48 protein-coding genes are annotated in these 53,292 nt (G+C 48.2%); 32 read left to right on the top strand and 16 right to left on the bottom strand.

Annotation, left to right across the window (positions count from 1 at the left end):
- On the bottom strand, window positions 1–2,721 hold a 2,721-nt coding region (gene rne, locus CWB99_RS16775), incomplete at its 3' end, for a ribonuclease E (RefSeq protein WP_138686213.1).
- 509 nt (window positions 2,722–3,230) lie between these two features.
- Between rne and rluC the strand changes: the two genes are divergently transcribed.
- Window positions 3,231–4,193: a 23S rRNA pseudouridine(955/2504/2580) synthase RluC gene (rluC, locus tag CWB99_RS16770; protein WP_138553516.1), complete on the top strand. Its 963-nt coding sequence runs from the start codon at window positions 3,231–3,233 to the stop codon at window positions 4,191–4,193.
- Window positions 4,183–4,851, top strand: coding sequence for an HAD-IIIA family hydrolase (locus CWB99_RS16765; protein ID WP_138553514.1), 669 nt, complete (start codon window positions 4,183–4,185; stop codon window positions 4,849–4,851). Before rluC ends, CWB99_RS16765 begins: the two co-directional genes overlap by 11 nt.
- Here CWB99_RS16765 and CWB99_RS16760 read toward each other — a convergent pair.
- Window positions 4,813–5,400 carry a Maf family protein gene (locus CWB99_RS16760; protein WP_138553512.1) on the bottom strand — a complete coding sequence of 196 codons (588 nt, stop codon included), beginning with the start codon at window positions 5,398–5,400 and terminating at the stop codon, window positions 4,813–4,815. The genes CWB99_RS16765 and CWB99_RS16760 overlap by 39 nt on opposite strands.
- 120 nt (window positions 5,401–5,520) lie before the next feature.
- On the opposite strand from CWB99_RS16760, the gene yceD reads away from it, so the two are divergent.
- The 18 genes from yceD to CWB99_RS16670 all read left to right on the top strand — a co-directional run bounded on the left by yceD (window position 5,521) and on the right by CWB99_RS16670 (window position 23,949).
- The gene (gene yceD, locus CWB99_RS16755; protein WP_138553510.1) at window positions 5,521–6,045 is read left to right on the top strand and encodes a 23S rRNA accumulation protein YceD; all 525 of its coding nucleotides are present in this window, start codon (window positions 5,521–5,523) and stop codon (window positions 6,043–6,045) included.
- A gap of 11 nt (window positions 6,046–6,056) precedes the next feature.
- Window positions 6,057–6,227: a 50S ribosomal protein L32 gene (gene rpmF / locus CWB99_RS16750; RefSeq protein WP_010382129.1), complete on the top strand. Its 171-nt coding sequence runs from the start codon at window positions 6,057–6,059 to the stop codon at window positions 6,225–6,227.
- A gap of 10 nt (window positions 6,228–6,237) precedes the next feature.
- Complete coding sequence (gene plsX / locus CWB99_RS16745; protein ID WP_138553508.1) at window positions 6,238–7,281, top strand: phosphate acyltransferase PlsX; 1,044 nt, start codon at window positions 6,238–6,240, stop codon at window positions 7,279–7,281.
- Window positions 7,282–7,340: 59 nt separating this feature from the next.
- Window positions 7,341–8,267, top strand: coding sequence for an ACP S-malonyltransferase (gene fabD, locus CWB99_RS16740; protein WP_138553506.1), 927 nt, complete (start codon window positions 7,341–7,343; stop codon window positions 8,265–8,267).
- 15 nt (window positions 8,268–8,282) lie between these two features.
- Window positions 8,283–9,029 carry a 3-oxoacyl-ACP reductase FabG gene (gene fabG, locus CWB99_RS16735; RefSeq protein WP_138543848.1) on the top strand — a complete coding sequence of 249 codons (747 nt, stop codon included), beginning with the start codon at window positions 8,283–8,285 and terminating at the stop codon, window positions 9,027–9,029.
- Window positions 9,030–9,238: 209 nt separating this feature from the next.
- Entirely contained in the window at window positions 9,239–9,475 is a 237-nt protein-coding gene (acpP, locus tag CWB99_RS16730; protein WP_010374019.1) for an acyl carrier protein, read from the top strand.
- Between the two features lie 83 nt (window positions 9,476–9,558).
- Complete coding sequence (fabF, locus tag CWB99_RS16725; protein ID WP_138553504.1) at window positions 9,559–10,797, top strand: beta-ketoacyl-ACP synthase II; 1,239 nt, start codon at window positions 9,559–9,561, stop codon at window positions 10,795–10,797.
- Between the two features lie 114 nt (window positions 10,798–10,911).
- Window positions 10,912–11,679: an aminodeoxychorismate lyase gene (pabC, locus tag CWB99_RS16720; protein ID WP_138553502.1), complete on the top strand. Its 768-nt coding sequence runs from the start codon at window positions 10,912–10,914 to the stop codon at window positions 11,677–11,679.
- The gene (gene mltG, locus CWB99_RS16715; RefSeq protein ID WP_138553501.1) at window positions 11,676–12,689 is read left to right on the top strand and encodes an endolytic transglycosylase MltG; all 1,014 of its coding nucleotides are present in this window, start codon (window positions 11,676–11,678) and stop codon (window positions 12,687–12,689) included. The genes pabC and mltG overlap by 4 nt, the downstream gene beginning before the upstream one ends.
- Before the next feature lie 117 nt (window positions 12,690–12,806).
- Window positions 12,807–14,669 (top strand): DUF885 domain-containing protein, encoded by a 1,863-nt coding sequence (locus CWB99_RS16710; RefSeq protein WP_138553499.1) that lies wholly within the window; start codon window positions 12,807–12,809, stop codon window positions 14,667–14,669.
- A 414-nt stretch (window positions 14,670–15,083) separates the two neighbouring features.
- A complete protein-coding gene (locus CWB99_RS16705; protein WP_138553497.1) occupies window positions 15,084–18,089 on the top strand; it encodes a TonB-dependent receptor in 3,006 nt (1,001 codons plus the stop codon).
- Window positions 18,090–18,147: 58 nt separating this feature from the next.
- On the top strand, window positions 18,148–19,176 hold the full coding sequence (locus CWB99_RS16700; RefSeq protein ID WP_138553496.1) for a proline racemase family protein: 1,029 nt from the start codon (window positions 18,148–18,150) through the stop codon (window positions 19,174–19,176).
- Window positions 19,173–20,249 carry a M24 family metallopeptidase gene (locus CWB99_RS16695; protein WP_138553494.1) on the top strand — a complete coding sequence of 359 codons (1,077 nt, stop codon included), beginning with the start codon at window positions 19,173–19,175 and terminating at the stop codon, window positions 20,247–20,249. Before CWB99_RS16700 ends, CWB99_RS16695 begins: the two co-directional genes overlap by 4 nt.
- Window positions 20,250–20,259: 10 nt before the next feature.
- Window positions 20,260–21,198 (top strand): ornithine cyclodeaminase family protein, encoded by a 939-nt coding sequence (locus tag CWB99_RS16690; RefSeq protein WP_138553492.1) that lies wholly within the window; start codon window positions 20,260–20,262, stop codon window positions 21,196–21,198.
- Between the two features lies 1 nt (window position 21,199).
- Window positions 21,200–21,448: a hypothetical protein gene (locus CWB99_RS16685; protein WP_138553490.1), complete on the top strand. Its 249-nt coding sequence runs from the start codon at window positions 21,200–21,202 to the stop codon at window positions 21,446–21,448.
- Window positions 21,449–21,534: 86 nt separating this feature from the next.
- Window positions 21,535–21,948, top strand: a complete 414-nt coding sequence (locus CWB99_RS16680; RefSeq protein ID WP_138553488.1) for a hypothetical protein — start codon at window positions 21,535–21,537, stop codon at window positions 21,946–21,948.
- A 164-nt stretch (window positions 21,949–22,112) separates the two neighbouring features.
- Entirely contained in the window at window positions 22,113–23,123 is a 1,011-nt protein-coding gene (locus tag CWB99_RS16675) for a substrate-binding domain-containing protein (RefSeq protein ID WP_138553486.1), read from the top strand.
- A 61-nt stretch (window positions 23,124–23,184) separates the two neighbouring features.
- Entirely contained in the window at window positions 23,185–23,949 is a 765-nt protein-coding gene (locus CWB99_RS16670; RefSeq protein WP_138553484.1) for a substrate-binding periplasmic protein, read from the top strand.
- Here the strand turns inward: CWB99_RS16670 and CWB99_RS16665 are convergent.
- Window positions 23,934–24,638, bottom strand: a complete 705-nt coding sequence (locus tag CWB99_RS16665) for a DUF2306 domain-containing protein (RefSeq protein ID WP_138553483.1) — start codon at window positions 24,636–24,638, stop codon at window positions 23,934–23,936. The two genes, CWB99_RS16670 and CWB99_RS16665, sit on opposite strands and share 16 nt — an antisense overlap.
- A 130-nt stretch (window positions 24,639–24,768) precedes the next feature.
- On the opposite strand from CWB99_RS16665, the gene CWB99_RS16660 reads away from it, so the two are divergent.
- Entirely contained in the window at window positions 24,769–25,959 is a 1,191-nt protein-coding gene (locus tag CWB99_RS16660; protein ID WP_138553481.1) for a helix-turn-helix domain-containing protein, read from the top strand.
- A gap of 127 nt (window positions 25,960–26,086) precedes the next feature.
- Here the strand turns inward: CWB99_RS16660 and CWB99_RS16655 are convergent, their stop codons facing one another.
- The 9 genes from CWB99_RS16655 to CWB99_RS16615 form a co-directional block, all read right to left on the bottom strand.
- Window positions 26,087–26,986, bottom strand: a complete 900-nt coding sequence (locus tag CWB99_RS16655; protein ID WP_138553479.1) for a Tim44 domain-containing protein — start codon at window positions 26,984–26,986, stop codon at window positions 26,087–26,089.
- A gap of 294 nt (window positions 26,987–27,280) precedes the next feature.
- Entirely contained in the window at window positions 27,281–28,012 is a 732-nt protein-coding gene (locus CWB99_RS16650) for a DUF3379 family protein (RefSeq protein WP_138553477.1), read from the bottom strand.
- Entirely contained in the window at window positions 28,012–28,527 is a 516-nt protein-coding gene (locus tag CWB99_RS16645; protein ID WP_138553476.1) for a sigma-70 family RNA polymerase sigma factor, read from the bottom strand. The genes CWB99_RS16650 and CWB99_RS16645 overlap by 1 nt, the downstream gene beginning before the upstream one ends.
- A gap of 51 nt (window positions 28,528–28,578) precedes the next feature.
- Window positions 28,579–30,210: a BatD family protein gene (locus CWB99_RS16640; protein WP_138553475.1), complete on the bottom strand. Its 1,632-nt coding sequence runs from the start codon at window positions 30,208–30,210 to the stop codon at window positions 28,579–28,581.
- Window positions 30,204–32,105 (bottom strand): vWA domain-containing protein, encoded by a 1,902-nt coding sequence (locus tag CWB99_RS16635; protein WP_138553473.1) that lies wholly within the window; start codon window positions 32,103–32,105, stop codon window positions 30,204–30,206. The genes CWB99_RS16640 and CWB99_RS16635 overlap by 7 nt, the downstream gene beginning before the upstream one ends.
- Window positions 32,102–33,091 (bottom strand): vWA domain-containing protein, encoded by a 990-nt coding sequence (locus CWB99_RS16630; RefSeq protein ID WP_138553472.1) that lies wholly within the window; start codon window positions 33,089–33,091, stop codon window positions 32,102–32,104. Before CWB99_RS16630 ends, CWB99_RS16635 begins: the two co-directional genes overlap by 4 nt.
- Window positions 33,084–33,515 carry a DUF4381 domain-containing protein gene (locus CWB99_RS16625; RefSeq protein ID WP_138553470.1) on the bottom strand — a complete coding sequence of 144 codons (432 nt, stop codon included), beginning with the start codon at window positions 33,513–33,515 and terminating at the stop codon, window positions 33,084–33,086. Before CWB99_RS16625 ends, CWB99_RS16630 begins: the two co-directional genes overlap by 8 nt.
- 3 nt (window positions 33,516–33,518) lie before the next feature.
- Window positions 33,519–34,457: a DUF58 domain-containing protein gene (locus CWB99_RS16620; protein ID WP_138553522.1), complete on the bottom strand. Its 939-nt coding sequence runs from the start codon at window positions 34,455–34,457 to the stop codon at window positions 33,519–33,521.
- A 24-nt stretch (window positions 34,458–34,481) separates the two neighbouring features.
- A complete protein-coding gene (locus CWB99_RS16615) occupies window positions 34,482–35,438 on the bottom strand; it encodes an AAA family ATPase (protein WP_138553469.1) in 957 nt (318 codons plus the stop codon).
- A gap of 316 nt (window positions 35,439–35,754) precedes the next feature.
- On the opposite strand from CWB99_RS16615, the gene fadI reads away from it, so the two are divergent.
- From fadI to CWB99_RS16585, 6 genes are all read left to right on the top strand, one after another.
- Complete coding sequence (gene fadI / locus CWB99_RS16610; protein WP_138553467.1) at window positions 35,755–37,065, top strand: acetyl-CoA C-acyltransferase FadI; 1,311 nt, start codon at window positions 35,755–35,757, stop codon at window positions 37,063–37,065.
- The gene (gene fadJ / locus CWB99_RS16605) at window positions 37,065–39,164 is read left to right on the top strand and encodes a fatty acid oxidation complex subunit alpha FadJ (RefSeq protein WP_046005955.1); all 2,100 of its coding nucleotides are present in this window, start codon (window positions 37,065–37,067) and stop codon (window positions 39,162–39,164) included. Before fadI ends, fadJ begins: the two co-directional genes overlap by 1 nt.
- Window positions 39,165–39,303: 139 nt before the next feature.
- Window positions 39,304–40,794: a GGDEF domain-containing protein gene (locus tag CWB99_RS16600; protein ID WP_138553465.1), complete on the top strand. Its 1,491-nt coding sequence runs from the start codon at window positions 39,304–39,306 to the stop codon at window positions 40,792–40,794.
- Window positions 40,795–40,871: 77 nt separating this feature from the next.
- Window positions 40,872–41,426 carry an elongation factor P hydroxylase gene (locus tag CWB99_RS16595; RefSeq protein ID WP_138553464.1) on the top strand — a complete coding sequence of 185 codons (555 nt, stop codon included), beginning with the start codon at window positions 40,872–40,874 and terminating at the stop codon, window positions 41,424–41,426.
- On the top strand, window positions 41,416–42,543 hold the full coding sequence (locus tag CWB99_RS16590) for an ATP-NAD kinase family protein (protein WP_138553462.1): 1,128 nt from the start codon (window positions 41,416–41,418) through the stop codon (window positions 42,541–42,543). Before CWB99_RS16595 ends, CWB99_RS16590 begins: the two co-directional genes overlap by 11 nt.
- A gap of 8 nt (window positions 42,544–42,551) precedes the next feature.
- A complete protein-coding gene (locus tag CWB99_RS16585; protein WP_138553461.1) occupies window positions 42,552–42,830 on the top strand; it encodes a YfcL family protein in 279 nt (92 codons plus the stop codon).
- A 215-nt stretch (window positions 42,831–43,045) separates the two neighbouring features.
- Here CWB99_RS16585 and CWB99_RS16580 read toward each other — a convergent pair whose 3' ends face one another.
- Together CWB99_RS16580 and CWB99_RS16575 are read right to left on the bottom strand one after the other, a co-directional pair.
- Window positions 43,046–44,221, bottom strand: coding sequence for an NRAMP family divalent metal transporter (locus CWB99_RS16580; RefSeq protein WP_138553520.1), 1,176 nt, complete (start codon window positions 44,219–44,221; stop codon window positions 43,046–43,048).
- Window positions 44,222–44,386: 165 nt separating this feature from the next.
- The gene (locus CWB99_RS16575) at window positions 44,387–45,232 is read right to left on the bottom strand and encodes an HDOD domain-containing protein (protein WP_138553459.1); all 846 of its coding nucleotides are present in this window, start codon (window positions 45,230–45,232) and stop codon (window positions 44,387–44,389) included.
- A gap of 215 nt (window positions 45,233–45,447) precedes the next feature.
- On the opposite strand from CWB99_RS16575, the gene CWB99_RS16570 reads away from it, so the two are divergent.
- Window positions 45,448–47,001, top strand: a complete 1,554-nt coding sequence (locus tag CWB99_RS16570; protein ID WP_138553458.1) for an AbgT family transporter — start codon at window positions 45,448–45,450, stop codon at window positions 46,999–47,001.
- Between the two features lie 457 nt (window positions 47,002–47,458).
- Window positions 47,459–48,361, top strand: coding sequence for a LysR family transcriptional regulator (locus CWB99_RS16565; RefSeq protein WP_138553457.1), 903 nt, complete (start codon window positions 47,459–47,461; stop codon window positions 48,359–48,361).
- Here the strand turns inward: CWB99_RS16565 and CWB99_RS16560 are convergent.
- Window positions 48,358–50,577 carry a GGDEF domain-containing phosphodiesterase gene (locus tag CWB99_RS16560; protein WP_138553455.1) on the bottom strand — a complete coding sequence of 740 codons (2,220 nt, stop codon included), beginning with the start codon at window positions 50,575–50,577 and terminating at the stop codon, window positions 48,358–48,360. The two genes, CWB99_RS16565 and CWB99_RS16560, sit on opposite strands and share 4 nt — an antisense overlap.
- 633 nt (window positions 50,578–51,210) lie before the next feature.
- Here CWB99_RS16560 and CWB99_RS16555 point away from each other — a divergent pair.
- The 3 genes from CWB99_RS16555 to CWB99_RS16545 all read left to right on the top strand — a co-directional run bounded on the left by CWB99_RS16555 (window position 51,211) and on the right by CWB99_RS16545 (window position 52,703).
- Complete coding sequence (locus tag CWB99_RS16555) at window positions 51,211–51,609, top strand: type II secretion system protein GspG (RefSeq protein ID WP_171045371.1); 399 nt, start codon at window positions 51,211–51,213, stop codon at window positions 51,607–51,609.
- Window positions 51,610–51,705: 96 nt separating this feature from the next.
- Window positions 51,706–52,191 (top strand): DUF523 domain-containing protein, encoded by a 486-nt coding sequence (locus CWB99_RS16550; protein ID WP_138553451.1) that lies wholly within the window; start codon window positions 51,706–51,708, stop codon window positions 52,189–52,191.
- Window positions 52,192–52,376: 185 nt separating this feature from the next.
- Window positions 52,377–52,703: a hypothetical protein gene (locus CWB99_RS16545; RefSeq protein ID WP_125778936.1), complete on the top strand. Its 327-nt coding sequence runs from the start codon at window positions 52,377–52,379 to the stop codon at window positions 52,701–52,703.
- Window positions 52,704–52,891: 188 nt separating this feature from the next.
- Here CWB99_RS16545 and CWB99_RS16540 read toward each other — a convergent pair whose 3' ends face one another.
- Complete coding sequence (locus CWB99_RS16540) at window positions 52,892–53,134, bottom strand: hypothetical protein (RefSeq protein ID WP_138553449.1); 243 nt, start codon at window positions 53,132–53,134, stop codon at window positions 52,892–52,894.
- Between the last annotated feature and the right edge of the window lie 158 nt (window positions 53,135–53,292).

Here is a 53,292-nt window from a genome sequence, read left to right as displayed (position 1 = left end):
AAGCGGGGCTTCAGTAGCAGGTGCTTCTTCGGCTTGTGCTTCAACCGGGGCTTCAGTAGCAGGTGCTTCTTTAGCTTGTGCTTCAAGCGGAGCTTCAGTGGCCGACACTACTTCAGCTTGCGCTTCAACCGGGGTTTCAGTAACAGGTGCTTCTTCAGCTTGCGTTTCAACCGAGGCGTCAACCGCAGGTGTTTCTTCAGAAACGGCGACTTGTGCTTTAGCCGTTGCGCTCATTTCAGCTTCAAACTCTGCGGCGGCTTGATCAGCGACAGGAACAAACGCAGGGGCTGCATCTTTGCTTTCGTTGCGTTTGCGCTTTTGTCCTGCAGCTCTCAGGTGACGCGGAGAGCGGCGAGAGCGAGTGCGCGGTTGTTCACGTTGCTCTTTATCTTCTTCGCTTGATTCCTCAACTTTTTGATTGTGTTGAGTTTGCTCAGCCACTTCTTCAGCAGGTGCCTCTTGAGCTGGTTGAACCTTAGCTTCCACTTTTTGAGGTGCAGTCTCTTTAGCGGTGCTGGTTGTAACAGCTTGCTCATGCTCAGGCTTTTGTAAAGGAGTATCAGTAACCTCAGGCTGTACATCAGTACTTACCTCAGTGGCTTGAGCGTTGTTTGATTCACCTTCAACACGTACTTTCTTTTTCAGGTTACGACGCTGGCGACGTGGCTTAACTGGTTTGTCCTGGTTTGCCTGCTCTGCGTTGTCCTGTTTTTGCTCTGTACTTTGCTCAGCAGAGCTTTGCTTCGCTTTATCAGAGTCGTTACGACGACGCTGGTTCTGGCGACGACGTTTGTTCCGGCCTTCGCTGCGCTCCTGATTGTTGCTCTGCTCATCTTTGCGTTTAGTATCACTGTTGTCTTGTTCAGCCTTACGATTGTCGTTACGTTCGTCGTTGCGGCGATCATTACGGTTGCGATTTTTACGACGCTGCTGGTTACGGCGGCGGTTATCCTGACGCTGACGGGGCTGTTGCTTAGGTTGCTCTTCCTCTTTTTGCTCTTCTTCAGAGCCAAACAAGCCCTTGAGCCACTTGCCGATTCGACTCAATAAACCTACTTCTTCCTCAACTTTCTTTTGTGCCTGAGGCTGCTTAGTCGCTTCTGCAGGTTGTGGAGCTGGTGCCGGTGCTGTAGGCATAGCAACGCCTTTCAGAACAGGCTCTTCTTTGACGATAGGGGCGGCAATCGGTGCGGTAGTCACTTCTACTTCAGGCGTAACTACTTGCTCATAGCTTACACTTTCCGGCACATCATCTTTACGAAGGCGCACTACGTCATAATGCGGCGTTTCCATGTGCTGGTTAGGAATGATCACAACGTCACAGTTGTGGCGTTTTTCGATGCGCTGAACGGCTCGACGCTTCTCGTTAAGCAAATAAGAGCCCACTTTAACAGGTACTTGCGCGTTAACCTGCGCGGTGTTCTCTTTAATCGCTTCTTCTTCAATCAGACGCAAGATAGACAGTGCAATCGATTCGTTTGAACGAATGGTACCCTGTCCATCACAGCGTGGACATGTGTGCTGACTTGCTTCACCTAATGAAGGGCGTAAGCGCTGGCGTGACATTTCGAGCAAGCCGAATCGTGAAATCTTGCCAATCTGAACACGAGCGCGGTCTGCGCGTACGGCATCTTTCAGGCGATTCTCAACTTCACGCTGGTGACGTGGAGGCGTCATATCAATGAAGTCGATCACTATCAGGCCACCCAGATCACGCAAACGTAATTGACGAGCAATTTCGTCAGCGGCTTCCAGGTTGGTATTTAATGCCGTCTCTTCAATATCGCCGCCTTTGGTTGCTTTTGACGAGTTAATATCGATAGAAGTAAGCGCTTCGGTTGGGTCAATGACAATTGAGCCGCCAGAAGGCAAACGTACTTCACGCTGAAAAGCTGATTCAATCTGACTTTCGATTTGGTAGTGCGTGAACAGCGGTACATCATTCTGATAGAGCTTAACACGGTTGATGAAGTCCGGACGGAAACGCTCAATATGGGCTTTCGCTTCTTCAAAAACACGCGCTTTATCAATTAGTATCTCACCGATATCGCGGCGCAAATAGTCACGGATAGCGCGGAAGATAACATTACTTTCCTGATGGATTAAGAATGGTGCCTTACCACTGTCTGCTGCGTTCTGGATTGCTTCCCAGTGTACCAGCAGGGCTTTCAGGTCATATTCTAATTCTTCAAAAGATTTACCAACACCCGCTGTACGCACAATCAGGCCCATGCCTTTTGGCAGGTTCAGACGGCTCAAAGCTTCTTTCAGTTCGATGCGTTCATCACCTTCGATACGGCGAGAAATACCGCCAGCACGAGGGTTATTAGGCATGAGTACCAGGTAGCTGCCGGCAACGCTGATAAAAGTGGTCAGTGCTGCACCTTTTTGGCCTCGTTCCTCTTTATCAACCTGAACAATGACTTCCTGGCCTTCTTTGATCACATCTTTGATGTTTGGGCGACCGTTGAATGTATAGCCTGAAGGGAAGTAAGTTTTGGCAATTTCTTTGAGAGGGAGGAAACCGTGGCGCTCAGCACCATAGTCAACAAAAGCGGCTTCTAAAGAAGGTTCTATTCGAGTGATTTTACCTTTATAAATATTGGCTTTTTTCTGTTCATGACCAGGGCTTTCGATGTCTAAATCGTACAGACGCTGGCCGTCAACCAGTGCAACGCGCATTTCTTCTTGCTGCGTCGCATTGATCAGCATACGTTTCATATTTTTACTCTACTTAATTTTTACACTTTGCCTGTGCTTGTTAGTTCGGGGGTTCAGTGTTCCTATTTTTATAATGCAGTCTCACGACTGGGAGACGGGAACAATCATTTACTTCCGCTTATAACGCTTATGCCACACTGCTTTATAAGTGGCGGGTTATTGAGTTCTTAACTCAACTTGCGGATGTCGCACGGGCCTAAACCTATCCCGACTAAACTACACAAGACATTAATAATTATTGCTTTTAATTTCGGTTATTTAGCTGTGTTTAATCAGTACCATGAACTATTACACGCTTCATTTCAGATTACACGCACGTATTTGTCACTGGGCTGGGTCGATAAAGCTGTGGAAATCTCAGCTCTAATCTGTATGATCCTCCACCCAAGATGTGCATCACAGCGGCATCAATGCGATAAAAAGCACGCTCGCAAAGATAGGCGGGCCGATTATCCCACTATTACCCGCGTGATAGCAACTAAATTATTACTCAATTCAGTGATTAGGCAATGTCAGAAAAAACCGGCTTAAAGGTAAGTTTTGTAACCATAACAGAAGACCAACTCGGTCAGCGCATAGATAACTTTTTACTTACCCACCTTAAGGGAGTGCCAAAAAGTGCAATCTACAAAATTCTTCGTAAAGGGGAGGTCAGGGTTAACAAAAAGCGGGTGAAGCCGGTTTACAAGCTACAACTGAATGATGAAGTACGCATTCCGCCGGTAAAAGTCGCTGAGAAATCTGAGTTTGTGCCAAAAAACCTGGACAAAGTCGCCGGGTTGGAAGATGCGATTCTATATGAGGATAAGTATCTGATAGTAATGAATAAGCCATCAGGTATGGCGGTGCATGGCGGTAGTGGTTTAAGTTATGGGTTGATCGAGGCTATCCGTGCATTGCGTCCGGAAGAAAGAAACCTGGAGTTAGTACACCGGCTGGATCGTGATACGTCTGGCTGTCTGTTAATCTCAAAACGTCGCGCAATTTTAAAAAGGCTACACGAACAGCTCAGAGAAAAAACCATGGAAAAGAACTACTGGGCGCTGGTGTGTGGAGAATGGTCGGCCAAGCACAAGAATGTGACTGAACCACTGCGTAAGAACACGTTGCAATCGGGTGAGCGGGTAGTGCGCGTAGACCATGAGGAAGGTAAAGCCTCCCACACCCGCTTCCGGGTGCTAGAACGGTTTGAGGGGGCGACATTAGTGCAGGCATCACCTGTCACGGGGCGTACTCACCAGATCCGTGTGCACACTCAGTGCAAAGGTCATCCCATCGCGTGTGATGATAAATATGGCGATCAAGTGTTTGATAGCAGAATGCGACAGCTGGGCCTGGGGCGATTATTCTTGCATGCCCGGGAGCTGAGGTTTATTCATCCAAAGCACGAAACCACATTGCATGTTGAAGCGCCATTAGATAAAGCACTGGAGCATTGTTTGGCTAAGCTAAGGAGCAGTAATGGCGCGTAAGCTGATTATATTCGACTGGGACGGTACTGTGATGGACACAGTACCAAAAATTGTTAATACCATACGCCAAGTAACGACCGCCCATGGCCTTGACCCCATCTCTGATGACGTGTCTAAGTCAATCATTGGCTTGTCGTTAGAAAAGGCCATGGCCACTTTGTTCCCTGAACAACAAGATAATGCGGCCGATTTAGCACTGACTTATAAGCGTCTATATAAAGAAGACACAACCCCGGCAGTGGTCTTTACCGGAGTCGAAGTGTTGCTGGCTGCACTCAAAGCTGAAGGATACTTGTTGGCTGTCGCGACAGGAAAAAGTCGGGTTGGTTTGGATAACCTGCTGGCACAAAGTGGCTTGAGTGATTATTTTAGCATTACTAAAACGGCGGATGACGCAAAATCAAAGCCAGATCCGGACATGCTACAGCAGATTTTACGCGAGCTGGAAGTTAATCCTGAACAGGCCATCATGATTGGCGATACGGCTATTGATATGCAGTTGGCCAATAATGCGAATGTGCCTGCCGTTGCTGTAACATTCGGCGCGGCCAGTGCCGCGCAGCTTGAAAAATACGCGCCGCTGGCTGTGTGCGAAAGCTATGCTCAGCTTCAGGCGTTTTTATTGCCCGAGTACGTCGACGCCGAATTCGCCCAGTGATTTAGTCAGTTCAATCAGAGGGAGCCCGATTAATGTATTGGGGTCGTCTCCCTCAAGCTTATCGAACAGGCATATCCCCAGTCCTTCACTCTTAAAGCTGCCTGCACAATTAAGCGGCTGCTCTTTTGCCACATATTGCTCAATCTGGGCGTCTGTTAGCTGACGAAAGTGGACTTTAAACGGCACGACTTTCGTAACAGCCCGCTGTGTCTCAAGCTGGTAGACGCATAATCCGGTGAGAAATGTGACCACCTGGCCACTGAATTGTTTAAGCTGTGCATGGGCATTTTCCACCGTGTGAGGCTTGCCGAGGATCTTGTCGTCAAATAAAGCGACCTGATCTGAGCCAATCACCAATCCACTGCTATAATGTTGATGCGCGACGCGCGCTTTGCTTTCACTTAGCCTGGCAACCAGTTCGGCAGGTGCCTCTGCAGGCAAACCTGATTCGTCAATGTCGGGAGAGAAGCTGTCAAATGGCAGGCACAATTTTGCTAAAATTTGCTGCCTAAATGGCGAGCTGGAGGCTAATATAAGTGGTGATTTCATAAGTACTGTCACTGCGTTGTAGAAAATTCTCCATAGGATAATCACAACGTGGTTAAAAACAATATGAAAGTTTAATTTTGCTTTGACTAAAGCACTAACTATCTATATGATGCAGCCCCTATGCAAAAGGTGAAAATTCCCATCACCATTGATCCTTGCAAAGCGGCACAGCGCCGGGCCAGTTATGACGGTGTTATTGCGCTTGAAGAACTTTCTCGTTTGCAGCAAGTTGTGCAAGATCAAGTAGGTGAAATAGCGGTAACTATTCGTTGCGAAACAGACCAGCAAGGTTTGGTTGTGGTGCGTGGAAACGTGCAAGCCAAAGTCACCGTGTTGTGTCAGCGTTGTAACGATGAATTAGGGTTGGATTTGGAACAAGACTTTGCGTATTCGCCAGTCGGATTAGGTGCAGAGTCGGAAGAACTCCCTGAGTGCTATGATGTTGTGGAGTTGGATGAAGAAGGTGAGATTAATCTTCGGCAAATTATCGAGGATGAGTTGATACTGGCGATCCCCATCGTTCCTAAGCATACAGAAGCATCCTGTTCATTTTCTGATAAACCAGTTAGCTTTGGTGATATAGAAGAACAAGAGAGCAAACCAAATCCATTTGAAATTTTAAAACAACTTAAGAAAGATTCTTAGGAGATAGGCTAATGGCGGTACAAAAAAGTAAAGTGTCACGTTCACGTCGTGGCATGCGTCGTTCACACGATGCTATTAACGGTCCTACACTAACTGTAGATCAAGTTTCTGGTGAGACTCACCGTCGTCACCACGTAACTGCTGACGGTTACTACAAAGGCGAAAAAGTAATTTCTAAGTAAGAGATTACTTATGCACGCTGATCTAACCATAGCGTTAGATATGATGGGGGGCGATTACGGCCCCCGTTCATCAATTCCTGCCGCAATCGCTGCAGTCGAAAAACATCCTCGCTTAATCCTACTATTATGTGGCAATCGTTCCGTTTTGGAAGATGCGCTCGAAAAAGCCAATGCACTGTCTCATCCTCGTCTGATCGTTAAGCACTGTGATGAAGTTGTGACCAATACCTGCGATCCTGCCCAGGCATTGCGCAACAAGCGAAAGTCTTCTATGCGCGTAGCATTAGATCTGGTCAAAGCCGGTCAGGCGCAAGCCTGTGTGAGTTCGGGTAATACGGGCGCATTGTTATCGATGGCGCATTATGTATTAAAAATGCTCCCGGGTATAAAACGACCTGCATTGATCACTTCCGTACCCACTGAAAAGAAACAGCCCGTTTACTTACTGGATCTTGGCGCCAATGTGCAATGTGATCCGGAGACCCTGTTGCAGTTTGCCATTATGGGGTCGATTGTTGCAGGTGCTGCACTTAAACTCGACAAGCCCAAAGTCCACTTGCTTAACATTGGCCTGGAAGACATCAAAGGACACGATGGTATCAAGCAAGCAGCCAAGCTTATGCAAGATTGCAAAGTGATCAATTATCAAGGGTATTGTGAGGGGAGTGATATATTTTCAGGTAAATCAGACGTCATTGTATGTGAGGGGTTTGTTGGCAATGTTGCATTGAAAACCTGTGAAGGAATTGCCAAACTTATCATGTTTAAGTTCACAAAAGCGTTGAAAAAACACCTTTTTTATCGGTGTCTGGCGTTTTTACTCAGGCCCGTCATAAAAAAACTGTATAAACGTGTGAACCCCGACCAGTATAACGGCGCAAGTCTGGTAGGATTGCGCGGTATTGTAGTGAAAAGTCACGGAAATGCGTCGAAGAAGGCATTTATGGCTGCGATTGAAGAAGCGGCCAGAGAGATCGATAGACGTATTCCAGATAAAATCCAGGCGACCTTTGAAGAAATGGCGCCGGTTGAAGAGACATCTGCCAGATCCTAGTTTCATCCAAATAGTGTGGCTAAGGAAAAGGCAGAATATAGAAATCAAAAGAGCACACTATGTCACAAAAGATTGCTTTACTATTCCCAGGCCAGGGCTCTCAGAGCGTAGGCATGCTGTCGGAATTATTAGAAACTTCTCAAGTTGTTCAGGATACGTTTGCAGAAGCCTCTGCAGCGTTAGGATATGACCTGGCTAAGTTAGTATTAGACGGCCCCGAAAGCGAATTAAATGAAACGCACCGCACTCAGCCTGCATTGCTCACAGCCAGTGTGGCAATTTTCCGTCAATGGCAGAACGAGCAGGTTGATGCTGAATTGGTGCTGGCAGGCCATAGCCTGGGCGAATACTCTGCCCTGGTATGTGCAGGCGTGCTAGATCTGTCTACGGCCGTTAAATTGGTTGAGAAACGTGGTCTGTATATGCAACAAGCAGTACCAGCAGGTACGGGTTCTATGGCAGCAATCATAGGTCTGGATGACGATACCATTGCGAAGATCTGTGAGGAACAATCTGAGCAGCAAGTCGTGGCGCCGGTCAATTTCAACTCTCCAGGCCAGGTGGTCATTGCTGGTCATAAAGAAGCGGTAGAGCGTGCGTCAGAAGCTTGTAAAGAGGCGGGCGCGAAGCGTGCATTGCCACTAGCGGTGAGTGTGCCTTCTCACTGTGCATTAATGAAACCGGCTGCCGAGCAACTTGCAGCAGATCTTGCCGAAATCGAGTTTTCAGCACCAAACTTTCCAGTGATCAATAATGTCGACGTTGTTGCGCAAGAAAGTGGTGAAGCGATTAAAGATGCGCTTATTCGCCAGTTATACAGTCCGGTTCGTTGGACTGAGACGGTTCAGCAATTAGCAAAAGACGGGATCACACAGGCTTATGAGTTTGGTCCGGGTAAAGTCCTGACTGGCCTGGCCAAGCGAATTGATAAATCTGTTGCATGTAGCGCGGTAAACGACGTTGCTTCTCTTACATCTGCAAAGTAAATAACGGAAACTAAGATGACAAACCTATTTGATTTAACAGGTAAAGTAGTACTTGTTACAGGCGCGAGCCGTGGTATTGGTAAAGCCATTGCAAATGCTATGGTTGCACAAGGTGCAAAAGTAGCGGGTACCGCAACAAGTGAGTCAGGTGCAGAAAAAATTTCTGACTACTTAGGCGAAAATGGTAAAGGGTACAAACTTAATGTAACCGATGCTGAGTCAATTGAAGCAACCCTGCAGGCAATCAAGCAAGACCTGGGTGATGTGGATGTCTTGGTTAACAATGCCGGTATTACCCGTGACAACCTGTTGATGCGAATGAAAGACCAGGAGTGGGATGATATCCTTGATACTAACCTGAGCTCAATTTTCCGTTTGTCTAAGGCGGTTTTGCGTCCTATGATGAAGAAAAAATCAGGCCGTATCATCAATATCGGCTCAGTAGTAGGCACTATGGGTAACGCTGGTCAGGCGAATTATGCAGCCGCTAAAGCTGGCGTGATTGGTTTTTCGAAGTCGATGGCACGCGAAGTCGCATCACGTGGTATCACAGTGAATGTTATCGCACCTGGTTTTATCCAAACAGACATGACTGATGAGCTAACTGACGAGCAAAAGGCGGCAACGCTCGCGAACGTGCCAGCAGGACGTCTTGGCAAGCCAGAAGAGATCGCAGCAGCGGCGGTTTACCTTGCATCAGATGCCGGTGCCTATGTTTCAGGCGAAACTTTGCACGTAAATGGCGCCATGTACATGGTGTAACAATTGTGCGCGAGGTTGAAGTTTTTGTGATCTTGCGGCAATCTTACTTGAAATTGCTATTAAAATAGGCGATAAAAGTACAAAATATTTTGTAACAGGTTTGACCAGAAAAAAAAGTCATGGTCAATCCTTGAATCACAGTATGATGCGCCGTAAACTACGCCGCAATCTGAAATTAACGCGATAGCGTTTAAATAAAGGAAAGAAGAATGAGCGACATCCAAGAACGCGTAAAAAAAATCATCGTTGAGCAACTAGGTGTTAAAGAAGAAGAAGTAAAATCAGAAGCGTCTTTCGTAGACGATCTGGGTGCTGATTCTCTTGACACTGTTGAGCTGGTAATGGCTCTGGAAGAAGAGTTCGACACTGAAATCCCTGACGAAGAAGCTGAGAAAATCACTACTGTTCAGGCAGCGATCGACTACGTTACTGCTCACGCTGAGTAATTAACGACTTTAAATTAGGGCAGCGTTCGCTGCCCTGATTCTTTATCCCCCCATCATTTCGAAAATCCCTTTTGGAGGAAACCGTGGCTAAACGTCGAGTCGTAGTAACTGGCTTAGGTATGTTGACGCCGCTAGGTAATGACGTAGAGTCAACCTGGCAGGGCTTGTTAGAAGGCCGAAGTGGTATTCGCAATATCACACACTTTGACACTACTCAGTTCGGTACCAAATTTGCGGGTCTGGTCAATGATTTTGACGAGACTCAATACATGTCAAAGAAAGATGCCAAGAAAATGGACTTGTTCATTCAGTACGGTATCGCGGCGGGAGTACAGGCGCTTAAAGATTCCGGGTTGGAAATCACAGAAGAAAATGCCAAACGCGTTGGTGTCGCTGTGGGTTCTGGGATCGGGGGCCTGACGCTGATTGAAGAAAACCATGTGAAGCTGCTCAACAGTGGCCCACGCAAGCTGTCTCCTTTCTATGTGCCCTCGACCATCATCAATATGATCTCAGGTCACTTGTCTATCATGCACGGTCTGCGAGGCCCGAATATCTCTATCGTTACTGCATGTACGACAGGCCTGCACAACATTGGCCATGCGGCACGTATGATTGCCTACGGCGATGCAGATGCTATGGTTGCAGGTGGTGCAGAGAAAGCGTCAACTCCAATCGGAATGGGTGGTTTTAGCGCGGCTCGTGCCTTGTCTACGCGCAATGATGATCCACAAGCGGCGTCGCGCCCTTGGGATAAAGATCGTGACGGCTTCGTACTGGCAGATGGCGCAGGTGTGATCGTACTGGAAGAGTACGAACATGCAAAAGCACGTGGTGCGAAAATTTATGCTGAGCTGGTCGGTTTTGGCATGAGTGGCGATGCATACCACATGACTTCACCGCCTGAAGATGGTGCAGGTGCTGCACTGGCGATGGAAAACGCCCTACAGGACGCGGGTGTAAATGCTGAGCAGGTCGGTTACATTAATGCGCATGGTACGTCTACATCGGCGGGTGACAAAGCAGAAACTTCTGCTGTGAAATCCATCTTCGGTGATGCAGCAAAAGATGTGATGGTCAGCTCATCCAAGTCAATGATGGGTCACTTGCTAGGAGCTGCGGGTTCTGTAGAGTCGATCATTAGTATCTTGTCTCTACAACATCAAAAAGTAACGCCGACTATCAATCTGGATAACCCGGATGAAGGGTGCGATCTGGATTACGTGCCGCATACCGCACGTGATGCAAAGTTAGATTATGCGCTGTGTAACTCATTTGGGTTTGGCGGTACAAATGGCTCTTTGCTGTTTAAAAAAGTCTAATCTCAGAAACATCATGAAAACCCGGCATTGCCGGGTTTTTTTATGTCCAAATGACACCGTCAGAACAGTGGATATGATACAGTTGGTGCATTCAATTTGGTGTGGTAAAAACGAATGCAGCAGGTAAGCAGCCGGGACCGGGGACTCAACTATGGCGATGGCTTTTTTACAACGGTCAAGATTTCAGCGGGTAAACTGGAGCGCTGGGAGGGCCATTTAAAACGCCTGGCGCAGTGTGCAAGTGCTTTGTATTTCCCTGAGTTAGACTTCAGGGCACTGACAGAGCGATGCGAGTGCGCGTCGAGGGAAGTGGATGAAGGCGTGCTCAAAGTGGTGATCACCCGAGGAGAGGGCGGCAGAGGCTATGGCTTGCCTGACCAGGCTCAGGTTACAACGCTGGTGTCGCTATCGGCATATCCGGCTCATTATAACCGTTGGCGTGAAGACGGTATTACGCTGGCTATGTCTGACGTGCGTCTTGGTCACCAACCTATGTTAGCCGGGCTGAAAACATTAAACCGCCTTGAGCAGGTGCTCATTAAACAAAATGCCGCACAGAAGGCTGCGGATGATGTACTTGTGATGGATTTACATGGCCAGGTAATCGAAAGTTCGGCAGCCAATATTCTGATCTATAAAGATAAGCAATGGTATACGCCCGATTTGTCTCAGTGTGGGATCCAGGGCGTTTATCTCTCAAGCCTGCAACAGCATAACCCCATTAAAAGGACTTCACTGAGTCTGGAGTCTGTGTATGCGGCTGATGCTGTGTATGTTTGTAACAGTCTGATGGGCCTGGTGCCTGTACGCCAAATTAGCAATCACCATTTCAGCCTGGATAATGCGCATGCCCAGGCAAAGGAGCTTGTTGTTAGATTATGATCAAAAAGCTGATTTTACTTTTGCTGTCCGGGTTAGTCATTGTTGTATTGGCAGCCACGCACACAATTTCAGAGTTTAAGGAAGCACCACTTCGCAGTGATACACGCTACTTTGAGGTGAAGCGGGGTGACAGCTTTATGGCAATTTGTCAGCGCTGGCAAGGCCTGGGCTGGGTCGAAAGCTGTTTACCTTATCAGGTTTATGGCAAAGTGTTCCCGGAGCGGGTTAAAGTTAAAGCAGGTGTATACGAATTACAAGGTTTGAGTGTACTCGATGCGCTATCAAAGTTAAGTGCCGGGACGCAGGCCGATTTCATGTTCACCATTATCGAAGGGCAAACCTTTAAACAGGTGTTGGCAAACCTCAAAGAAGCGCCATTTATTCACTTTGATCTGAGCGAAGCAGACATGGCCAGGCATATTCAGGTTGATACAGCAGGTCTGTCCGGCAACCCGGCTTTTCATCCAGAAGGTTGGTTATACCCCGAAACCTATCATTATCACGCGCACAGTAAAGCATCTGCCATAATAAAACGTGCCAGCAAGCGTATGCATCAGCAACTGGCAGCTGCATGGCAGCAACGTGCAGCTGATTTGCCCATCAGCTCAGCCTATGAGGCGCTGATCCTGGCATCCATCATCGAAAAGGAAACGGGCAAAGCACAAGAGCGCCCGGTCATTGCGTCTGTCTTTGTAAACCGCTTGAACCGCAAGATGCGACTGCAAACGGACCCGACGGTTATTTATGGTCTGGGTGAGCGTTTTGACGGAGACATTAAACGGCGCGATTTGCGCGAGCATACGCCTTACAACACATACCGAATCAAAGGCTTGCCCCCGACACCCATCGCCATGCCGTCGTTCGATGCGATAAAAGCAGCCACTCAGCCGGCACAAACGGACTACCTGTATTTTGTCTCAAAAGGTGATGGCAGCCATTATTTTTCAAAATCCTTACGAGAGCACAACCAAGCGGTACAGCGCTATATCTTGAACAAACAAAGTGGCTGAGTAAGCAAAAATAACTGCGAAACTCAAAGAGTGGTCGCAAGCGGCTGTATATTGTAGACAAATATGATATACCAGCAACATAACACTACACGCAGAACAAAAAACTGGAGCTCTGTAATGAATAAGTTGAACGCGCTCACACTCGCCGTAGCGATTGCTCTGTCGGGCTGTGCTCAGGAAAGTCGGGTCAACCAGACCGACTCAGCAGCTACTGCTGCTGCACCATTGTCACGTGCTGATATTGACAAGCAAGTTAACGCCTATACGCAAACTTTTATTAATCATCAGCCTGCACTGGCAACCTCATTAAAGCTATCTGCTGATCAATACGGCAGTTATGCCGACAGGCTACCTGACTACTCAGCATCGGGTATGCAGGCGCTGCAAATAGATATGAATAATGCGGCAGAAAAACTGAAGCGCCTGCAAGCGCACCAGATGAGTGAAGATGATCGTTTACACCTACGTGTGAACGAAGTGCTGGCGCGTTATTATGCCGGGGATGCCCAATTTAGCGGCGGATATATAGACACCTGGGGTGGCCACTTACCTTATATTGTTAATCAGCTTTCCGGACCCCTGGTAGATATTCCAAACCTGCTCAAAGATCAGCACAGCGTTGAAAACCTGCAGGATGCGCAAAACTACCTGGCCAGGCTGGAAGCGTTTGCAACACTGACCGATCAGGTCCGGGGTAAGCTGGCGGAGGATGCTGAAAAGGGTATTATCCTGCCCAAAGTCTTGTTCCCGAATACCTTTGGATACCTGAATAACTTTACCGCGCATTCGGGCGATAAACACCCATTGGTTACTTCATTTGATGCCAAATTATCAAAAGTTGCATCTATCTCCGACGCACAGCGAACTGAGCTCGTTAATACGGCTACAGCATTGATTGACCAAAAGGTTTATCCGGCATACCAGCGTGTAATTGCCGACCTCAAAGTGTTACAAGCAAAAGCACCAGAAAAAGTCGGGATCTGGGCGCAACCTGGTGGTGAAGCCTTTTACCAGCATGAAATTACCTATCTGGCCGACTCAGATCTAAGTGCTCAACAGATCCACGATATTGGGCTTGCTGAAGTCAAGCGTATTACAGAGCGGATGGATCAGATCTTGCGCGAAAATGGTTACACTACCGGCTCTGTTGGCGATCGTATGAAGCAGCTCAATGATGAGCCACGCTTTTTATACGAAGACAGCGATGCAGGCCGTGAGGCATTGCTGACCTTTTTACGTGGAGAAATTGAGACCATCAATAAGAAGGCACCGCAATACTTCTCGACATTACCGCCTCAAAAAGTAGAAGTGCGCCGTATTCCAAAAGAAGTTGAAGCTGGTGCTCCGGGTGGCTACTACAGTGCGCCCTCCCTGGATGGTAGTCGCCCAGGTGTATTTGCCATCAACCTTAAAGACATGAAGGCAGTGCCAAGCTTTGGTATGAAAACACTGACCTATCATGAGGCGGTTCCCGGTCACCACTTCCAGATTGCCCTGAATATGTTGCAGACAGACATAGGCCTGATGCGTCAGAATGCTTCATTCAATGGCTATATCGAGGGCTGGGCGCTGTATTCTGAGCTGGTTGCTTATGAGATGGGCATGTACGAAAGCGATCCGTTCGGTGATCTGGGCCGTTTGCAGGCCGAAGCCTATCGCGCTGCACGCCTGGTAGTTGACACGGGTCTGCACTATAAACAGTGGACGCGTCAGCAGGCGATTGAGTACTTTGCAGAGGCAACAGGTTCGGCAATGAGTGATGTGACGTCGGCCATTGACCGTTATATTGCCTGGCCAGGACAGGCGCTGGGTTACAAACTGGGTATGATTAAACTCGTTGAGCTGCGTGATAAGGCGCGTAAGGCATTGGGCGATAAGTTTGATATCAAGGCGTTCCATGATGTGATCTTACTGAAAGGCGCCAGACCACTGGCGATAGTGGAAGACGATGTCGACCGCTGGGTCGCGTCACAAAGTTAACTTTAAGAGGTGGCTTATTAGCCACCTTTTTTAACACCTGATTGTACTGCCGCAGAAAATATCTTCATGCAGTGACGTGTGGTTTTTTATTACTCGAAGTATTAATACGTTAAGCCGTGTTGGCATCTCTTGACTATCTGCCATAACCTCATCCAGGAAACTAACTTTTTATTTTCAATATCTTCTATTCATCTTATTTTTGCCCTGAAAATAGATACAAACTGACATAACAGCCTTTCATATGAAATACAGGGATAGGAGACGTCAGTCTTCTGAACACGCTGAAAAACACCTGATTAAATCAACTCCTCAATTTATTTGAATAAAAAATATTGTATACAATATAAATCCATTGTAGGGTGATTAGGTCTGTTACAGGCACAACATTAATGGGAACTCAACAGGAATAAAAAAATGCGTAACAATAAAAATAATACGCAGGTGATCCGTCAGACGCTGGCTGCGAGTGCAATAGCACTGGCATTGGGCGGCGGGGTGCCTGCATTAGCTGCAGATGGCAACAGTTTGATCAGAGGTAATATCGTCAGTGGCCAGGGCAATGACCTGAGCGGTGTGGAACTCATCTTCACACACAAAGCAAAAGGACTGACATTTAGCGTCAGAACCAATGCACAGGGTGAATATATTTTGCGTAATTTACCGGTCGGTCAATATCGGGTGTCGATTAGCAAGGACGGGTTCGAAACTGTGCTCGAAGAGCAGGTTCAGGTGAGTATAGGCCAGTCGGTGTTACTGGATGCCCAACTTAATAGGATAGGTACATCAGATATCGAGCGCATTGCGGTATCAGGTACGGCCATTCGCCGTGTTGACATGGCATCTTCCACAGCGGGGGTTACATACACAGACGAAGAAATCAAAGCTATGCCCGTAAATACCGGCTTTGAAAGTATTGCGCTATTGGCGCCCGGAACTGCTGAACCCGGTGGCTCAGAGTTCAAAGGGGCATCCAGCTTCGGAGGTTCATCCTCGGCAGAGAATGGTTACTATTTCAACGGGTTGAATGTCACCAGCATTCGTACCGGCCTGGGTTCTATTCGCCTTCCCTGGGAAGCGATTTCGCAAACTCAAATTAAAACTGGCGGGGTCAGTCCGGAATTTGGTGGTGCACTTGGCGGTATAGTTAACGCCGTTTCTAAGTCCGGCGACAATGATTTTAAATTGGGGGTTGAAATGCGTTATGACCCCAATAGCTTAAGAGACCAACACGACTCCATATATCAGAGTAATGGAATTGTGGGATATGACACCAACACAAAGCAATCAGGCGAAACGTTTAAAGAGCTTCAGGTTTGGGCAAGTGGTGCACTGATTGAAGACTCCTTGTTCTTTTATGGATTGCTCGCTCCGCGCAGGGAAAATCATACCTGGGCAAGGCAAACCGTCTACAACGACCGAGATCGTGAAGAAGATCGCTGGTTTGCCAAACTGGACTGGTTCATTAATGAAAACCATTCCGTAGGTTTTTCTGCCATGAATAACAAGCGCACCTGGGAAAGACAATCCTATACCTATGACGGGGAAAGTAATGTGATTGGCGATCCCCGAGGGGTAGCCGCCCCGGGTGAGGACGGTGGTAAAGTCTACAGCCTGAACTACAACGGCTATCTTAGCGACTTCTTTTCTGTGTCTGCTGTGTTAGGTCGGGTGTCGGAAAATGTCGAAAACGTTGTGGCTTCAACAGATCCGGGTGTGTGGGATGAGCGTGATGGTTTTGTGACTGTTTCATCACACACCGCCAGCGGTATCACAGAAGAAGAGTTTATCCGTGACCAGTTTAAGCTGGACTTTACCTGGGATCTGGAGATGCACTCGATATCTTTTGGCCTGGACTATGCCAAGATCACGGTCGATTACTACGAAGGCCAGAATGGCATTGGCGAAGCACAAGGCTGGTGGACGGTGATGACAGCGTCTGAGGGCGATCTATCTGGTGCACCTCAGGGCAGCGATTATATCGAGCATCGGGTACGTACCCGAGAAGTTGACTCAGATTCAACAGCTTTAGCGTTTTATATCAATGACAGCTGGCAGGCCACGGATAACTTAGTGCTGAATTTAGGGCTTAGATACAGTGAATTTGAAAACACCGTAACGGATGGTCGCCCCTATGTGGACATGAAAAATCAAATCGCGCCAAGATTACAGGCCATTTATGATTTGCACGGTGACGGCAGCGCTAAAATTTTTGCCACCTATGGCCGTTACTTTCAACCGGTATCGGCAAATATGAACGTGACGCTCGGTTCTGCTTCAGTTGAGTGGTATGACTATTATGCGTTGGATCAGGTAGATGCCAATGGGTTACCTGTTCTCGAAGCTGATGGCTCGCCTAGCCGGGGGGCTAAGTTTCGTGACCGCTACTGGACTCAACGGGGGATCACAGAGCCGGGTCTTATCGCATCTTCCGATCTGAAGCCAATGTATTCTGATGAGTTTACGTTAGGCTATCAGCAGGAGGTATTCGACGATATGGCGCTGGGGATCCGCGCAATCTACCGGGATTTAGGGCGCAGCGTTGAAGATACTAATGTTGCACCGGTACTGGCGAAAAAGCTGGCTGAGCTGGGGATCACGGATAACGTCGGACAAAGCTCCTACTATGTGCTGAACAATCCTGGCGAAGCCATTTCCCTGAGCTATGACTTTGACGGTGACGGGCAGGTCGATGACATCACGCTCAGCGCCGAGGAACTTGCATTGCAGCAGGCTAAACGTAGATACCTGGCACTGGAGTTTACCTTGGAGGGCAACCTGACTGATCGCTTTAGGATCAATTCCTCTTACACTTGGTCGCACAGCTATGGCAACACTGAAGGATTGGTAAAAACCGACAACAATCAGGCCGATCCAGGCTGGACGACGTCCTACGACTATGCCGATCTGATGGATCACGGTTACGGTGACTTACCCAATGATCACCGTCATGCCTTCAAGTTCTCAGGTGCCTACGAACTGACCGATGAGTTAACCTTAGGGTTGGTTGCCCGTGCTATTTCGGGTCGCCCGACAAACTATTTGTCATTACACCCGAGTGATGTTGATAGCTGTAAAAAGGGCAGTCCCTGGGATAAGTGCGTGAGTCGCGGTTATGGTCATGTCAGTCACTACGATGAAAATGGCAATCCGGCACCGCGAGGCAGTATCGATAACCTCCCATGGTTGACAAATCTGGATATGTCATTGACCTACAACACGGAGATCTCAGGTCATGATCTGATGCTTAAAGCCACTGTCTACAACCTGCTTAATAATGATGCCGCTTTAGATATCACCGAAACCAGAACTCGCAGCAGCTCTGTAGAAGGGCAGGAACTGGAGCTTAACCCAGATTATGGGTTGGTGACACGCCGACAGGAGGAACGTTACATTTCTTTGGTTGCGCGCTTTACTTTTTAACTGAACATTTTCCCTGGTCAGTCGGGCTTTATGCCCGGCTTTTCGTTATGGAGGTAAGATGAAATCTGACCTGACTCAGTGGCATATACCGCCACATTGGCAACAAGTTCAGGCATTAGATATGCACACGGCGGGTGAGCCACTTCGTATCATACTGACTGGCTGGCCTGAACCACAAGGCAAAAGTATGGTTGAGAAACGCTTATACTGCCAGGCCCACTTTGAAGAACTGCGCAGGGCATTGATGTTTGAGCCGCGCGGACATGCGGATATGTATGGCGCGTTACTCACTGAGCCCGAAAGGGATGATAGCGCATTTGGTGTGTTATTTATGCATAACGAGGGTTACTCGACAATGTGTGGTCATGCGGTGATTGCGCTAACTGAGTTGGCCAGATCGTTAGGACCAGGAGTCGTCGAAGAGCAGTCCCTCAACATGGATACCCCAGCAGGGCAAATCAGTGCATTTTATTCCTCTGAGAGTCAGCGAGTGGGCTTTTATAACGTGCCATCATTTGTATGTCAGCTTAATGTGCCTGTGACGTTGTCACCACAATGCACTGTTCATTGTGATATTGCATTTGGTGGTGCCTATTACGCCTATGTAAATGCCGACCAACTAGATTTAGCACTCATTGAGCAAAACTATGAAGAAATCATAACTCTGGGCAGAAAAATAAAACGAACTCTGAGCGGAGTCGTTGAGCTTACACATCCAGAAGACCCTTCTCTGGGTTTTCTATATGGTGTGGTGTTCTACTCCAATTCACAAGTCTGTGGTGTAGACAGTCATAGCCGTCATGTTTGTATATTTGCCGATGGTTCATTGGATCGCAGCCCCACAGGTACTGGTGTGAGTGGCAGAGCGGCGTTGCTGGCGGTAGAGGGCAAACTGGGCCCGGGCGAAGTTGTTCATATTGAGGGGCTTTTGGGTTGTGGTTTTGACACCAGTATTGGTGAAACTTTTCAGTATTACGGACATCAGGCGGTTCGTCCAAAAGTGATGGGCGAGGCGTATCTGACCGGAAAACATATATTTTGTCTGGATCCCAGTGATCCGCTAAAACATGGATTTATTCTAAGATGAGTCAGTATTTACAACGACAAACCAGAATGCGTAGTCAGCTCCTGACATCTGATTATGAAGGAATGCTGGTCTTTGGCTATGAGAACATTCGCTATTTGTGTGGATTCAGCGGCCATGCCGCCACATTATTGATTAGTCACGAGCAGTGTTTACTGATCACTGACTATCGTTACTTTGAGCGCGCCAGCAAAGAAGCTGAGCAGACCGAAGTCGTGCTCAGGCACCGAGATACTGAAAGCCTGGGTCAGTGTCTGAATCGTTTATCTGGGCAGTTAAAGGTGCTGGCGTTTGACGCAGCCCATATTGATGTCGGTCAGTGGCAGCAGATCAGTGGCGAGCTCTCAGGCCGAGTTTTAATGCCAACGCCTGGACTGGTTGAGCAACTGCGACAGGTTAAAACGACACATGAGGTTAACCGCATTCGTCAGGCTGCACAGATAGCTGATCAGGCACTGGCAGATACGTTACCTCTAATAAAAGAGGGGGTCAGTGAGCGCGAATTAGCATTGGAGTTAGATTACCGGATGCAGAAACTGGGATCAGAAGGTGTCTCGTTTGACACGATACTCCTGTTTGGTGCGCGCAGTGCCTTACCGCATGGCAATCCATCCACGCAGCAACTTCGCCATGGAGATCTTATCCTGATTGATTTTGGGGCGGTTGTTGACGGCTATCGCTCGGATATGACGCGCACCTATGTCTATGGCACTCCAAGCACCAAACAACGGGCAATGTTTGATACGGTACAAACAGCACAGCAAGCAGCACTGGCGCGAGCCTGCAGTGGAGCAGATTGCCAGGTGTTGAATGAGGCAGCCCACGCAGTGTTGCTAAACAGTGAGTTTGCTCAGTATGCCGGTGAAGGGCTGGGTCATGGTCTGGGGCTTTTTCTACACGAGCAGCCTTTCATCAAACCCGGTGTCAATTATCAACTGGAACCGGGCAATGTGATCACCATCGAACCTGGCATTTACATTCCGGGTTATGGTGGAGTCAGGTTGGAGGAAGACATTGCACTCACCGAATCTGGCTATGAGCTGCTCACTCATTCTCCGCAACACTTCGAACTCTAAAGGAGAAGTTATGAAAATCATTGAACGCGAACAGGTGCAGCAGGCACTCTCATTTCCTATTCTGATAGCAGCGCTACAGCGCGGGTTTGCCAGTGAGCATGCTATGCCAAAGCGCAGTGTTTTTGAGCTGGAACCACATGACAACAATCACAATGCATTTGCGGTGCTGCCCGCGTGGAATGACACCGTCATTGGCATCAAGGCTTTTACCTATTTCCCCGAAAATGAAGCCCATGGTAAAGCCAGCCTCTATTCCAAGATTATGTTGTTTGATCGTGCGTATGGTGAACCCCTGGCACTGGTGGATGGTACTCAGGTGACATTATGGCGTACCGCTGCGGTGTCAGCACTGGCTGCATCATATCTTGCCAGAGAAGATGCCAAACATTTGGTGATGTTTGGCTCTGGTAAGCTTGCTCCTTACATGGTCCGCGCGCATCTGGCCGTGAGGGGCTATGAAAAGGTCACGCTGATCGCCAGGAATTCAGACAAAGCGGCCAGCCTTCAGGCATCTTTGATGACTATGTTTCCTGAAGTCAGGTTCGAGTTGGGTCAAAGCAGTGCAGAGGTGATTGGCGCGGCAGACGTTATCTGTACTGCGACAGGGAGCCATAAGCCACTATTTGACGGATGTTGGTTGCAACCTGGGACACATATCGACTTGATTGGCAATCACCACAAAAATGCCAGGGAAATAGATACCGCGACCTTGCTAGCCAGTCGCGTGTTCGTTGACAGCAAAGCTAACGTCTTGAATGAAGCCGGAGAAATACTTATCCCGATGGAGCAGGGGGTATTTAAGGCTGAACAGATTGAGGCGGAGTTGGCTGATATGGCTCGGGAAAATCGCTACTTGCGTCGCCATAGCAGTGAAATTACTTTGTTTAAATCTGTGGGCACGGCACTGAGTGATCTAGTTGCTGCTAAACTGGTGTTGGAGCATCACTGATATGTGGCGCTTTTCAAGGAAAGAGAAACCGCATTATCGTCAGTGTTCGGTGATTGATTTAGTTATTGTTAGCGATAAACGTCTGATAAATCCGCTGGTATGTCATCAGGCACACATGCTGGTGACCTATCAATATGCTGATCAGAGAATGAGTGATACGATTTTATTCGATCATGCATTGTATGAACGTTTTAAATCCGGGCAGTCATGCCAGATACTGGCGGCGAGCGACGGCGTGATACAGAGCTAACATTTTTCTACATTCTCTCACTGAATGCCACGGTGATACTGAATATACTCTGTCTTAATAAATACATATTAGTCAGGGTAAACATCATGAAAAACTGGATAGCATTCTCTTTGGTCGCCATCTTCGCAAGTGGTTGTGCACATCACAATAACGTTCGTCCTTCTGCGGATGGTAAGCACTATGTGAACTTGACTGCTGAGACCAGAGAAGCGGCGGGCAAGGAAGCACTAGAACAGGCCAATCATTATTGTGAAAAGCAAGAACGCGGTTACGCTTACATTCAAAATGAAAACATTACATATATGGGGTCAATGCCTGAGCAGGAGTACCTGCAAAAGCGTAACATAGCGACGGCTGTCGAAGCAGCGGGTACTGCAATGTGGATTTTAGGCGAGAACGCCGTTGACGATGTGGGCGCTGCTATGAGTATTGGTGGCGGTATAGCCGAAGATTCCATGGGTGAGCCGTATCAGATTACTTTGGCATTTAGTTGTAAATAACTACTAAAGCGGCTCAAAGGCGTTGCCTGATACTTAAGAAGTTTTCTAATTTATCGGCACTCTTTGAGCTGGAATCAGCTTCCTATTGATATCAAAGTGATTGTTTTTTAGAGTGATTTGGTTACACTGTTAACAAGTAGGCAGTTACGGGACCAGACACCTGCATGATCTATCTTATTGCTCAGATATTACTTCTTTTTGTCATGCTTTTGTGTTCTCAGGCATTGGCTTTTGCTGACAACGACACTCCTACACCTATCAATATTGCCGTAGTCGGAAAGACCAAAAACGACAGCTTTTACCAACAATCGCACAAAGGGTGTGTTCATTTCGCACGTGACTACCCCAATATTAACTGTCTTTATGACGGAGCTGATGACTATCAGGATGTCAGGACGCAGGTTCTGATAGTCAAAGAACTACTCAAAAAAGATATCGACGGTCTGCTTATTTCAGTCACAGATTCAGGATACCTTGTTGATGGTGCACTCAGGCTGGCTGCTAAGAAAGGCATTCCGGTCGTTACCTTTGATTCAGATTTACTTAAAAAACATCAGGCATATCGCTTGGCGTACGTTGGGACTAATAATTTTGATTTTGGTAAGGCGCTGGGGGAAGAGGCTAAACGTTTTAAAACCGAGTCGAAACAATACATCTGCCTGCAGTCGGGGCATCAGACAACGCCTAACCTTAACCAGCGCATCGCGGGTGTGCGATTTGCATTGTCCGGTCAAAGCAAAAACAGATTGTCTGGTGAAAATGGCTGGGTTGAGCATTACCGTTGTCCGCTTTTTACTATGGGTAGACGAGCTGATGCATTGGATCAGCTGATCACAATGATGAAATATCCCAACCCGCCAATATTTCTGGCCGTTGCCGGGTTTGCACAGTTTAACCCAGACTACATAACCCGCATGGCACAGTTTAAAGCGCTGATTGCTAAGCAGGAGTGGGTGATAATCTCCGCTGATACAGAAAATACCCAACTCAAAGCACTGCAACGAGGCTTATCTGTGACCAACATTGGGCAGAAACCTTTTGAAATGGGGCGTCTGGGGGCTGAGTTGTTGTACCAATTTATTATCCAGAGTAAAAAGCCCGCGCAATCACACTACTATCTGGATTATCATTATTGCAACAAAGGCAATGTTACAACTTGCACAGTCAATCATTGATATTTGCTCTGGTGATACTAAAATAATCGAATAAACATCATCTTAAAAGCTCGGTAGGCCGATGAAGAAGTCCCTGTTATTGTTGCTATTATGGTGCAACAACGTGTTTGCTGGGCCCTTGCACTTTGTATCAATTAACTATCTGATTGAGCAGGAAGTAGGGCGCCTGGTCTTGCCTGAGATTTACCGCCAACTTAATGTAACCATTGTGGTAACACCTTACCCAGGCAAGCGTGCACAACAGCTGGTGCGTAGCGGAAAGCGGCATGGGGAAATCATGCGAATTTACAGCTATGGTGATGAGAATCCGCATACTATTCGTGTTCCAACCCCTTATTACACGTTAGAGACCATGGCTTTTGTTCGCAGCGATAGTCATGTTGATATCCAGAATGAACAAGACTTGAGCAACTACAGAATTGCAAAAGTGCGCGGTGTAAAACACACCAATAACATCACCAAAGGGATGTCCGAAGTAGAGGACACGGATACCACCATACAGGCATTGAATCTGGTGTCTAAGGGACTGGCTGATATTGCTCTGACCAATCGTATCGACGGCCTGGTTATGCTGGCTAAGGCTGGAATTGAAAATGTCGTACCACATCAGCGTAGCTTTCGAGTGTTGAAGCTGTATCACTATATCCATAAGGATCAGCGGCATTGGGTGAAGAAAATCGACGACGTGTTACGTCGTATGACGCAAAGCGGTGAATTGACTGAACTGATAAAAAAAGCCGAAAATCAGGTAATTTCACAACACTGTCGGCAAAGTTCAGTGGCAACTGAACTATGCCGGCTGCATCTGTCTCAGGAAGAGGACTGAGCAGTACGATTAGCACGCCACTGGCGTATTTTGTTACCAAGACTCAATTTTAAGCACCAATATACAATGACCAGTAAGATAAAGGGCTCAGGTATGGCTAACAAACCCGAGTCTATAAGTGCCTGTGGTACCACTTTTACTGCGCCTTGTGACAAGAATGAACCAACCGCTATAAATAGAGCAAAACACATTCTCCACAAATGGCGGATCAAGCGGGGTGTCGAGGCCAGGCCTCCTGAGTAAGCCAGACGCACGTCACCAATAAAAGACAAGCTGGCGAGTAATACAAAAAAGTAGTAATCATAAGCGCTTATGCCATGTTTCATTTCAGCTGGGCTGGTGCCCGCCTGATCGCTAAAATATAGACAGGCGAAAATGATCAGCAGTGAACATACAGGGAATGCATAATCGAATCTTCCTCGCGTATTTGGTGCTGACTTCACTGCCTGCCACGCGGTCATTACCAGGTAAATCGTGTAGATGCCTGCAATAGCAGTGATGGTCATGGGTTGTAATATCGCGATTAAGGTACCGCTGAGGGCCATTATGAGCATCGAATAGACAAACCCGGTGCCTGCCCGAGCGTGTAAAGACTTTCCCTTTGTTACTGCTATGGCGATAACGCCTGCAACTATGGCGACGGTTCCTGTGATTATATGTATCAGCATAGTCAATGAGATCTGTTCCATCTTGTTATTCCTCTTTATTGCGATGTGCTTGTGATGCACTTTATACTGACAGTCAAAGGCTGTCGTCCATTACTAAAGGTTAGGACACTAGTGATAATTATAAGTATAAAATTCATAAGGTTGAGGTGTTTTGTTTAGTGCTGAATTGACGTTTGTCTATACCTTTTTACTCGGTGCATTGGGGCTTGCATTGACAATACTCGCTGGCAGAGAACGGCGTTGGCATTGTTACCGGGCACTGGCATTGTTTCTTTTTTCTCTGTTTGTGATCTTATCTGGTCCGCTTATCTTCGCTCAGTTTCCCGCAGCCCGTTATGCTTATATTGCAGCGATTGTTCCGGCCTGGTTGTTACTGTTTCCTTGTTTTTACCTCTATACGCGAGGGTTAACATCACAGTTCCCCTGGCGCTTTACCCGCCATAGTCTATGGCATTTTGTTCCGGCCTGTATCTCTTGTGTGTTGTCATTCAGCCTGTTGCAGCTTTCTGAGAGCGCCTTATTTAGTATCTTTTTCGCTGAAGGAAACGTGGAACTGGCAGCTGACGCACGCCTTACGGTTTGGTTGATCATTACCGTTATGCTGTTCTGGCCCTTGCAAAGCCTGGTTTATGTGATTAAAACCTGGCGTCATTTGCTAACTTACCGGCGTCAGTTGCATGCGGTATTTGCCAGTACCAAAGAGCGTGAACTGGGCTGGTTAGGTATTGTGTTAATCCTGATGGTATTTACCTGGGGCTGGCTGGTGCTCACCCTTGCGCAGGATTTGAGTGCACAACCTACGTTTTTGCGTGAGGGGGGAGTGGCGACATTGACCACTGTGACAATCTGGCTTTTGCTCTACTGGTCTCTAAGACAAAAGCCCGGGTTCGACAAAGTATACCCGCTTACTGAGCAGCCAGATAAGTCACATGCGCTAAGCGACGAGGTCACAGAGCAACCAGCTTCAGCCAAATACCAGCATTCGGCGTTAAGCGATGAGCAGGCAAATCGCATTGCCAGGAAAATACACACTGCAGTGGTCACAGAGAAGCTTTATTTGGAGCCGGACCTGACCCTCTACAAACTGGCGGAATATTTAAAAGTATCAGCAAATTATGTGTCTCAAACTTTAAATCAGACATTGGGACAGTCATTTTTTGACTATGTTAATAAAGCTCGGATTGACGCGGCAGTGGAACTACTGCGCGCCAACGATAAAACCGTGCTGGATATAGCGATGGCTGTAGGCTTTAACGCGCGATCTTCTTTTTATAAGGCATTTAAAACCCACACAGGCATGACACCAGGGGAATATAAGAAGGGTACACGTGTAGAAAGGTAAAATGGCAAAAGCTCTTCAATCGACAAGCGGTTGAATTCAGCCGATGTTTAATTGGTAAGGTAGGGAATCAATTGAATGAAACAAACTGTGCTACCAGCGAAGTGGCTCCGGTAGCACAGGCGTCGATTTAGTCGATTAGATCTTCCACACCGACAATAACCCAAGGCGCATCGCCTTGTGTTTTTCTTTCCAGGTGCCAGATCTCGTGGATTGGTTCTTCCTGTTTGTCGCCAAGGTCACGGTATTTACCCTTGAACATGACGCTCACTTCCCAGGCCACAGGTGAGGTTTCTGCACGCACTAATTGCGCATCAACAAACATCACTTCTGTTGCGACATCGCCATGTTGTGCACGGTCTTGTTTAAACTCTTCGACCAGTTCAGGGCTCAGGTACTCAGCCAGAGTGGCAAAATCGCCCTGGTTCCAGGCAGTCTGTACGGTATGATAATGCTCTCGGGCGCCTTGTAAGAAGCCGTTCACATCAAAGTCAGCTGGCAAATTAAATGGTACTTGCTCCTGCTGCTGACCAAAGCCACCGCTCGTCGTGGTTGATTGAGCTTGCTGACGAAACTGAGCGCTCTGGTTTTGATCCTGACCAGCATTATTCTGGCCAAAGTTACCACCACCAAAGTTACCACCTTGAGGCATCCCCGCCATATGTGGTTGCTGGCGTTTAGTCATGAAGGATTTTATGACTTTGAATAGTACGAATGCCAGAATCGCAAACAAGATCATTTCCATAAACTGGAAACCTTCGAAGTCATCGCCCATCATTGCAGCGATAAGGCCACCTGCCAGCAGGCCGCCTAATACGCCAGCCATAATGCCTTTTTTGTTTGATTTAGGCTTTGCGGCAGTATTCGGTGCCAGTGTTTTGGTGTCCACTTGTTTTTTCTGTGCCGTGGTGCTCGTTGCGTGGGTTTTACCCGCACTTTTTTTGCTGCCGAACTTTTTCCGTGCTTCTGCACTGAAACTGGTTGATACCAAAACGGCAATTAATGTCATTAAAACAATAAATTGTTTCATGGTGTTCCTCTGAGTTTTAGATCTGAACGCATTGTAATTAATCAATGTGGTGAAGCGAAGCGATTTCAATAGCGGGTTCAGGTTACGTTGCACAAGATGGGTGCTAAGTGTTTGAAATAATTAAGTTTGCATGTGTTTTTTGTTCAGGTCGAAATAATCTTTCTGATTGTTCGTAAATAACTGATAGTTACTTCTTTTTCATCAGCTATTTGTTTTAAATGTTAGGGCGGGTACACAGTAATACAACAACACCGGGTTAAAACCCGGTGTTGTTGTATATCAAGAGAGTAAAATTTACAACCAGCGTAATGACTCTGTCACAGCCGTTTCGTAACGCTCCAACGGGGTATTCAGATCGGCCACTAAAATGGTGTCCGCTCTTTCTCCTGCCTTGATGCTTCCGCTGAAACGTGCATCGGCAAACTGCTCGTCTGTGCCTGTGGCTTCATTCCTGTCGGTGGGCACAATAAACACAGTTACCGGGCCATGCTCCGACTGAAATATCAAATGCAGACTGCGCTGCCCTTTAAAGTTACAAAACGTTGCATAGGTCACTTTGCCCGGCATGGATTCCAGTTTACCGCCAAACATAGCAAGCTTCTCGTTGACAACCTGCAACTGAACTTCATCTGTTAATGCCAGGGCTTCTGCTTCGTAATATACGTGTTCTAGCGCATGTTCACCTGCATGCAATGGCGCCTGAACTGAGGTTGCAAAGTACAATGAGACAGCCAGTAAGGCTGAGGCAGCCGTGGCCAGCGGCGCTTTAAAGCGACGGTACCAGGCTAGCTGTTCTGCTTCGGCACTTTGTTTGCTGGAAGTCTCTGTATCTGCTTGCTGCTTTGCAAGGATTTTTTGTGCCAGGTCATCAGGCACTGAAATATCCAGCGCACTGTGAAGCGTTGCATCAAAATCCTGCATCTCTTTTACGAGACGTTGTTTGGCCGGATCTGTGTCTGCCTGTGCAATTACATCCTTATCATTGGGATCGGCAAACAAGCGGCGGCGAAATTCAAGTTCATCCATCAGTTTGATGCCCCCTTTGCTGTTTCGGTCACTTGTGTTAAAGCCTCTTTCAATTGGTTTCTGGCACGATATAGCCTGGTCATCACGGTATTTTTGTTGAGTTCCAGGATCTGTGCTATTTCCTCGCCGGAGCAGCCCATCACAACCTGTAACAGCAGCGGCTCACGATATTCCGGTGACAACAAACTAATCTGTCTCTGGACCATCATTTGTTCTGTCTGCGAGTCGGGTGATGCGCTGGTTGAGTCGACCAGCGTGTCCTGCTCTACGTCGGCATAATCAAATTGTTTGCGTTCAAAGCGGCGCGCATTTTCTCGCCGCAAAATGGTTAATAACCAGGATTTGGCTGCGCTGTCATCCTGCAGGGCGTCTAGTGATCGCCAGGCGCGTAAAAAAGTTTCCTGTACCAAATCTTCAGCAATGGTCGGGTCCTGGCACAACCAGTAAGCAAAGCGATAAAGCTCCTTGTTGTACACCTGGACCAGACTTTCGTAACGTTTTTGTTTTGTGGTCATGCTAATAAGACCTTGTCTTTAGCAACATTATTTCATCTTACCGAAGAAAAATTAGTACAACGGCTCAAGTTGCTGTTTTTTCGCGTTTTTAACCTGCTTATGTTGTGCGGCAATCAATTGATATAGCACGCTCAGGTCAACGTTCTCTTGTTTGGCACTATAGAGCGCCCCTTGCAACTTTGCAATTTCGTTTTGCAACTCATGGCTGAGTTGGTGACGCCAGGCATGGATATGGTCATAGCCTTGTGCGCGCGCAAGTGCTTTAAGGGCCTGATAGCATTGTCCCGGATCTGAGTGTTGAGCGGCGTGTTTAATTTGTTTAATTGCTTGTGCTTCGTTTGGCGCCTGGGGTGTATGATCGCTCTGCGTTGGCGCTACCCTGGCCGATTGGCGAGTCATAAACCACACTAACAAGGTAATGAACCACAGTACATAACCAGATGCAATCAGCGCCCAGTCCAGCCAGGTTTTATCCGCCGGCTGGATCACAATGTGTGGTTCAGCCTGAGTTGTTGTTTGCTGTGGCGTGTTGGCGACAGGCGCAGGGGCGACCGATACCTGATTCGGATCGGCTTTTACCTCAATGGTTCTGGATGGCAAGGTTGCATACTGTACTCTATTGATCACGGTATTGAACCAGGGCACTTTAATTTCTGGCAGAGTATAAGTGCCAGGTGTCTGAGGCAACAAGGCATAAGAGGCAATAAGCTGAGAAATTACCCGGCCGTCGCGCGTCATCTGTTTTCGATCTGTTTCATCCGGGTAAGTTCTGAAGCCATCGACATCAGGCACTTGTATGTCGGGCAGTTGCTCTTTGGTGATCCCCAGAGCCGTTAATGTCAGGGTGCGGGTGATTGGTGTCCCAACAGTGACGGTCTGCTCAATTGGTTGCCACTCTTCGCTTAGGTTGACCAACTCACTGGGCAACCAGGCACCTGAATAGGTATCCGGAATGGGTTTCACCTCGACTTCAAGACTGTCACCTACCGCTGAGACTGCCATCCGACGGTAGCCTTCGCGGATCTGGCCATTAAAGATAGGTGGCTCCAATGTAAAGTTGCCGCTTTTTTGTGGCTGTACCAGATATTCTCGGGTCACGACCATATAACGACGACCATTGACTATCTCATAGTCCTCACTTTGTTTGCCCAGCTGGGCAATTTGCGCATCCTGCATTTGTGGCGCGCTGAGTTGACCATCCAGCAGATCCTGGCCAAGATACAGCTTAACAGTGAAGAGCGCAGCCTGCTGAACATGTAATGTATCTGGTTTTAGCTCGGTTTTAATAAAGATATTTTGCTGCGCTTCACCATCTTGCTCGCGGGCAAGTACCTTGAGCTTGATAGGGCGAGACTGATGACCTGCAACTTCAAAACTCGGGATGGTAAATTCCCCGGCTTTGCGAGACAGAAGTTGCATTTGCCAGCTGGTGGTACTGCTCATGCTGCCATTGATGATACTGGTGCGGGAGCTGGTACTGACAGGGCTGGTGACAAACTGAGCGCTCAGGGCACTGGTGTCTGGCATCTGTCCGGATACTTTGCCATTAGCTTCTATGGTCAGGGTAAAATACTCTCCAACCAGCACCGGGTTTTTGTCGACACTGGCGCTGAGTTGGTCCACAGCCCAGACAGGCATCATTGTAATAAGTAAGATCACGGATCCCAGTAATCGCGTTACCATGATTTTTCTACTCCTCGCGGGCGGCGCTGACGCACCCGTTGTTGTGATTCCAATAACATTTTGTTGCGCAGCAAGATAGCTGGATCGTCTGGTACTTTACGCAGTAACTGATCGAGTTGCTGTGCTTTTTCTTTTTCTTCTGGTGTCAGTGGGCGACTTTGCATCATTTGCTGTGTCCCCTGTGGCTGACTTTCATCTTCAGTAGCTTGTTGCTGTGCCTGCTGCATCTGCTGAGCAGCCTGTTCAGCTTGTTGATCCTGCGCTTCTTGCTGCTGCGGTTGCGCAAGCTCAGGGGCGTTGTCATTGTCTGACTCAGGTGTCTCCTGAGACTCAGCGTTTTGCTGGTTTTGTGTGTCACTTTGTGACGCGTCTGATTGTTGCTCAGAGTCAGATTGCGAAGACGATTGCTCGTCCTGTTGCTCGCCTGATTGTTGCCCGCTTTGCTGTTCACCGTCTTGCTGCTGATCACTTTGCTGTTGATCTTGCTGATCTCCGGATTGTTCCTGATCGTCAGACTGATCGCCATTTTGTTGCTGAGACTGCTGCTGTTGCTCCTTGAGGCTTTCGACCAGCTGCTTATTGTCCTGCGCTTGCTTGAATTCGGGGTCCAGTTGCAAGGCTTGCTCATAGGCCGCAATCGCCTGGTCAAGTTGCCCTGACTTGGCCAGCGCATTGCCATAGTTATACTGCCCGGTGGCAGATGTGGTGTGTTTGAGTTGCTCTGCCGCCTGTTCGTACTCTCCGGCTTTGTATAGTGCGGTGCCTTTTAGTAGCGGATCCTGAGCACTCTTAGCCTGTTCAAAGTTGCCTTGCTGATAGGATTCCAGTGCCTGTTGATCCTGATTTTTAAACCAGCTGGTCCAGTCTGCAGTATATCCCGTCTGGGGTTGTAACAACGCCACAACGAATAAACCCAGAGTAAGTGGTTGGGAGCGCATCAACCACAACGCAAGCGGGACAATCACAAACAGCAGATACTTTCCTGCGTCCAGGTGCCACAGGGTTTCGCTTGGCTGCTCATTGCTGTCCAGATCGGTTACTTTGCTTGGCGCAAACGTTTTTATGTCGTTGTCGCTGGGTGTATAGGTTGCATAGCGACCACCCAGGCGAGAGGCGAGGGCAGCTAGTCGCTCCGGGTACAGTTTAGGGACCACTATCTGACCGTAACGGTCTTTCAAGAACCCACCTTCTGGCAGCCCAATTGGCGCACCGTCTGGTGTGCCGATACCGTAGACATGAAGGCGATAACCTGTTCCATTTAATAGCTCGGCGATATCAGACAGTTCATTTTGTTCTACTTCGTCACTGATGAGGATGATTTCTCCTTCATTATATCCTGCCTGATCCAGCAAAGTTTTGGCCTGATCCAGCCCTGCTAACACGTTTGCGCCTTTGCTGGGCATGATTTCAGGGCTCAGGCTGGGCACCAGGTTTTCCAGCGTTTTGACATCATCAGTCAAAGGCGAGACGACAAATGCGTCCCCGGCATAGGCAACCAGCGCTGTGTCGCCTTCTGTAAACTGCTCAATCATATCCAGGGTTTTAAAGCGTGCCTGGGTCAGCCGGTTAGGCTGAATGTCAGTGGCATACATAGAGTATGACATATCCATGACCAGCACCCGGGCTTGTTTACTTTTGAACACCGGCACAGTGTGCTTTTCAAAGCTGGGCCCGGCTGCGGCCAGTACGCTTAACAGCAGGAGCAGACTAACCAGCCAGGGCGTACTTTTGCGCTGCTTCCGGGGGCCGTTCTCTAGTACGACTTGTACAAGGTGAGGTGCGATAAGCGCTTCGTCTGTACTACGATGGCGCTTTAGCCATTGCATACCGGTTAGCAGAAACCAGGGTATAAGTAACCATAACAAAGTAGGGCGAATAAATATAAACTCGGTCATAGTGGTTTAACTCGCAATTGTTTGATGGCTTTACTCAGCAGCGTCAGGCTCCACAACGCCAGTGCGATCAGTAGCGGCAAATAAAAGAGTGACAGGCGGGGCCTGAAAGTCTGGTTTTCATCAGCAATGGGTTCCAGTTTATCCAGTTCAGCGTAGATTTGTTGCAAGCCTTTCACATCTTTGGCGCGGAAATAGGCACCACCGGTTTCAGAGGCGATGTGCTTGAGGGTATTTTCATCTATGCTGCTGCCTGTCATCCCACCCATACCAAACAAACTAAAACCACCTCGGCCATCAGAGCCGACGCCGACGGTATAGATTTTAATACCTTCTTCCCGGGCCAGGATCAGGGCCTCTTTGGGTTCCAGGTTACCAGCCGTGTTCTGACCGTCGGTGAGCAGGATCAGAATACGGCTACTTTGATCTTTCTGGTTGAAGCGTTTAACCGATAAACCAATGGCATCGCCAATCGCAGTCGCCCGACCAACCAGGCCAATTTGCGCTTCGCTCAGCATCTGGCTGACGGTTTGTAAGTCACGTGTCAGCGGGGTTTGCAGGAATGCTGTGTCGCCGAACAGGATCAGTCCCAGTCGGTCGCCTTGTCGCTCAACAATGAAATCGGATAAAACAGCTTTTACCACTGACAGACGGTCAACATATTTGCCCTGATAAGCCATGTCCTGTTCAGTCATAGAGCCGGACAAGTCTACGGCCAGCATTATATCACGGCCTTCATTGGGCAAAGTGATCGGGTCATCAAGCCAGCTCGGTCCGCTCAGTGCCATAACGAGGCAAAGCCAGATCAACGCTTCGATCACATTCACGCCACGCTTTGGCGCAGCTAACGTTTGTCCTGCACCGACTTGTTGCTGATACCCAGGCATACGCAAGCGCACCTGAGTCTGCGCCGCAGCTGGTTTAAAACGTGCAATCAGCCAGGGCAGGGGAAGTAGCAAGAGGGCCAGGGGCCAGTCAAGTTCAAACATGCACGGCCTCTTTGGTTTTAAAGGTTTTTATTGCCGCTAACAGTTTACTGCACTCCACAGTTGGTGTGCTGCTGTACAGCGAGTTCAGATCTTGCTCACTAAACTGTTGACGCGTCAGTTGATTGAGCATCTTATGCCATTGTGCCGTTGGTTTTGCGGCCTGCTCACTGCCGTAGTAATGTCGGGTCAGGCGTTTAAGTATGCCATGCAGTGCCAGGGCATCCTGAGTATGCTGCTGACTCAGTTTAACGGCTTCTCGTTTCGCCGCATTATGCTGCCAGTGTCTGACAGCAAGCCAGATACTGACTATGACTATCAATACTAAGGCGATGATAACGGCCCAACTGGCCGGGGCCAGTGGCCACCAGCTTACCTGCTCGGGCGGGATCACATCATGGAGTGCATCTAATGGGTTTTGCATCATCACTTACCTGCAGATCTGTGTTTCTATTGGCGCTGAGGCGCAAAACGTTTGCATTGTCATGCCGGCACGTTGTAAACGGGCCAGCCGGGTCTGAAAAGCCTGTTCAGCCTGTTCGGCAAATTGGGCTCTGAATTGTTTATCCGCCAGTGGCAATGTCCAGTTACCAGAGGCTGAACTGACTTCAATCGCATCTTTATAAGCGGGCAGGGTATGCTCGAACGGATCGCTGACTTGGCAGCCAATCAGTTCACAGTGCCGACTGAGATGCTCAAGCTGCTTAAAACTGGCCTCGTTAAGCTGGCTGAAGTCGGAGATAAGATAAATAAGACTGCCGGGCTTGGCCAGGTGTGATAAACGTTTCAGGTTATTATCAAACGTCGAGGCTTGATTGTTGCCGCGCTTAGCCAGGCTCTGCGCGTGGATGTCGCACAATTGGTGGCAAAATGCCAGCACGCCTTTATCACGCGCAGTGGGCTTAAGCTCATGGTGGCCTTGCTCACTGAACACCACACCACCGAGCCGGTCACCACGGGCACATGCTGACCAGGCAACCAGGGCACTCAGATGCGCAGCCTGAACAGACTTGAGCAACAGGCGGCTGCCGAACAGCAAAGAACTGGACAGATCGCAGAAGATAAACACCGGACGTTCTTTTTCTTCCTGATACAGCTTGGTATGGGCCTCACCTGTACGTGCCGTTACTCGCCAGTCGATAGCGCGAATATCGTCTCCGTATTGATACTGACGGACCTCGGCAAACTCCATGCCCCGGCCTTTATGTGGTGCCAGATATTGGCCTGCCTGATCACTGCGGATGGCGCGCTTGGGCTTGAGATCCAGCAGGCGTGCTTTGCTTTTATAATAAAGCAGCTCTTTGAGTGTCAGTTCAACGCCATTGCTGTGGCTTTGTGCCAGCCACTGAGTATGATCGGCATGTTGCATTGAATGCTTCATCATCGCGACCACTTATGGAACGGGAACCAGTTCCAGAATACGGCTGATCACCTGATCTTTGCTGATCCCGTCTGCCTGCGCTTCATAACTCAGGATAATACGATGACGCAGCACATTGTGCAGCACCGCCTGAATATCATCCGGTGTCACAAAATCCTGACCCTGCAACCAGGCATGCGCGCGTGCGCACTTATCCAGCGCAATGGTGGCCCGTGGACTGGCGCCGTATTCAATCCAGGCACCCAGTTGCTGATCCAGCTTAGCGGCTTCTCGGGTAGCAATGATCAACTGCACCAGATAATGCTCAAGCGGTTCTGCCAGATGTAGTGACAGCACTTTTTTACGTGCTTCAAATAAGGTTTGCTGTGAAATCGGCGTAAACTGCGCGGTTTGTTCCGACAGTGCTTCGCCACGCGTTAAACGCAGGATCTCAAGCTCAGTGCTCGCTTGCGGGTAATCAATGTTCAGGTGCAACAGGAAGCGGTCTAGCTGCGCTTCCGGCAGTGGATAGGTGCCTTCCTGCTCAAGTGGGTTTTGCGTTGCCATAACCATAAACAGCTCTGGCAGCGGGTAGGTCGTTTTACCTACTGTGATCTGCCGCTCTGCCATGGCTTCGAGCAAGGCTGACTGTACCTTAGCTGGCGCGCGATTAATTTCGTCTGCCAAAATCAGATGGTGGAACAAAGGGCCTTTTTCAAACACAAATTCACTGGTTTGCTGGCGATAGATGTCGGTGCCGGTGATATCGGCGGGCAACAAGTCCGGGGTAAACTGAACACGCTGAAAGCTGCCTTCTATGCCTTTAGCCAGCGCGTTCACGGCACGGGTTTTTGCCAGTCCTGGCGGGCCTTCTACCAGTAGGTGGCCATCTGCCAGCAAGGCAATCAACAGCGCTTTTGTCAGTGCGCTTTGACCTAAAATTTGAGAGTCGAGATAGTTTTTCAGTTCACTAAATGCGTTTACTGCCATGGTGCTTTGTCCTTGTTGTGACAAATTTTTTGCTTATTTATAAGGATTAAGGCGCAAAACTCAAGGTTTTGCGGACGATTTTTTGTAACTTGATTAGACACTGAAGCAGGCGAAAGTTCCCAAATCTTCATTTATTTTTCAGGGACTTTTTGAATTGAGTAAAAATCAGGCTAGATTTAAAAGCGGCGTTTAGATGGACCATCTCAGTCATGCTCGAATGATAAGATTTTCCAATTTACTATTGGCATTAAGGATTCGGTTGTTTAGAATCAAACGACAATAACAGGTCAGACCTGTCAGCGGGAGAGCAAAATTCATGTCTGAACAACACATTCTAAAAACAACAAAAGGGGACCGCATTGCCATTGTTTCTGGTCTGCGTACACCCTTTGCGAAACAGGCTACGGCCTATCACCACGTACCGGCACTGGACCTGGGTAAGGTCGTTGTCAATGAAATGCTGGAACGCCTCAACATAGATAAAAACGAAATCGACCAGCTGGTTTTCGGCCAGGTGGTACAAATGCCGGAAGCGCCAAACATTGCGCGTGAAATCGTGCTGGGCACCGGCATGCCGGTATCCGTTGATGCCTATTCTGTATCTCGTGCTTGTGCCACCAGTTTTCAGGCGGTCGCGAACGTTGCCGAGTCTATTATTGCAGGTCATACGGCGGTGGGTATCGCCGGTGGTGCAGACTCATCGTCTGTACTGCCCATTGGTGTGAGCAAAAAGCTGGCTGGTAGCCTGGTTGATTTAAACAAAGCACGTACCTTGTCACAGCGTTTGAAGATTTTCTCAAAGCTCAGACTGAAAGATTTGATGCCAGTACCGCCGGCCGTTGCGGAATACTCAACAGGCTTGTCTATGGGTCAAACGGCAGAGCAAATGGCCAAAACTCATGCTATCAGCCGTGCCGACCAAGATGCGCTGGCGCATCGCTCGCACACTCTTGCTGCTAAAGCCTGGGATGCAGGTTTGTTAAAAGACGAAGTCATGACGGCACATGTTGAGCCGTACAAAGGCTTTATCGACAAAGATAACAACATTCGTGCGAACTCGTCTTTGGAAGGCTACGCCAAATTGCGTCCGGTCTTTGATCGCAAGCATGGCTCGGTCACTGCGGCAAACGCCACGCCGCTCACTGATGGTGCCGCTGCGGTACTGATGATGAGTGAAAGCAAAGCCAAAGCACTGGGTTACGAAATCCTGGGCTATGTGCGTAACTATGCATTTACCGCTATCGGCGTACACGAAGACATGCTGATGGGTCCGGCTCACTCCACGCCACTGGCACTGGAGCGCGCGGGTCTGACTCTGCAAGACTTAGACTTAATTGAAATGCACGAAGCGTTTGCGGCGCAAACTCTGGCCAACATGAAGATGTTCGCCTCTGATAAGTTTGCTCAGGAGAAGCTGGGTCGCAGCAAAGCGCTGGGTGAAATCGATATGGATAATTTCAACGTAAACGGTGGCTCTTTGGCCTATGGACACCCGTTTGCGGCAACAGGTGCGCGTTTGATCACGCAAACCCTGAATGAACTGAAACGTCGCGGCGGTGGACTTGCGCTGACTACAGCTTGTGCGGCTGGTGGTCTGGGTGCAGCCTTTGTATTGGAGAGTGCATAATGTCAGTATTTAGTTATGAATTAAACAGCCACCGCGTGGCCATCGTCACCATTGATGTGCCGGGCGAGAAGATGAATACGCTGCGTGACAGCTTTGCCGATGAACTGCTGACTATCCTGGAGCAGGGTCGCAGTGATGATGTAACTGGTATGGTGTTTGTCAGCGGTAAAGACGATAACTTTATCGCCGGTGCCGACATCAAAATGCTGGATCAGGCAAAAACTCGCGAAGATGCGCTGCGTTTATCTGAAATGTGCCAGCAGGCATTTTTCAAAATGCAGAAGCTGCCTTTCCCAACGGTTGCGGCCATTCACGGTGCGGCACTGGGTGGCGGTCTTGAATTCGCGTTGGCGTGTGATTATCGCGTATGTAGTGATGACGATAAAACCAAATTAGGTTTGCCAGAAGTACAACTGGGTCTGTTACCAGGCGGTGGCGGTACGCAACGTCTGCCAAAACTGGTGGGTATTCAAAAAGCATTAGAATGGATGCTGACGGGCAAGCAAGTGCGTGCCAAGCAGGCTAAAAAAGCCGGTCTGGTAGATGACAGCGTGCCGCACAGTATTTTACTGGATGTGGCCATTAAACTGGCCCGTGGCAGCAAGCCTAAAGCACGTAAACCTAAGCTGGATAAGCTTAGCCAGCTGCTGGAATCAAATCCGTTTGGTCGCAATATCATCTTCAAAAAAGCGCAGGAAAACGTTGAGAAGAAAACCGGTGGCCACTATCCGGCTCCACTGGCTATTATCAAGGCCGTACGTGCTTCGGTTGAACTGGGTGAACTGAAAGCTTACAAAACAGAAGCCGAAGGGTTTGCAGACTTAGTCATGACCGAAGTGTCGCAGTCTTTGCGTGGCATTTTCTTCGCGACCACAGAGATGAAAAAAGAGTGGCAAAGCGACGACGCGCCTAAGATTAACCGCGCGGCGGTACTGGGTGGCGGTCTGATGGGCGGCGGTATTGCTCACGTAAGTGCGGTAAAAGCCGGTGTGCCTGTGCGCATAAAAGATGTCGCGCATCAGGGGATCAGCAACGCTCTAAGCTACAGCTACAAGATCCTGTCTAAAAAGCAGAAAAAACGTATTCTGTCTAAAGCCGATCTGCAACTGGCAATGAACCGCATCACAGGTACCACTGACTACACTGGCATGCGTCACACTGATATCGTGATTGAAGCGGTATTTGAAGACTTGGCACTGAAACAAAGTATGGTGGCCGATATCGAGCGCGAATGTACAGAGCAAACCATTTTTGCCAGTAACACGTCGTCGTTACCGATTGCGCAGATCGCTGAAAAAGCAGCACGTCCTGAGAACGTGATTGGTCTGCATTACTTCTCGCCGGTCGAGAAAATGCCTCTGGTTGAGATCATCCCGCATGAGGGCACATCGCAAGAGACCATCGCGCGTACCGTTAATTTTGCGCGCAAGCAGGGCAAGACGCCTATCGTGGTAAAAGACAAAGCGGGCTTCTATGTAAACCGTATTTTGGCACCTTACGTGAACGAAGCGGCCAACCTGCTGCTAGCGGGCGAGCCAATCGAAAAGATTGACCAGGCCCTGGTTGAGTTTGGTTTCCCGGTTGGTCCTTTGGCACTGCTGGACGAAGTGGGTGTGGACATCGGCTCTAAGATTGCGCCTATTCTTGAAAAAGAACTGGGTGAGCGCTTTAAAGCACCGGATGCTTTTGCCCGCATGATCGACAGCAAGCGTCTGGGTCGTAAGACCGGCAAGGGCTTTTACAAATATGAAGCCAAAGGCAAGAAAGTGGACGAGTCTGTCTATGACTTGCTGGGCATTACACCGGCACCACGTCTGAACAAGCAAGAAATTGCCAGCCGCTGTGTGGCGCAAATGCTGAATGAAGCTGCGCGTTGTCTGGACGAAGGTATCATCGACAGTGCCCGCGATGGTGACATTGGTGCCATTTTTGGTATCGGCTTCCCGCCATTCTTAGGTGGGCCGTTCAGTTACATGGACAAACGTGGTCTGAACAAAGTGTGTTCAGAGCTGTCTACCTATGCCACCGACAACGCGGTGTTTACACCAGCGGAGCCGCTGTTGGCTAAGGCCGAAGCTGGCGAAGCTTACTACAGCTAAGCACTTGTCTGAGCATTAAAAAAAGCCGCATTTATGCGGCTTTTTTATTTTCGGCTACAATAAAGGGAATCATTGTCGGCACACTGCTTGCTTTTGGTAACACAGGTGATAGCGCTCGTCATTTGCCCGGGGATATGGCATGCACAACAGGTACTTTTTTACGTTTATTGCCACGCTGGCTGGCGTGACTGTGCTGGCGAATGTTGTGATGTTCTACATCAGTGATGATGCCAACGAAGTGATAGCAAGGTTTGAGCAGCACTGGCAGGAACAGGCCGATATTATTTTACGCGAGGCTGAGCTGCTCGATGACCTGGAACATCAACTCAGCAACGTAAATACGGCGCATCAGGTTAAGGATTATTTACCTGCGCAACCTCGTCCCGAAGTCGATGCCCGAACTACGGTTGCCCTGCAGATAGTGGCGATGATTGCGGCGCTTGACTTGAGTGAGATGGAAAGGCAAGCCCTTGAGCAAATTAAGCACTATCTTGAACATATACCCACTCACAGTGACAGCACCATATCATCGACCTCTGAGACTCGAACATCTGAGCCGCTGCATTCGTCCCAACATCAGCAACTGGACAGTGCGCTGCAAGCATTACGCTCAGGTATGGAAGCTCGCATTCAGACAACCCGGCATCAGCATCAGGTGGCGCTTGAAAGTGTGATCAACAAGGGCTCAATTGAAGCCTGGCTGCTTTTGTCATTAGTTGTGATCCTGGCTTGTGCTGGGGCGGTGGTGATACGTGGGCAGCTCAGAACCATAGAAGAGCGAGCCTGTTTGTTTAATGCAATCCCGGATGCACTGTTGTATTGCGAGTATAACGGCAGGATCACGCGTGTTAATCAATCCTGCACAGAACTGTTTGGCTATGGCGCTCATGAGCTACTCACAATGACAGTAGAAGACCTCATCCCTGTGCGTTTTCGCGAGCTGCACCGTAAAGAACGGCGTAACTTTAGCGGTCGTGCGCAAATGCGTCGAAAAGGAGAGAACGGGCTGAATATCGTTGGCTTACATAAATCGGGTGATGAGATCCCATTGGATATTGCAATTGCCAGAACGGTATTGGGACAGGAAACGTATTTTGTGGCAGTGATCCGTGATATTCGTCCGGAATTGCAGTTACAACAAAAAGCCGAGCTGGACTTTTTAACTCAGGTCTATAATCGTGGTCAGATAGAGCAACTCCTCAAAGATGAGTTAAGTCGGGCACACCGTTATCAGAGGTCCCTGTCGGTCATGATGGTAGACATAGATAAGTTTAAGACCCTAAATGATACGCTGGGACATCAGGTAGGAGATGCGGCATTGGCTGAGCTCAGCGGATTCCTGACAGTCTCTATTCGGCCCAGTGACCGCCTTGGTCGCTGGGGCGGTGATGAGTTTGTGCTGGTATGCCCTGAAATTGGTGCAGAAAAAGCCTTACAAATGGCCGAACGTCTGGTAATGGCTTATAACGAACGGAACCAGTATGATCTGAGTTTGAGTATCGGCGTCACCAGCCGGGCTCAGGTTAGTTCACAGACAGATGTAGAGACACTGATTGGAGAGGCCGACGATGCCTTATACCAGGCAAAAGCCGCGGGTAGGGGCAGGGCCGTCCTGTTCAGTGGCCAGTAGCGCGGGTTTTTACTTTCCCCCTAAAAATCCGTACAATCTGCGGCCATAAACCGATTAGAGGGCCGCCTGCGAGTTGTATGCACCACATTGACGATCTGATCTCGATATTTAACGCCTTATTTTATCCAACGCACAATACCAAACTGGTCGCAGGGACCGATGAACCCATTTATCTGCCTGCGGATACACAGTGCGATTATCACCGTATTGTTTTTGCGCATGGTTTTTATGCCAGCGCGATGCACGAAATTGCACACTGGCTGGTTGCCGGTAAAGCGCGGCGGGAGCTCGAAGATTATGGCTACTGGTACTGCCCGGACGGGCGTAGTAAAGATCAGCAACTGGCCTTTGAGCAGGTGGAAGTAAAGCCTCAGGCCATTGAATGGGCACTGAGCGCAGCAGCCGGGTTTGCTTTTAATGTGTCGGTTGACAATCTAAATGGCGAGCCGACGTGTCGATTTGCGTTTCAGCGTCGTGTCCATGCGCAGGTAATGGCGATGCTAACCGATGGCTTTAACACCCGTACGCTAGCATTATTAGAAGCATTATCTCAGTTTTATTCGACCCCCTGGCCACTGCAAACTGGCCAGTTTGATTGGCACTGTCCAAAGGAGTTCGCAGATGCAGTTTAAACTTGGATTGATAGTGAACCCGGTTGCCGGGTTAGGCGGTGCTGTGGCACTGAAGGGCAGCGATGGCAGTGAAACCGCAGAGCTTGCTCGCTCGCTGGGCGCTGAACCAAAGGCACACAGCCGTACTGCACAGGCTCTGGCGCTGTTGCAGCCTTACCGGGACATTATTGAAGTCTATACCGTGAGCGGTGACATGGGAGAAGACCTGGCGCTTGAGCACGGTTTTTCTACTCAGGTTGTGATGACCTGTGGCTCGCCCAGTACCCCAGAAGATACCGAACAGGCGGCCAAACTGTTGGCTGAAGCCAAAGTCGACTTGTTGCTGTTTGCAGGTGGTGATGGTACCGCGCGTAACATCTGCGGAGCCATTGGCAGCCAAGTCCCGGTGCTGGGTGTACCAGCCGGTTGTAAGATCCACAGTGGCGTGTATGCAATTACCCCCAAAGCGGCTGGTCGGGTAGTAGAAATGCTTATTAAAGGTGAGCTAGTTACCATAGACGACGCCGATGTGATGGACATAGATGAAAGTGCCTTTCGTGCCGGAACTGTGCGTGCCAAGCGCTATGGTGAAATGCAGGTCCCCAGTGAATTGCGTTACGTACAAAGCGTAAAAAATGGCGGCAAAGAAAGTGATGAACTGGTACTGGCGGATATCGCTGCGTATGTGATTTCAGAAATGGAAGAAGATGAGCAGTATATTATGGGGTCTGGCTCAACGGTGGCCGCCATAATGGAAGAGCTGGGCCTGGATAACACCTTATTAGGGGTTGATTTGATCCGCGACCATGCTTTGCTGGGCAGTGACCTGACGGCGCAACAGCTATTGGATGCTGCTTCACAAGCACCGACAAAATTGGTGATCACTCTGATTGGCGGGCAGGGTCATATATTTGGCCGGGGCAATCAACAGCTCAGTCCGGCTTTGATCCGCCAGATTGGCAAAGACAATATCATAGTGGTTGCAACTAAGACCAAATTGCAAGCACTCAATGGTCGCCCTTTAATAGCAGATACGGGCGATCAAGATCTGGATAATGCACTAAGTGGCTACATCAAAGTAGTGACAGGGTACAATGACCATGTAATGTATGCCGTAGGGCATCAGGATTTAATTTAGGAGACAGAATGTCACTTCAAGCGTATATAGAAGCTGCGCAGCAGTTTTTTGATGAGTTGGTAGATAGAGCAAGCGATGACGAACTGTTTGCTGGTGGCTACTTACGCGGTCATTTTGACCTGGCGGTTGGCTATGCTCAGGTTGAGGAGCTGACACTGTCAGTGGATGAGCTGAATGCTAAAGTCGAGGCAAGCCTGGTAAAAGCGTATCGTGATGGTGAGCTTAACGAAGAAGACAAGCACCACGTGGTGACTATCTGGGAGCGTCTTAAGCAGTTAGGGGTTTAGCCAGGGGCTAATACCAATTTCATTTAATACCTGTTCAATTTGAAGGAGCAAATATGACGCTAACGGCGTTAAAAATTTCTCATTTAGAGTAACTAAATAGCAAAATTTTTGCCTTGTTATCGACCCTATTTTCTCGCCTCAAAATGGAACACTTAATTAAGCAAATTGGTATAACTTCCCTTCGAAAAAGGCGGTTTATCACCGCCTTTTGTCATTTACAGTATCCAGCGCCACACCACAAATAACGCCGCAAAAGCAATCAGGTAAGTCAGGCCTGCCCAGGTAAGCAGTTGTACTGGTTTACTTTGCTGCGCAAACTGCGTTTTCGAGATCAATGAGAAATTTAGCCAGGCGAAAAATGGCGTAGTTAAAAACGCCAGCGTCATAGCAAACATCAGCATGTCTTTCAGGTTGGCTTTAAAGAACAACACCAGCACCATGCCGAATATGGCCTGAACGGTAATGAAAATCGACAAACTGGCCTTGTTTTGGTGCGGTTTGATCAGCTTGAGCGCATCGTCCAGGGTTCTGGCGTAGCCGTCCAGTACCGTGATTGTGGTGCCAAACATACACAAAAAGGCGATGGTGGCGATTAACCAGCGGGCCCACTCACCTAAAGTCAGTGCATACATATCAATCAGCTGTTTAGAAAAGGCCACCCCGGCGAGTTCTATTTTCTGGCTCTGCCCGTATTGCAGCAACACTCCCAGAGAAAAGAACACCACGGCTAAAAATAAAGTTAAAAAGTAGCCCAGATTAAAGTCAAATAAGCCCTGTGCTTTACTGAGCGACTGGGTACGGGTTTTGGCTTTCAACCACAGAGAGTTGATGGCTGATATTTCTATGGGGGCTGGCATCCAGCCCATCAGAGCCACCATAAAGCCCAGTAATGCAAGCGAGTAAGGGGACGGTATCGGTTGCGGCGATGGGTGCGCCTGACCCTGTGACACGGCCACCAACAAAGCGGCCAGCGTGGTAAAACACAATATAGCCATGATCCCTTTACTGGCTTTGTCGAGCAATTTGTAATGTCCAAACAGTAAGATCCCTAAGCATACAAACAGCAGGGCATAGCATAATGTTGTTAGTGAGAGGCTCCAGGGCAGGGCATATTGCAACAGGGCCGCAGTGAGCAGCAGCACACCGGCGGTGTTCACTACTGCGGCAATGACATTTAATGTCACAAAGAGATAAAACAGGGCGCGGTTTTTATTGTAATATCCGGTGACCAGGCTGTTGCCTGTGTGCAGAGTGTATTCTACACCAAAACGGAAAAACGGATACTTGAGCAGATTAACCGCGACTACTAGCCACAGCAGTTGCCAGCCAAATAAAGCACCGGCCTGAGTTGCCGCAACCAGGTGTGAGCCACCGACCGCAGCCGTGGCCATCAGGATCCCGGGGCCCAGGTTCCTGAGTTTAGAAGAAAGTGATTCCAACACGACGTTCCTTTGTTTTTGCCACTCATGTTAACGATTTGAAAGCGTTTGCCAAGTGGAAAATGACTGGGCTAATGAGGTTGGGTGTTCAAAAGCCCTGTCAGGACGTGTAGTCGGTTAGCTGGTAAAGTATTCTTCGGTATCGTCTTTAAGGTCCTGATAATCGTCCTCATCCAGGTTCAGGGCATCCAGTACGCTTTGCTTCATAATGGGCCAGTCCGGCGCGGCCACAAAACGTTTGTTGGTATGGACCAGATTTTCGGCCATTTTCAGTGTGGAAAATGTGAGCATTTCTTCGTCAGTTCGTTTTTCCTGCAGGTAAGTGACATCATGATGACGAAGAATGAGCTGACAAATAGGTTTGGGTAAGTTCCAGCTGTTAGCCAGGTAATAGCCAATGACGGCATGGTTGGTCTGATAGCGCTGCTCTTCAAACTCTATCAGCATTTTATCGTAATTACTGTTTGCAGCGCCCAGTACTTCGACGTAATCCGCATAGTTAAAAGCCATGGCTGGAATACCGGCATCGTGAAATAGCCCCAGCATATAGAGATTTTCTACCGGGACTTTGCTTTTGATTTTGTTACCAATCAGGGTTGCAACATCGGCAATTTCCTGGGCACTGTCCCAGAATCGCTCCAACTTAATACAACACTTAGACTGGTCAAAAGCCTGCTTAAGTAAGTAGCCGGTTACTAGCATGGTAATACTGTTCAGCCCCAGAAACATAACGGCCTGACGAATATCAGTAATGGTGCGCGAAAAACCATAGCTGGAGGAATTAATGACTTTGAGCACAGCGGCGGAAGTGGCTACGTCTGTCGCGATCAGGGCGGCGATTTCGCCTAGTTCCGGCTCTGGTTGTTGTAATACTTGATGCAAGCTTTGCAACAGTTCTGGCTTTGCTGGCAGGCAAAAGCCATGATTCATATCCTTAAGCACGGCGTTGTCTATTTCGATCATAGCGGTCTCATTGAGAAAATACCAAAAAACACAATTAGCCCGTTGAGGGTCAGGCTACTTTGCCAAGTATAGTAGCTGACTCGAATTACGCATTCTTTGCGTCAACGCAAAATAACGCATAAATAATGTCCACGTAATGGATAAAGGAACAAATGAATTGGCATTGTTACGGTTGTTAAGTTAAAGTTGGCTAATTTTCTTTTTAGGGATTAACTATGGAACAAGCGAAAAACGCAAATAACGACGCCAGCTTCGTTATGCGATTCCTCAATAATATAGAAAGGGTGGGTAACAAGCTGCCCGACCCGGCCATGATTTTCCTCGGTGCTATGCTGCTGATCTGGCTGTTGTCCTGGATGTTTTCAGGTGTCAGCTTTGATGCAATCGACCCGCGTACCGGAGAGGCGATTGTTGTACACAACTTGCTCAGCGGCGACGCACTGGCGGGCTTTTTGGCCTCAATGGTTAAAACCTTTACTGGCTTTGCTCCCTTAGGTGTCGTGCTGGTTGCTATGCTGGGTGTTGGTGTTGCAGAACACTCGGGTTTCATTAATGCAGGCCTTAAGCTCATGCTCAAACGCACGCCTCAGGCACTGCTTACTCCCTCTATTATTTTGATTGCAATTGTCAGCCACACAGCGACTGATGCAGGTTATGTACTGGTAATCCCACTTGCCGGCGTAATATTCTATGCCATGGGTCGTCACCCGCTTGCGGGTATCGCGGCTGCGTTTGCGGGTGTAAGTGGCGGCTTTAGTGCCAACTTTATCCCGTCTGGTATTGATCCGTTACTACAAAGCTTTACGCAAAGTGCAGCACAAATTATTGACCCGGATATCGCTGTTAACCCGCTGAATAACTGGTTCTTTACCTCAGCTTCGAGTGTCTTTATTATTCTGCTGGGTTGGTATATTACCGATAAAATCATTGAACCACGTCTGGCTTCTACTGAAGTCGATGGCGATACAGACGATCTGCCTGAGTTTAACGAAGTGACCAGCAAAGAGCGTTCGGCTTTTTACACCGCCTCTGCGGTTATGCTGGCGGGTATTGGCCTGCTTATCTTCGCCGCCAGTGGTGAGGACTCGGCACTGCGTAGTGAAAGTGGTGCTCTGACGGACTTTAGCGCTCCTCTGATGCAGTCGATTGTACCGTTGATTTTCTTATTGTTCTGGATCCCGGGTGCTGTATTTGGCTTTATGGTGGGTACCTTTAAGTCTTCAAAAGACATGATAAATGCAATGAGTAAATCGATGAATTCGATGTCTTATTACATTGTTATGGCGTTTTTCTGTGCACTGTTTATTGCAGCATTCAGCCAGTCAAATCTGGGTGCTTTGCTGGCCATCGAAGGGGCTGAGATCTTAAAAGCAATGGCACTGCCAAGCTCTGTGACCGTGATTGGTATTATTTTCCTGACTGCATTTGTTAACTTGTTTGTCGGTTCGAGCTCGGCAAAATGGGCACTGCTTGGTCCTATTTTTGTACCTATGCTAATGCAACTGGGTATTTCTCCAGACTTGTCTCAGGCGGCGTATCGTGTTGGTGATTCCAGCTCAAACATCATTACCCCGCTGATGCCTTATTTCCCGCTGGTGGTGGTGTACTGTCAGAAGTACGTTAAAGACACGGGTATTGGCACATTACTGGCGCTGATGCTGCCATACTCTATCGCCTTTTTGATAGGCTGGAGCTTATTCCTGTTGGCATACTGGGGTTTGAGTATTCCTCTGGGCCTGCAATCTAGCTACATCTACCCTGCGGGTTAATTACCTCTCAGGTAAAACCTACTCGCCTCTGGATGGGGCCGCTGCGCCTCATCCTTCTCCCACTTCCTGCTTTGTATTAATTCAAACTGATATTTTGTTTGGCAGTCGCAAAGAAAAAAGCCGACGTCCGCCGGCTACGTGGATTTGCTATTGGTTGGGCCAAAAGCACCAAGGGAAATTGTACTGCCTCCGTGCAGTAAATATTCAAGGGAGGCTCAAAAATCAAAGTAACCAAAAAGAGCACACATTGGTTAAGAGCGAGCGCATCATACCCATATTAAATGACTAAATTATGACAATTCACCTAAGTTCAGGGGATTAATTTTGCGTGGTCTATTCAGCTGTATGCAAACTGCGCAGAAGCCGTACGCAGTGTGTGTTGATAGAGAAAAGTACTTGAATAGATTAGAATAGTTTCAGGCAAAGGGCCGTACGGCCAACTAACGAGGAAGGTGAAATGTTACGAGTCACGCTTGAGCAGTGGCGTATGCTTCGCGCCGTGGTAGAACATGGCGGCTTTAACCAGGCTGCCAAGGCTATCCATAAGAGCCAATCGAGCATTCATACGTCTGTTCAGAAAATAGAAACATCCCTGTCAGTTAAACTGTTCCAGGTAGAAGGACGTAAAACCCGATTGACCGAAGCGGGCGAAATGATGCTGCGTCGTGCCAACTATTTGCTGGATGAAGCAGAGAAAGTTGAAGCGGTTGGCCAGACCCTGGCCAAAGGGGTAGAAAGCCACCTGCGCATTGCAGTTGATGAAATATTTCCTCAGACATTGCTTTATAAAGTGCTGGAGGCGACTTCTCAGGCCTATCCTTTGCTGCGCATTGAACTGGTTGAATCTATCCTCTCAGGCTCTTTTGAGGCACTGCAACACGCCAAGGTCGATATTGCGATTTCACCTATGGTACTGACCGATGGATTCAGCGAGCAGCTGTGTCAGGTTGAGTTTGTGGCCGTTGCTCACCCAGAGCACGCCTTACATCAGCTGGACCGTGAACTGACGTTGGAAGATCTTAAGTCTTTTAGACAGATAGTGGTCAGAGATTCTGCATTGGGCAAAGGCACAGACAGTGGCTGGCTGGGTGCTGATCAGCGCTGGACGGTTAGCCACTTGCGCACTATGGTGGACATGGTAACACAGGGACTGGGTTTTGCCTGGCTGCCCAGAAGCGCTATTACTCAGCAACTCAGTAGCGGGGCATTGCTACCATTAAAACTGACACACAATCGAACGCGTCTGGCGCAGCTTAATCTGATCTTCAAAGACGGAGATACACTGGGACCTGCAGCCCGGGCGTTTATCGGTGAACTCAGATACCAGTGTATGGCGCTTGAAGCGCAGGAAAGTATTTAAATTTCCTGCATTTGATGTGTTTTTGCGAGTACCTGCTCAACCGCAATCGGACGGCTAAACCAGTAGCCCTGAAACTCTTTAACGCCCAGCTCAAGCAGCTTATTTAGCTGTTGCTGGGTTTCAACGCCTTCCGCCAGCGCGGCAATCCCCAGGTTATCACACATAGTGAGGATCCCCAGCAACAGCGCTTGTTGCTTTTGATCTGAGGTGATCTGAGTCACCAAAGAGCGATCCAGTTTGAGGCGTTTAATGGGCGAAGCCAGAACCCGGGCGATATTAGAATATCCTATCCCAAAGTCATCGATACTGAGACTGAATCCCATTTTATCCAGCGCTTCCATGATCTGATTGTGATCGTCAGCAAAACTGTATTCTGTCAGTTCAAATTCAAACATGCGCGGGTTCAGGCCGTAACTGTGCACAATGGCCAGGGTTTTACGGGCAAATTGCTCACAGGCAATATCCCGGGAGCTGATATTGATGGCAATTGGCACATGAATATCCGGGTGGCTCTGAAGTGTATAACAAACCTTGTGCAAAATACGTTGTGTCAGCTGATTGACCAGGCCAAACTCCTCGGCAATAGGCACAAATTCACCGGGAGATACCCATCCCAGTAGTGGGCTGTGCCAACGCGCGAGTGCCTCATAGCCAATCACCGAGTGAGTATTGTCGTGCTTACTTTGCAGCACAATTTGCAATTCGTCATGTTCCAGCGCTTTTTCCAGCAACAGGGCCATTTCATGGCGGGCAAGTGTCTGGCGTCGGGTGCCGTGATCAAAAATGGCCAGGTCATCGCCCGGACTGCGCAGTTCGCACGCCTGCTGCGCATTTTTCAATAAGCGCTCAGGAATGTAGCCATGCTCTGGGTAAGTTGCAATACCCACGGCGTAGCGTGCATGAAACTGATGCTGACCCAGCTTAAGCCAGAAATCCAGGTGCTGATGCCAGCGCTGCGCGACTTCCAGCACAGGCGCGTCGGGTTCAATGATAATCGCCAGTCGGCCCGCACCAATATAAGCTATCTGGTCGAGCAGGCTGGGGTCGTGTTCTGCAACCTGATTAATATGGCCATATAAGTGTTTATGGAGCTCTCCATCAATCAGGTAGTCCAGAACATGTTTGTTGAGGTTTTCGGCGATCAGCAGAGCAAATGGCCGCCCACGGTCAATATGCACTTGTAACTGCTCAGTGAGCCAGGTTTTATTGGGCAAATTAGTTCTTGCATCAAAGTATTTAGCTTGCTGATGCGCAACATCCAAAGCCAGCAGATCCTGCTGAAGTTGGTGCTGATCGGAGACATCGTTAAGGTACCAGGCACACAGTTGCTCGGAGTGATACTCCCGCGAGGCCAGCTCAATGGTTCGCTCGCCCACACGAAAGACATTCACATCTGCATCAAAAAGATCGTTGTTAATGAGCAGGCTGCTCAGGTCGTCCTGTGTGACACGGGCAAAATTACAGGGCAGAGGTTGAGTCTGGATCCCCAGTAAACTGCGCGCCTTCTCATTGGCTTCTACAATATTAAAGTCCTGGTCAACTAAAGCGATGGCGTGGAAAGATTTTTGAAAGAAGCGTTGGTAGATTTGTTTTTGAGAGGCAAGCAGTTCGTTGTTACTGGCCATGTGCAGGTTAAGTCGGCTGGCCGCCAAACTGGTGCGCCATACAGCCAGTGGCACGGTACAGTTGAAAAAGAAGAACAGCAAAAAGTGAATATAGATATCGCCATCGACCAGCATGCGCTCACCTGGAGGGATCAGCGAAACATTCACTTGCTGCACTATCATCAGAAACGGCGCGATATTTAATATGGCATAAAAAATCGCAGTGCGCTTACCCAGTAACAACAAAGCCAGGATAGGCGTAATATAAACAAAGATAGACCCTAATTGAGCTAGGGGGAGCAGAGGAATAAATAACTTGATGGCTACCCCTGCGGCCACAATGGCTATCATCAGCAGGTGCGCGCACAGTTGATAGGCACTGCGACTTAGTGTAAGCAGTACACCTATGGTGAGCGTAAAGCCAGATGTCAGCGCCAGCACATAGTTAAGTTCAAATGCCAACGCAGCAGGCAAGCTGTTGACGAAGATCCCCAGACACAATATCAGTCCGGTCACCAAAATGATGCGCAGCGCACTAACACGCCAGTTAGGCACCTGACCTGGTGATTGGGTTTCTTCCTCTAGTAAGAAAAAGCGGCTTAAAGAACTCAAAACGTTACAGTTATTATTATTGTTTTTCCCGATACTAAGGCCATAAGAGCCGCAATTCAATGGGTAGAGGTAGTAAAACCTGCGCTAAATCAGCTTAACTGAGGTTTTTTTCAACATAGTGGAGGGGAATTAGGCAAACAACTTCGTAATTTCATTAACAATCTTGTCATCCCGGATGCGTGTGAGCTGAGATCTACCCAAGTACATGGCAGCAGCCTCTTGTTGCAGTGAACGAGATATACGCACTCGTTGTATCATGGTCAGTTCCAACTTATGACGTACCCCTCCGTCATCCCGGACGCTTGCGAGCCGGGATCCATCAAAACACGGTGCGAAAGTGCCACCAGACTATTTAAACATGTCAGAGACGCATGAAATACGTCTACTTTATGTGTTGAGCAAGTAAACCTGCGGCACGTAGTTTCTGGTATTAGTTTGAACCTTGGAAATACGTTTATAAAGTAACTTAACCTGATGGCTTACTATTTTCTCCTGCGATTGCCGATATTAGTAAATCAAGTTGCCTGGCATTTATTTGAGCACACTTTTTTGTTTTTATCAGGTAATAGAGACGGGTATCGTATAGTGTTGTTCATTAAATCAGAGCTTTGTCTGTCAAGGAATTACAATGCAATGAAGCATTTAAAATTTAGTTGTTTGGTTTTTGGCTGCCTAATTGTTTTGAGCCTGATTATCCCAAGGTTGGTTGTTTGCCCACCACTGAGTAAAAATGATGAAGCAGCACTTGATATTGAGTCATTGCGCGCCGCAATCTCACTATATTATATCCACAATGATCGTCTCCCAGAGAATCTTGGAAACTTGATGCAAGGCAGTATTCTTTACATAGCTCAAACACTTAAGGATCCCTGGATAACCGACTATCAATACAGTATCTTGTCAGAAGACGCGTTTTTACTATGGTCGAAAAGTTCAATTCTTAATGGCAATACTTTAGTGCTTTTCGCATTCAGGTATGACGGCCACAGCTTTAGGCAAGTCGCGATTGAGCAGTCTAGCTTTGGCCCGTAGTACTCGTAGGGAGGCGACAGTTCTAAATAAACAGACTAACGCGACTCTGACATTTAGTTGAGTCCGGTTTGTTGCTTTTTTATAAGGGAGTTCTGGGTGGAAAAAATACTCATTAGCTCGTGTTTGGTTGGAAATAAAGTGAGATACAATGCCAGCTGTTTGTCTCTTCCTGAATCTGACTGGTACTGGTTGCAAACAAACGTGGAGTTGGTGGTCTTTTGCCCAGAAGTATCCGCTGGCCTGCCCACTCCTCGGCCGCCAGCTGAAATCATCGCAGGAAAAGGTGCTGATGTACTCAGAGGGTCATCCCGGGTCGTCGGAGATGACGGTATCGACGTCACTATGCAGTTTGTCGCGGGTGCCCAAAACGCCCTGGTACTTTGTCAACGGCAACAAATAAAGTACGCAATACTTACGCAAAGTAGCCCTTCCTGTGGCAGTGCCAATATTTATGATGGTACGTTTAGTGGGACCAAAGTTAATGGTTCGGGTGTCACTGCCGCATTGTTAGAAGAGCAGGGCATTAAGGTGTTTAGTCAGCATACAATAGCCGAGCTCCAGCGTGAGCTTGTCAAACGATGAGCATCATTGTGGCCGGGACATCATCAATCAAAAAATTATGGCTAAAAAGTGTTTTAAAGGTGATTCGTAACGTCTGATAATTTTATTATCCTGATGTTTAGATTAGTGTTATAAAAGGTGTGTGGTGACTCTGGTATTGAGCTGCTTACACCTTGACAGGACGTTAAATTTAAAAGGAGCAAATTATGAAAAAAATATCAATACTGCTAATGTTAATGTCGATATTTGTACCGATACAAGGGCATGCAGGGTGGACAAAAAGCTGGGGGAAAATTACACAGGTAATGTCTCATGATGGGTTTCATGTAATTTATACCACTATTTCAGATAAAACGTGTGATGAAAGTGGTAATTTCTGGTGGCCAAAGGATGACCCCGATTCCGACGATATGTATTCAATGGCACTGGCGGCATTTATGGGGGGAAAGGAAGTACTACTCGTCCACGATGAGGCTAATCAAGAGTGTAAGTTTGGGCACATATCTAAAGCAACCCACATGAGAATTAGATAACAGGCAATGAGCCGAGCATTGCGTGAGTGAGAATGGTTTAGCTTAGTCTCATTCATCGCCAAGCTTAAGCTGCTATTGCACTTTGGTTTGGGGGAGCTTCCTATCATTAATACCTCCCCAATCGAAGAAAAGTATATATATCAGGTGCTATGCCTGAAAAATGCTGTTGTCCACTTCAAACTCGAGGTTTATCTCTTTAGCTTTGCCTGGTGGGTTATCCGCTCTTTTAAAGTGTGGATAAAACTACGTGATACAGGAATTTGCACATCCGTTCCGGCAAGTAGCACAAAATGTTTGCGGGCGTGATATTTAAGCTCTAAAAGCTGTGTGGCATCAATATTTACCTCCTGGCTAGCTTTTACAACATTTTCAAATGCTCCTAAGTTAAAACTGCCCAAACGTTTTCTTTGCCTGGATGGTATTAGACTCATGAAAAAGCTACTACTTTATTTAATTCTTCTCTCAATAATTATTACAGCACTCTTTAAGACTATTTATTACTGGCCTGAAACTAAGGTGAAACATTTAGTCTATGTTTACATTTACTCAGAACAATATATTGATGCAATGTACTGGTCAAGTCCAACCG

It is taken from the genome of Pseudoalteromonas rubra (genome assembly GCF_005887095.1).
Lineage (GTDB): Bacteria > Pseudomonadota > Gammaproteobacteria > Enterobacterales > Alteromonadaceae > Pseudoalteromonas > Pseudoalteromonas rubra_E.
Note: the sequence above shows the minus strand (reverse complement) of the source record. Positions and strands in the feature narration are given on the sequence as shown.

What these genes read in the sequence shown, in the direction of transcription:
- rluC (WP_138553516.1), top strand. Translation starts at nt 3,231, where the DNA reads ATGTCAGAAAAAACCGGCTTAAAGGTAAGTTTTGTAACCATAACAGAA.
- CWB99_RS16765 (WP_138553514.1), top strand. Translation starts at nt 4,183, where the DNA reads ATGGCGCGTAAGCTGATTATATTCGACTGGGACGGTACTGTGATGGAC.
- CWB99_RS16760 (WP_138553512.1), bottom strand. Translation starts at nt 5,400, where the DNA reads ATGAAATCACCACTTATATTAGCCTCCAGCTCGCCATTTAGGCAGCAA.
- yceD (WP_138553510.1), top strand. Translation starts at nt 5,521, where the DNA reads ATGCAAAAGGTGAAAATTCCCATCACCATTGATCCTTGCAAAGCGGCA.
- rpmF (WP_010382129.1), top strand. Translation starts at nt 6,057, where the DNA reads ATGGCGGTACAAAAAAGTAAAGTGTCACGTTCACGTCGTGGCATGCGT.
- plsX (WP_138553508.1), top strand. Translation starts at nt 6,238, where the DNA reads ATGCACGCTGATCTAACCATAGCGTTAGATATGATGGGGGGCGATTAC.
- fabD (WP_138553506.1), top strand. Translation starts at nt 7,341, where the DNA reads ATGTCACAAAAGATTGCTTTACTATTCCCAGGCCAGGGCTCTCAGAGC.
- fabG (WP_138543848.1), top strand. Translation starts at nt 8,283, where the DNA reads ATGACAAACCTATTTGATTTAACAGGTAAAGTAGTACTTGTTACAGGC.
- acpP (WP_010374019.1), top strand. Translation starts at nt 9,239, where the DNA reads ATGAGCGACATCCAAGAACGCGTAAAAAAAATCATCGTTGAGCAACTA.
- pabC (WP_138553502.1), top strand. Translation starts at nt 10,912, where the DNA reads ATGCAGCAGGTAAGCAGCCGGGACCGGGGACTCAACTATGGCGATGGC.
- mltG (WP_138553501.1), top strand. Translation starts at nt 11,676, where the DNA reads ATGATCAAAAAGCTGATTTTACTTTTGCTGTCCGGGTTAGTCATTGTT.
- CWB99_RS16710 (WP_138553499.1), top strand. Translation starts at nt 12,807, where the DNA reads ATGAATAAGTTGAACGCGCTCACACTCGCCGTAGCGATTGCTCTGTCG.
- CWB99_RS16705 (WP_138553497.1), top strand. Translation starts at nt 15,084, where the DNA reads ATGCGTAACAATAAAAATAATACGCAGGTGATCCGTCAGACGCTGGCT.
- CWB99_RS16700 (WP_138553496.1), top strand. Translation starts at nt 18,148, where the DNA reads ATGAAATCTGACCTGACTCAGTGGCATATACCGCCACATTGGCAACAA.
- CWB99_RS16695 (WP_138553494.1), top strand. Translation starts at nt 19,173, where the DNA reads ATGAGTCAGTATTTACAACGACAAACCAGAATGCGTAGTCAGCTCCTG.
- CWB99_RS16690 (WP_138553492.1), top strand. Translation starts at nt 20,260, where the DNA reads ATGAAAATCATTGAACGCGAACAGGTGCAGCAGGCACTCTCATTTCCT.
- CWB99_RS16685 (WP_138553490.1), top strand. Translation starts at nt 21,200, where the DNA reads ATGTGGCGCTTTTCAAGGAAAGAGAAACCGCATTATCGTCAGTGTTCG.
- CWB99_RS16680 (WP_138553488.1), top strand. Translation starts at nt 21,535, where the DNA reads ATGAAAAACTGGATAGCATTCTCTTTGGTCGCCATCTTCGCAAGTGGT.
- CWB99_RS16675 (WP_138553486.1), top strand. Translation starts at nt 22,113, where the DNA reads ATGATCTATCTTATTGCTCAGATATTACTTCTTTTTGTCATGCTTTTG.
- CWB99_RS16670 (WP_138553484.1), top strand. Translation starts at nt 23,185, where the DNA reads ATGAAGAAGTCCCTGTTATTGTTGCTATTATGGTGCAACAACGTGTTT.
- CWB99_RS16665 (WP_138553483.1), bottom strand. Translation starts at nt 24,638, where the DNA reads ATGGAACAGATCTCATTGACTATGCTGATACATATAATCACAGGAACC.
- CWB99_RS16655 (WP_138553479.1), bottom strand. Translation starts at nt 26,986, where the DNA reads ATGAAACAATTTATTGTTTTAATGACATTAATTGCCGTTTTGGTATCA.
- CWB99_RS16650 (WP_138553477.1), bottom strand. Translation starts at nt 28,012, where the DNA reads ATGGATGAACTTGAATTTCGCCGCCGCTTGTTTGCCGATCCCAATGAT.
- CWB99_RS16645 (WP_138553476.1), bottom strand. Translation starts at nt 28,527, where the DNA reads ATGACCACAAAACAAAAACGTTACGAAAGTCTGGTCCAGGTGTACAAC.
- CWB99_RS16640 (WP_138553475.1), bottom strand. Translation starts at nt 30,210, where the DNA reads ATGGTAACGCGATTACTGGGATCCGTGATCTTACTTATTACAATGATG.
- CWB99_RS16635 (WP_138553473.1), bottom strand. Translation starts at nt 32,105, where the DNA reads ATGACCGAGTTTATATTTATTCGCCCTACTTTGTTATGGTTACTTATA.
- CWB99_RS16630 (WP_138553472.1), bottom strand. Translation starts at nt 33,091, where the DNA reads ATGTTTGAACTTGACTGGCCCCTGGCCCTCTTGCTACTTCCCCTGCCC.
- CWB99_RS16625 (WP_138553470.1), bottom strand. Translation starts at nt 33,515, where the DNA reads ATGATGCAAAACCCATTAGATGCACTCCATGATGTGATCCCGCCCGAG.
- CWB99_RS16620 (WP_138553522.1), bottom strand. Translation starts at nt 34,457, where the DNA reads ATGCAACATGCCGATCATACTCAGTGGCTGGCACAAAGCCACAGCAAT.
- CWB99_RS16615 (WP_138553469.1), bottom strand. Translation starts at nt 35,438, where the DNA reads ATGGCAGTAAACGCATTTAGTGAACTGAAAAACTATCTCGACTCTCAA.
- fadI (WP_138553467.1), top strand. Translation starts at nt 35,755, where the DNA reads ATGTCTGAACAACACATTCTAAAAACAACAAAAGGGGACCGCATTGCC.
- fadJ (WP_046005955.1), top strand. Translation starts at nt 37,065, where the DNA reads ATGTCAGTATTTAGTTATGAATTAAACAGCCACCGCGTGGCCATCGTC.
- CWB99_RS16600 (WP_138553465.1), top strand. Translation starts at nt 39,304, where the DNA reads ATGCACAACAGGTACTTTTTTACGTTTATTGCCACGCTGGCTGGCGTG.
- CWB99_RS16595 (WP_138553464.1), top strand. Translation starts at nt 40,872, where the DNA reads ATGCACCACATTGACGATCTGATCTCGATATTTAACGCCTTATTTTAT.
- CWB99_RS16590 (WP_138553462.1), top strand. Translation starts at nt 41,416, where the DNA reads ATGCAGTTTAAACTTGGATTGATAGTGAACCCGGTTGCCGGGTTAGGC.
- CWB99_RS16585 (WP_138553461.1), top strand. Translation starts at nt 42,552, where the DNA reads ATGTCACTTCAAGCGTATATAGAAGCTGCGCAGCAGTTTTTTGATGAG.
- CWB99_RS16580 (WP_138553520.1), bottom strand. Translation starts at nt 44,221, where the DNA reads ATGGCCACGGCTGCGGTCGGTGGCTCACACCTGGTTGCGGCAACTCAG.
- CWB99_RS16575 (WP_138553459.1), bottom strand. Translation starts at nt 45,232, where the DNA reads ATGATCGAAATAGACAACGCCGTGCTTAAGGATATGAATCATGGCTTT.
- CWB99_RS16570 (WP_138553458.1), top strand. Translation starts at nt 45,448, where the DNA reads ATGGAACAAGCGAAAAACGCAAATAACGACGCCAGCTTCGTTATGCGA.
- CWB99_RS16565 (WP_138553457.1), top strand. Translation starts at nt 47,459, where the DNA reads ATGTTACGAGTCACGCTTGAGCAGTGGCGTATGCTTCGCGCCGTGGTA.
- CWB99_RS16555 (WP_171045371.1), top strand. Translation starts at nt 51,211, where the DNA reads ATGAAGCATTTAAAATTTAGTTGTTTGGTTTTTGGCTGCCTAATTGTT.
- CWB99_RS16545 (WP_125778936.1), top strand. Translation starts at nt 52,377, where the DNA reads ATGAAAAAAATATCAATACTGCTAATGTTAATGTCGATATTTGTACCG.
- CWB99_RS16540 (WP_138553449.1), bottom strand. Translation starts at nt 53,134, where the DNA reads ATGAGTCTAATACCATCCAGGCAAAGAAAACGTTTGGGCAGTTTTAAC.